Origin of the sequence: Acinetobacter sp. UBA801 (genome assembly GCA_002296655.1) — a bacterium.
Classification (GTDB): Bacteria; Pseudomonadota; Gammaproteobacteria; order Pseudomonadales; family Moraxellaceae; genus Acinetobacter.
The window spans coordinates 1-57,671 of record DBIN01000038.1 but is presented as its reverse complement, the minus strand read 5'-3'; the positions used below and the strand labels follow the sequence as shown (position 1 = coordinate 57,671).

Annotated in this window: 44 protein-coding genes and 2 pseudogenes; 23 read left to right on the top strand and 23 right to left on the bottom strand. The window is 40.2% G+C overall.

The features are described from left to right. Positions 1 to 198 precede the first annotated feature (198 nt). Together B2W49_RS07610 and ppsA are read right to left on the bottom strand one after the other, a co-directional pair. Entirely contained in the window at positions 199 to 996 is a 798-nt protein-coding gene (locus B2W49_RS07610) for an RDD family protein (RefSeq protein WP_291337919.1), read from the bottom strand. A gap of 73 nt (positions 997 to 1,069) precedes the next feature. Continuing rightward, a complete protein-coding gene (gene ppsA, locus B2W49_RS07605; protein WP_291337917.1) occupies positions 1,070 to 3,448 on the bottom strand; it encodes a phosphoenolpyruvate synthase in 2,379 nt (792 codons plus the stop codon). A gap of 155 nt (positions 3,449 to 3,603) precedes the next feature. On the opposite strand from ppsA, the gene ppsR reads away from it, so the two are divergent. Continuing rightward, positions 3,604 to 4,440 (top strand): posphoenolpyruvate synthetase regulatory kinase/phosphorylase PpsR, encoded by an 837-nt coding sequence (ppsR, locus tag B2W49_RS07600; protein WP_291337916.1) that lies wholly within the window; start codon positions 3,604 to 3,606, stop codon positions 4,438 to 4,440. A 115-nt stretch (positions 4,441 to 4,555) separates the two neighbouring features. Here ppsR and B2W49_RS07595 read toward each other — a convergent pair whose 3' ends face one another. The 5 genes from B2W49_RS07595 to B2W49_RS07575 form a co-directional block, all read right to left on the bottom strand. Then, a complete protein-coding gene (locus B2W49_RS07595; RefSeq protein WP_291337915.1) occupies positions 4,556 to 5,110 on the bottom strand; it encodes a flavoprotein in 555 nt (184 codons plus the stop codon). Positions 5,111 to 5,303: 193 nt separating this feature from the next. Then, positions 5,304 to 5,738 (bottom strand): hypothetical protein, encoded by a 435-nt coding sequence (locus tag B2W49_RS07590; RefSeq protein ID WP_414630587.1) that lies wholly within the window; start codon positions 5,736 to 5,738, stop codon positions 5,304 to 5,306. Positions 5,739 to 5,810: 72 nt separating this feature from the next. Further along, a complete protein-coding gene (locus B2W49_RS07585; protein WP_291337911.1) occupies positions 5,811 to 6,815 on the bottom strand; it encodes an LLM class flavin-dependent oxidoreductase in 1,005 nt (334 codons plus the stop codon). 214 nt (positions 6,816 to 7,029) lie between these two features. Next, a complete protein-coding gene (locus tag B2W49_RS07580) occupies positions 7,030 to 7,554 on the bottom strand; it encodes a hypothetical protein (RefSeq protein WP_291337908.1) in 525 nt (174 codons plus the stop codon). Between the two features lie 248 nt (positions 7,555 to 7,802). Then, positions 7,803 to 8,228 carry a glycine zipper 2TM domain-containing protein gene (locus B2W49_RS07575; RefSeq protein WP_180008509.1) on the bottom strand — a complete coding sequence of 142 codons (426 nt, stop codon included), beginning with the start codon at positions 8,226 to 8,228 and terminating at the stop codon, positions 7,803 to 7,805. 384 nt (positions 8,229 to 8,612) lie between these two features. Between B2W49_RS07575 and prfA the strand changes: the two genes are divergently transcribed. Both prfA and prmC read left to right on the top strand, forming a co-directional pair. Next, positions 8,613 to 9,701 (top strand): peptide chain release factor 1, encoded by a 1,089-nt coding sequence (gene prfA / locus B2W49_RS07570; RefSeq protein WP_291337905.1) that lies wholly within the window; start codon positions 8,613 to 8,615, stop codon positions 9,699 to 9,701. Then, positions 9,701 to 10,531: a peptide chain release factor N(5)-glutamine methyltransferase gene (gene prmC, locus B2W49_RS07565; RefSeq protein ID WP_291337904.1), complete on the top strand. Its 831-nt coding sequence runs from the start codon at positions 9,701 to 9,703 to the stop codon at positions 10,529 to 10,531. The genes prfA and prmC overlap by 1 nt, the downstream gene beginning before the upstream one ends. Positions 10,532 to 10,646: 115 nt before the next feature. On the opposite strand, the gene B2W49_RS07560 is transcribed toward prmC, so the two are convergent. The 3 genes and pseudogenes from B2W49_RS07560 to B2W49_RS07550 all read right to left on the bottom strand — a co-directional run bounded on the left by B2W49_RS07560 (position 10,647) and on the right by B2W49_RS07550 (position 13,410). Further along, positions 10,647 to 11,558, bottom strand: a complete 912-nt coding sequence (locus B2W49_RS07560; RefSeq protein ID WP_291337903.1) for a bestrophin family protein — start codon at positions 11,556 to 11,558, stop codon at positions 10,647 to 10,649. A 202-nt stretch (positions 11,559 to 11,760) separates the two neighbouring features. After that, positions 11,761 to 12,111: pseudogene (locus B2W49_RS07555) on the bottom strand (hypothetical protein). A 273-nt stretch (positions 12,112 to 12,384) separates the two neighbouring features. Continuing rightward, entirely contained in the window at positions 12,385 to 13,410 is a 1,026-nt protein-coding gene (locus B2W49_RS07550) for an AraC family transcriptional regulator (protein WP_291337902.1), read from the bottom strand. A 142-nt stretch (positions 13,411 to 13,552) separates the two neighbouring features. Here B2W49_RS07550 and B2W49_RS07545 point away from each other — a divergent pair, with 142 nt between their 5' ends. From B2W49_RS07545 to B2W49_RS07515, 7 genes are all read left to right on the top strand, one after another. Continuing rightward, the gene (locus B2W49_RS07545; protein ID WP_291337901.1) at positions 13,553 to 14,323 is read left to right on the top strand and encodes a 3-hydroxyacyl-CoA dehydrogenase; all 771 of its coding nucleotides are present in this window, start codon (positions 13,553 to 13,555) and stop codon (positions 14,321 to 14,323) included. A 148-nt stretch (positions 14,324 to 14,471) separates the two neighbouring features. Next, positions 14,472 to 15,608, top strand: a complete 1,137-nt coding sequence (locus B2W49_RS07540) for an acyl-CoA dehydrogenase family protein (RefSeq protein WP_291337900.1) — start codon at positions 14,472 to 14,474, stop codon at positions 15,606 to 15,608. A gap of 276 nt (positions 15,609 to 15,884) precedes the next feature. After that, positions 15,885 to 17,531 (top strand): AMP-binding protein, encoded by a 1,647-nt coding sequence (locus tag B2W49_RS07535; protein ID WP_291337898.1) that lies wholly within the window; start codon positions 15,885 to 15,887, stop codon positions 17,529 to 17,531. Positions 17,532 to 18,406: 875 nt separating this feature from the next. Next, complete coding sequence (locus tag B2W49_RS07530; protein WP_291338675.1) at positions 18,407 to 19,135, top strand: HesA/MoeB/ThiF family protein; 729 nt, start codon at positions 18,407 to 18,409, stop codon at positions 19,133 to 19,135. A gap of 58 nt (positions 19,136 to 19,193) precedes the next feature. After that, complete coding sequence (locus B2W49_RS07525) at positions 19,194 to 20,492, top strand: ABC1 kinase family protein (RefSeq protein WP_291338674.1); 1,299 nt, start codon at positions 19,194 to 19,196, stop codon at positions 20,490 to 20,492. Between the two features lie 152 nt (positions 20,493 to 20,644). Next, positions 20,645 to 21,025, top strand: coding sequence for a dihydroneopterin aldolase (gene folB / locus B2W49_RS07520; protein WP_291337896.1), 381 nt, complete (start codon positions 20,645 to 20,647; stop codon positions 21,023 to 21,025). Next, positions 20,982 to 21,419, top strand: coding sequence for a 2-amino-4-hydroxy-6-hydroxymethyldihydropteridine diphosphokinase (locus B2W49_RS07515; protein ID WP_291337894.1), 438 nt, complete (start codon positions 20,982 to 20,984; stop codon positions 21,417 to 21,419). Before folB ends, B2W49_RS07515 begins: the two co-directional genes overlap by 44 nt. 314 nt (positions 21,420 to 21,733) lie before the next feature. Here the strand turns inward: B2W49_RS07515 and coq7 are convergent, their stop codons facing one another. Together coq7 and B2W49_RS07505 are read right to left on the bottom strand one after the other, a co-directional pair. Next, positions 21,734 to 22,369 (bottom strand): 2-polyprenyl-3-methyl-6-methoxy-1,4-benzoquinone monooxygenase, encoded by a 636-nt coding sequence (gene coq7, locus B2W49_RS07510; protein WP_291337892.1) that lies wholly within the window; start codon positions 22,367 to 22,369, stop codon positions 21,734 to 21,736. 4 nt (positions 22,370 to 22,373) lie between these two features. Further along, the gene (locus tag B2W49_RS07505; protein ID WP_291337891.1) at positions 22,374 to 23,693 is read right to left on the bottom strand and encodes an MFS transporter; all 1,320 of its coding nucleotides are present in this window, start codon (positions 23,691 to 23,693) and stop codon (positions 22,374 to 22,376) included. Positions 23,694 to 23,867: 174 nt separating this feature from the next. On the opposite strand from B2W49_RS07505, the gene B2W49_RS07500 reads away from it, so the two are divergent. The 6 genes from B2W49_RS07500 to B2W49_RS07475 all read left to right on the top strand — a co-directional run bounded on the left by B2W49_RS07500 (position 23,868) and on the right by B2W49_RS07475 (position 36,487). Beyond that, entirely contained in the window at positions 23,868 to 26,675 is a 2,808-nt protein-coding gene (locus B2W49_RS07500; RefSeq protein WP_291337889.1) for an autotransporter assembly complex protein TamA, read from the top strand. A gap of 21 nt (positions 26,676 to 26,696) precedes the next feature. After that, positions 26,697 to 31,208, top strand: a complete 4,512-nt coding sequence (locus tag B2W49_RS07495) for a translocation/assembly module TamB domain-containing protein (protein WP_291337885.1) — start codon at positions 26,697 to 26,699, stop codon at positions 31,206 to 31,208. Between the two features lie 115 nt (positions 31,209 to 31,323). Continuing rightward, entirely contained in the window at positions 31,324 to 31,683 is a 360-nt protein-coding gene (locus B2W49_RS07490) for a hypothetical protein (protein WP_291337883.1), read from the top strand. A 483-nt stretch (positions 31,684 to 32,166) separates the two neighbouring features. Continuing rightward, the gene (locus B2W49_RS07485; RefSeq protein WP_291337880.1) at positions 32,167 to 32,436 is read left to right on the top strand and encodes a hypothetical protein; all 270 of its coding nucleotides are present in this window, start codon (positions 32,167 to 32,169) and stop codon (positions 32,434 to 32,436) included. 296 nt (positions 32,437 to 32,732) lie between these two features. Continuing rightward, on the top strand, positions 32,733 to 35,372 hold the full coding sequence (locus B2W49_RS07480; protein ID WP_291337878.1) for a bifunctional aconitate hydratase 2/2-methylisocitrate dehydratase: 2,640 nt from the start codon (positions 32,733 to 32,735) through the stop codon (positions 35,370 to 35,372). A 383-nt stretch (positions 35,373 to 35,755) separates the two neighbouring features. Next, entirely contained in the window at positions 35,756 to 36,487 is a 732-nt protein-coding gene (locus B2W49_RS07475; RefSeq protein WP_291337876.1) for a hypothetical protein, read from the top strand. Positions 36,488 to 36,607: 120 nt separating this feature from the next. Here the strand turns inward: B2W49_RS07475 and B2W49_RS07470 are convergent, their stop codons facing one another. Beyond that, entirely contained in the window at positions 36,608 to 37,765 is a 1,158-nt protein-coding gene (locus tag B2W49_RS07470; RefSeq protein ID WP_291337875.1) for a hypothetical protein, read from the bottom strand. A gap of 371 nt (positions 37,766 to 38,136) precedes the next feature. Here B2W49_RS07470 and pepN point away from each other — a divergent pair, with 371 nt between their 5' ends. Continuing rightward, positions 38,137 to 40,746 carry an aminopeptidase N gene (gene pepN, locus B2W49_RS07465; RefSeq protein ID WP_291337873.1) on the top strand — a complete coding sequence of 870 codons (2,610 nt, stop codon included), beginning with the start codon at positions 38,137 to 38,139 and terminating at the stop codon, positions 40,744 to 40,746. A gap of 104 nt (positions 40,747 to 40,850) precedes the next feature. Here pepN and B2W49_RS07460 read toward each other — a convergent pair. Together B2W49_RS07460 and B2W49_RS07455 are read right to left on the bottom strand one after the other, a co-directional pair. Next, positions 40,851 to 41,271, bottom strand: a pseudogene (locus B2W49_RS07460) (transposase); the annotation flags it as partial. A 368-nt stretch (positions 41,272 to 41,639) separates the two neighbouring features. Further along, positions 41,640 to 43,607, bottom strand: a complete 1,968-nt coding sequence (locus B2W49_RS07455; protein WP_291337871.1) for a BCCT family transporter — start codon at positions 43,605 to 43,607, stop codon at positions 41,640 to 41,642. Positions 43,608 to 44,087: 480 nt separating this feature from the next. On the opposite strand from B2W49_RS07455, the gene gorA reads away from it, so the two are divergent. After that, the gene (gorA, locus tag B2W49_RS07450; protein WP_291337869.1) at positions 44,088 to 45,440 is read left to right on the top strand and encodes a glutathione-disulfide reductase; all 1,353 of its coding nucleotides are present in this window, start codon (positions 44,088 to 44,090) and stop codon (positions 45,438 to 45,440) included. A 491-nt stretch (positions 45,441 to 45,931) separates the two neighbouring features. Further along, positions 45,932 to 46,162, top strand: coding sequence for a hypothetical protein (locus tag B2W49_RS07445; RefSeq protein ID WP_291337868.1), 231 nt, complete (start codon positions 45,932 to 45,934; stop codon positions 46,160 to 46,162). A 149-nt stretch (positions 46,163 to 46,311) separates the two neighbouring features. Here the strand turns inward: B2W49_RS07445 and B2W49_RS07440 are convergent, their stop codons facing one another. Together B2W49_RS07440 and B2W49_RS07435 are read right to left on the bottom strand one after the other, a co-directional pair. After that, on the bottom strand, positions 46,312 to 46,758 hold the full coding sequence (locus B2W49_RS07440; RefSeq protein WP_004973247.1) for a universal stress protein: 447 nt from the start codon (positions 46,756 to 46,758) through the stop codon (positions 46,312 to 46,314). 50 nt (positions 46,759 to 46,808) lie between these two features. Continuing rightward, entirely contained in the window at positions 46,809 to 47,258 is a 450-nt protein-coding gene (locus tag B2W49_RS07435; protein ID WP_291337865.1) for a universal stress protein, read from the bottom strand. 307 nt (positions 47,259 to 47,565) lie between these two features. Between B2W49_RS07435 and B2W49_RS07430 the strand changes: the two genes are divergently transcribed. After that, positions 47,566 to 48,519, top strand: coding sequence for an alpha/beta hydrolase (locus B2W49_RS07430; RefSeq protein WP_291338673.1), 954 nt, complete (start codon positions 47,566 to 47,568; stop codon positions 48,517 to 48,519). 64 nt (positions 48,520 to 48,583) lie between these two features. On the opposite strand, the gene B2W49_RS07425 is transcribed toward B2W49_RS07430, so the two are convergent. From B2W49_RS07425 to B2W49_RS07410, 4 genes are all read right to left on the bottom strand, one after another. Further along, positions 48,584 to 49,759: a benzoate/H(+) symporter BenE family transporter gene (locus tag B2W49_RS07425; RefSeq protein ID WP_291337863.1), complete on the bottom strand. Its 1,176-nt coding sequence runs from the start codon at positions 49,757 to 49,759 to the stop codon at positions 48,584 to 48,586. Between the two features lie 82 nt (positions 49,760 to 49,841). Beyond that, positions 49,842 to 50,498 carry a leucine efflux protein LeuE gene (gene leuE / locus B2W49_RS07420; RefSeq protein WP_291337861.1) on the bottom strand — a complete coding sequence of 219 codons (657 nt, stop codon included), beginning with the start codon at positions 50,496 to 50,498 and terminating at the stop codon, positions 49,842 to 49,844. A 96-nt stretch (positions 50,499 to 50,594) separates the two neighbouring features. Then, the gene (tal, locus tag B2W49_RS07415) at positions 50,595 to 51,581 is read right to left on the bottom strand and encodes a transaldolase (protein WP_291337859.1); all 987 of its coding nucleotides are present in this window, start codon (positions 51,579 to 51,581) and stop codon (positions 50,595 to 50,597) included. 89 nt (positions 51,582 to 51,670) lie between these two features. Beyond that, positions 51,671 to 52,561 (bottom strand): LysR family transcriptional regulator, encoded by an 891-nt coding sequence (locus B2W49_RS07410; RefSeq protein WP_291337857.1) that lies wholly within the window; start codon positions 52,559 to 52,561, stop codon positions 51,671 to 51,673. 107 nt (positions 52,562 to 52,668) lie between these two features. Between B2W49_RS07410 and aceI the strand changes: the two genes are divergently transcribed. After that, on the top strand, positions 52,669 to 53,100 hold the full coding sequence (aceI, locus tag B2W49_RS07405; RefSeq protein WP_291337855.1) for a chlorhexidine efflux PACE transporter AceI: 432 nt from the start codon (positions 52,669 to 52,671) through the stop codon (positions 53,098 to 53,100). Between the two features lie 107 nt (positions 53,101 to 53,207). Here the strand turns inward: aceI and B2W49_RS07400 are convergent, their stop codons facing one another. After that, a complete protein-coding gene (locus tag B2W49_RS07400; RefSeq protein ID WP_291337853.1) occupies positions 53,208 to 54,722 on the bottom strand; it encodes an acetyl-CoA C-acetyltransferase in 1,515 nt (504 codons plus the stop codon). A 239-nt stretch (positions 54,723 to 54,961) separates the two neighbouring features. Here B2W49_RS07400 and B2W49_RS07395 point away from each other — a divergent pair, with 239 nt between their 5' ends. Both B2W49_RS07395 and B2W49_RS07390 read left to right on the top strand, forming a co-directional pair. Next, positions 54,962 to 56,353: a 3-oxoacyl-ACP reductase gene (locus B2W49_RS07395; protein WP_291337850.1), complete on the top strand. Its 1,392-nt coding sequence runs from the start codon at positions 54,962 to 54,964 to the stop codon at positions 56,351 to 56,353. A 137-nt stretch (positions 56,354 to 56,490) separates the two neighbouring features. Then, positions 56,491 to 57,345, top strand: a complete 855-nt coding sequence (locus tag B2W49_RS07390; RefSeq protein WP_291337849.1) for a MaoC family dehydratase — start codon at positions 56,491 to 56,493, stop codon at positions 57,343 to 57,345. Between the two features lie 91 nt (positions 57,346 to 57,436). On the opposite strand, the gene B2W49_RS07385 is transcribed toward B2W49_RS07390, so the two are convergent. Continuing rightward, positions 57,437 to 57,671 (bottom strand): transposase domain-containing protein (locus tag B2W49_RS07385; protein WP_291337847.1); only part of this gene is annotated, 235 nt, incomplete at its 5' end.

Genomic DNA, 57,671 nt, shown 5'->3' with positions numbered 1-57,671 from the left:
ATCATGATACACCGCTACGTTGTAGGGCATTATGCCTGATATCGACAAACTAAGCTACTCAAAAAGCGGCTTTAAATGACTGTAATAAAAACCGATTTTTTCACTCGGAATTATTTGTGTTAATTATAATTTATTTGTATTAATCAATATTATAATGAAAAGGGATGATCGATCATCCCTCAATAAATAAAAATCAGATTATTGCTTTACGACTTTGGTTTTGGCGAGTTTATCGTGTAATGCTTGTCGTTTTGCAGTAAATGCAAAGCCATAATCTAAAATTGTAATAAAGGGCATAAACATCATATTCAAAATAATGAAAATGATAGAGCGAATGGTAAAAACACGCATTAAGCTAACTTTTTCATCGGTTTGGGCATCGACAATTTTAATTTTGGTTAGACGTTTGCCAATACTTTGTCCAGTTTTAGCCAATAGGAAGGCTTGTATGCCCAGCATAATGAGTAAATAAATTGCTATGGCTTGCCACGCTTGCATTGGAATCAACTGAAAGAGTTCGGCTTGCAATTGTATGGCTTGATCAGACGTTGAGGCTGCTTGCATTTTTTGTTGCAAGCCAGACAATTGTTCAAACTGGTCGGCATTTAAGAAAAAAGATGGAAGTGCTGCTGCAGGTAACCACAGCAACATATCTATAATTTTGGCTAAAGCACGTTGGTTAATGCTCGCTAATTCACTTTTTGTTGCCTGTATTCTTGAATTTGACGATGTTGAACTTGGTCGTGATGTATTTGTAGCCGTGTAATCTGTATTTTGAAAAGGTGAGTGTTCAGGGGCAGGTGGCGTGCTGACATAACTTTGTGGTTCATATACAAGTTTACCTTGGGTGAGTTCACCTAAAGCTTTCCATTCGCTCATGCCTTGGTGCCATGCCAAATCTGTCAGCAACACTTGTTGGCTGGCGAGCATTTGGTTGAGCTGCTCTAAGGTATATGGCCCAGCTTGTTGATTATTTCGTGCCAAGTAAATTTGCATAAATATAAAATCTCAAAAAATGAATTTGAAAAAAAACCCACGCAGGTGCATGGGTTTCTTTTAACACGTTTTATTACGCTTGTTGAGCTTTTTCTTCAGAAAGGAAGAACCAAGTGTCTAAAACAGAGTCTGGGTTTAAAGATACAGATTCAATACCTTGTTCCATTAACCAACGTGCTAGGTCAGGGTGATCTGAAGGACCTTGACCACAGATACCGACATATTTACCTGCTTTACGGCATGCATGAATTGCCATAGAAAGTAATGCTTTCACGGCTGGGTCTCGTTCATCAAATAGGTGAGAAACAATGCCCGAGTCACGGTCTAAACCAAGTGTTAACTGAGTTAAGTCGTTTGAACCGATAGAGAAACCATCGAAGTGCTCAAGGAATTGTTCAGCCAACAATGCGTTAGTTGGTAATTCACACATCATGATCACTTTAAGACCATTTTCACCACGTTTAAGACCGTTCAATTCCAATAACTCGATCACACGTTTTGCTTCAGCCACAGTACGCACAAATGGAATCATGATCTGTACATTGGTTAAGCCCATTTCGTCGCGTACTTTTTTCAAGGCACGGCATTCAAGCTCGAAGCAGTCACGGAAGTTGTCAGACACATAGCGACTTGCACCACGGAAGCCTAACATAGGGTTTTCTTCTTCAGGCTCGTATAACTTACCACCAATTAAGTTTGCATATTCGTTTGATTTGAAATCAGACATACGTACAATCACTGGTTTGTCAGCGAATGCAGCGGCAAGGGTAGAAATACCTTCAACCAATTTTTCTACATAGAATTCAATTGGAGATGAATAGCCTGCAGTTCGCGCCATGACTGCCGCACGTGTTTCACGTGGTAAGCTGTCAATGTTAAGCAATGCTTTTGGATGCACGCCAATCATACGGTTGATGATGAATTCTAAACGTGCCAGACCAATCCCTTCGTTTGGAATTTGGGCAAAGTCAAATGCGCGGTCTGGGTTACCTACGTTCATCATGATTTTGAACGGAAGTTTAGGCATAGATTCGATTGAGTTCTTTTGAACTTCAAAATCTAAAGCACCTTCATAAATGAAACCTGTGTCGCCTTCGGCACAAGAAACAGTAACTTCCTGACCATCAGTCAAGACTTCAGTTGCATTACCACAACCTACAATTGCAGGTACGCCTAATTCACGCGCAATAATTGCAGCGTGACAAGTACGACCACCACGGTTAGTGACAATTGCCGCAGCACGTTTCATTACTGGTTCCCAGTCTGGGTCAGTCATGTCTGAAACAAGTACGTCACCTTCCTGAACTTTGTCCATTTCTTTAATAGAACTAACAATGCGAACTTTACCAGAACCGATACGTTGACCAATTGAACGACCTTCACAAATGACCGTACCTTTTTGTTTTAAGAGGTAGCGTTCCATAGTGCCAACGTTTTCACGGCTTTTTACAGTTTCAGGGCGTGCTTGAACGATGTAGATTTGCCCGTCATCACCATCTTTTGCCCATTCAATATCCATAGGCGCTTGATAATGTTCTTCAATAATTAATGCTTGTTTTGCTAATTCTTGAAGTTCGTGATCATTTAAAGAGAATTGTTGGCGATCTTGTTTTTCAACATCGACCACAACCACAGATTTACCAGCTGCACCTTCTTCACCATAAATCATTTTTTGGTGTTTAGAGCCAAGGTTACGACGTAAAACCGCATGTCTACCCGCTTTTAATAAAGGCTTAGAAATATAGAACTCATCTGGGTTGACTGCACCCTGAACCACCATTTCACCCAAGCCATAAGAAGATGTAATAAATACGGCATCACGGAAACCAGATTCTGTGTCTAGAGTAAACATGACCCCTGCAGCGCCAGTTTCTGAACGCACCATACGTTGTACGCCTGCAGACAAAGCAACGACATCGTGGTCAAAATTTTGGTGTACACGGTAAGAAATCGCGCGGTCGTTGTACAAAGAGGCAAAAACTTCTTTAATGGCAATTAACACGTTGTCGATGCCACGGATGTTGAGGAATGTTTCTTGCTGACCTGCAAAAGATGCGTCTGGTAAATCTTCTGCAGTTGCAGATGAACGAACGGCAACCGCGATATTAGGGTTGCCGTTAGAGAGTGCTTCAAATGCAACTCGGATTTCTTGTTCTAGTGATGCAGTAAGCGGAGTGTCGACAATCCATTGACGAATTTTTGCACCAGTTTCAGCAAGCGCATTCACGTCATCTACATTGAGTGTTTTTAGCTCTGCTTTAATTTTAGCGTTTAGGCCACTCTGCTCGAGAAATTCACGATAAGCAGCAGCTGTTGTTGCAAAGCCACCTGGCACAGATACACCAGCATTAGATAAGTGGCTGATCATTTCGCCCAAAGATGAGTTTTTCCCACCCACAAGCTCAACATCGTGCTTCCCTAATTTTTCCAGACCAATTACGCGCGCTTCCAAAGTTGTTACTCCACTTTTGCAGTATTAATCACTATCTTGTCATGAAATTATAATAAATCTACTTAGCAATTTGGTTTTACTAAGCGACAGTCATGTAAGATCGGTTTACTATAAAGATTATATAGCACTAAGACAAATGTTTAAGGAGAATTTTAATGTCAGATGGTAAACAAATTAAGCGGAGTGTTTTTTTTATTTCCGATGGAACTGCAATTACGGCTGAAACCCTTGGACATTCACTCTTAGCGCAATTTCCAAATGTGGACTTTAATATTCATATTCATCCTTATATTACGTCTGAAGAAGCGGCTATGAATGTAGTGGCAGAGATTAATGCCAGAGCACAAATTGATGGTCAATTACCTTTGGTGTTTGATACCTTGGTTGACCAAGATGTGCGTGACATAATTAACACCGCCAAAGCGATTAATTTAGATGTATTTGAAGGCTTAATTAGTAAGCTTTCTGAAGAGCTAGGAACACCGCCAACCACTTTAGTTGGACAGACGCATGCCGTAACAGATTCTGAATCTTACAAGGCACGTATTGATGCGGTGCATTTTGCCTTAGATAACGATGATGGCGCACGTACACGTCATTACGACAAGGCCGATCTGATTCTGATTGGGGTGTCGCGTTCAGGTAAAACACCGACTTCCATCTACCTTTCTTTACAGTTCGGGATTCGTGTGGCGAACTATCCACTCACTGAAGAAGATCTAGATGACAACCGTTTGCCAGCTGTCTTAAAGCCGCATAAACATAAGTTATTTGGCTTGATGATTGATGCTGAACGCCTTGTGGCGATTCGTTCTGAACGTAAAGCCAATAGTCGTTATGCAAGTTTTAATCAATGTCAAATGGAATTGCGTGCGATTGAGGGTATTTATATTTCAGAAGGGATTAAATATTTAAATGTTTCAGAAATGTCGATTGAAGAAATTTCCACACGTGTTTTACAAATGACAGGTTTAAAACGTCGTATTGGTTAATGAAACTATATGTATTAAAAGAGCCAAAATTTTTATTTTGGCTCTTTTTTATTGGATTTAAATAGAATAAAAATCAAGCTGCTATTTATTTAAATGATAATGCTTTTAGTGTGACTTAAAATGTAGTGATAATGGTATCAATTATATGTTCTTGTCCATCAATACTATGCACACTATTCGCGCAGACTTTGACAATTGGCCAAGTAATCAAATGGCAATTTTCACGTTGTAAAGCTAAATAATAATGATCAGATTTGAAATAGTGTTGCTGGGTATCAGCAATGTTTGGTGTGAGTTGACGTTTGAGCCAGGTGTTTTTGACTTGAGCATCTAAAAAGCGCAAAGCCAAAATATTTTTGACGCGGTTATTAAACAAACGTCTATTTTTAAACACCAAAGGGTGGCTAATTAGACGATGGATACCACGCTCAGTACTTGGCAGGACAAAATGCGGTGCAATTTGAAAGACTTGAACAGATGTTGCCTGCTGACAAATTCTGTCGAGTTGTGCCACGCTGTCCTGATTTGCGCCAATAACTGCAACGCGTAAACCCGTGAAATCATGTTGTTTGATTTCAGTTGCAGGAATACATTCGCCTTGGAACTCTTGAAAATCTGTCAAACAGTTTTGAAAAGCGTGTCTATGAACGTCGTGTTTAGGACTGACCATGCTGAATCTCTTGATTTATTCATTTTATAAATTAGAACATTTGCTCTATTTTGTTGGGGCAATACTGTTTGGTAAAGTCTTTTGTGCAGGCGAGCCAGTCATTCCTAAAGATTGAAAATTAATTCGACTGAGATTTAAGAGGGGAAGAAAACAAGAAAATACAAATTTTTTGTAATTATAATTATTTACACTCTTAGTCAAAAGTTGGTAAGGGGGGTATTAATTTGTTGATAATAATAGCATTATTTTTAACACAAGCGGAGTTTGGTTTTATGATCCATGAATATGAATCTAAATCAATATTAGCGGCTTCACCCGCACCATAGGCAACTCTATCGCCATTTTTATACATTTTATTATCTACGACTAATACATCATTTCTCGAATCCCAGTAAGCTGGTTGAGTCGCAAAAATAGGCAGAAAATTCGTCTGGTTTGCTGTGAAATACAAGCATTTTCCTTCAAGGGTAATGACTGCTTCGCTGTAGCTTGCATTACTCCCATGACCTGAATATTGTAGTTTTGGTATGATAATTTCTGTTTTATTATTAAATGATGCATTACAGCCTAGCACTGTGAACAAAGTGCCAAAGAAAACTGGTAGAAGCTTCTGTTTAAAAATTAACATATGAGCCAATAATATCCTTTGAATTTAGTTACCTTACAGACCATGATATGGCTGTAAGGTGTGTTGAATCAATTAAATATTTTTCTTCATTTGCATGAGCAAATCAAAGTTGTGTAAGCGTTTTTCTGTGTCATAGATGTCGCAGGTAAAAATAAACTCATCGACATCATACTTTGCCAATAAGTTTTCCAATCCTGCTTTGACAGTCGCCTTAGAGCCAATTTGTGCCATGCCATAAAAACTATCGACTGACATTTTTTCTGCAGGCGACCATAAGCCATCCATACTTTTAACTGGAGCTTTGAGTTTTAGGCTTTGTCCACGCATTAAACCTAAAACACGCTGATAAGCGCTCGTTGCCAAAAATTCTGCTTCTTGGTCGGTATCTGCAACCACGGTGGGCACACCCATAGACACATAAGGTCGTTCTAAATATTCCGAAGGCTCAAAATTATCCCGATATAATTGAATAGCTTGACCAAGCATACGCGGGGCAAAGTGCGAGGCAAATGAGTAGGGTAGTCCTAATTTTGCGGCTAGCTGTGCGCTAAATAAACTTGAACCGAGCAACCATACAGGAACATGAGTACCTTGACCTGGGGTTGCCACAATACGTTGTTGTGGTTCAGCGTCTTTAAAATAATGAAGAATTTCTAAAACATCTTGCGGAAATTGATCTTCAGTTTCCTGGCGACCACGACGCAGCGCGCGCATAGTAACTTGATCTGTGCCTGGTGCACGACCTAAACCAAGTTCAATACGATTAGGATATAAAGTCGCTAAAGTTCCAAACTGTTCAGCGACCACTAACGGTGCGTGGTTGGGGAGCATAATACCACCAGAACCGAGTTTAATTTTTTGCGTATTTGCTAATAAATAACCCAAAAGCACAGCTGTTGCCGAGCTGGCAATGCCATCCATATTATGATGTTCTGCCAACCAAAAACGGTCATAGCCGAGTTGTTCTGCGTGTTGTGCTAATTCAAGTGCATGATGCAGCGAAAACTGTACTGACTGATCATCACGTACAGGTGCGAGCTCAAGAATGGCAAATTTTGTGTCTTGCAAGGAACGCATCATTTATTCCAGCTTGATAAAGAGAGTTTTATCATACGATGTTGCACTGGTTTTGTATATCGAATATTTTCGATATATGTGTGCGTCATGGGATATTGCCATTAAAAGTGTATGACATGCATATAAAAAGCATGCTTTGATATTTATCTAAGAAAGCTACCAGTAAATTAAAAGCACCCGGAGGTGCTGAAGAAGTTAAAAGTATCGCGAGTTATTAATGTCGTTTACCATTTTTATAATGACCTAAATGTAAGCCATTGTCTTTGCGATAACGGTCATTATAACGGTAGTCATTGTAACGATATCCACGGTTATCATAGCGGCGGTCATAACGATCATCGTAGCGTTTGTTGTCATAGCGGTCATCACGACGGTCTTCGCTAACTTTTTGACCTAATACAGCCCCACCTGCGGAACCGAGTCCTGCACCGATATAGCCACCACTGCTGCCTGACATATTGCGTCCGACACTGTATCCACCAGCACCACCTAAAGCAGCACCAATCATGGCACCATTACGATCACGTTTGTTGGCAGAAGCTGCTGCACCGCCTGCACCACCAATGGCTGAACCAATTATCGCGCCAGTTTGTCCGCCCATTTGCTGACCAATCGCAGCGCCGACAGCACCGCCCAAGGCGGAGCTTACAGCAACACGCGTATCGTTGGCATGTGCAGTACCCATAAGCAAGGCAGAACTTGCGATAACACTGCCCAATAAAACACGATTAAGTTTCATGCGGATGCTCCAAATATTTATCGATATGCTATGTAATGAATATATAGAACCAGATGGCAAAGATCGTGAAGGGTAATGAGGTCAATTTGCTATGTTTGGTAAAGATTTTGTAATTGAACTGCTAAATTTCTTCATATTGATTATGAATGGGTTTGAGTGGATATAAAAAAAAATTTATAAAAAAAGCATCAAATCTGTGTTGATGCTTTTTTTGCTGATCTATAGCAGGCTATATCTATTATTCAAGATTAACGACGGTTGCGTTTTTTCTTCCATTTACGTTCTTGGTAACGGTCATATTCTTTATCTTTTGAGATTTTATTGCCGAGTGCGGCACCACCGGCTGCACCTAAAGCTGAACCAATATATCCGCCATTAGTGCCGCCCATATTTTTACCTACGGTATAACCCGCACCGCCACCCAAAGCACCACCAATTGCAGATTCAGTACGATGACGTTTATTACTCGCCACAGCTGCACCACCTGCACCGCCTAATGCAGCACCTAGTGTTGCTCCAGTAGTACCGCCCATATTTTTACCAATTGCTGTACCTGCAACACTGCCTAAAGCACTGGCTGCGGCAACGCGCGTGGTATTGTCTGCATAGACGTTGGCACTGAGCATTGACGCTGTGGCTAAAGCTGCAGTCATTAACATTGCATTAAGTTTCATGTTGAACTCCATGTCCATTTATAGGACTTATTTGTGATCAATTTTGATGGGCTCAATTTAACAAAGTGCCAGGTTTAAAATGTGGAGAGCGCAGACGAGATTAGTGTGCTTTGGTGTGGGCTTTGTATGAGTTTGATTAATATTGCTAAAAAAATGTCCAAAAAAGAGCGTAACCCGCAGCATTTTTTGAACCATAAATTGGCCATAGCACACAACAGCATAATGTAGAAAGGCTATTCGAACTGAGCGGATGAGTATTTCAAACATTGTACAGACGTAATAATGATGTTATTTGAGAGGCAGAATCGGTAAACTATGCGCAATTTTTATTACGCTGTGCTGCGTGTTGCATGAAACAGCCTTTACATTGAGATATTTTATACAATGAAAGAATCGTTACGTTTACGATTAGATCAGCTTTCTGACCGGCATGAAGAGTTGACTGCTTTGTTGGCAGATGTCGAAGTGATTTCAGATAACAAGCGTTTTCGTCAATTATCACGTGAACACAGTGATTTAGAAGAAATTACGGCAGTGTGGTCGCAATACAGACAAGCCGAAGCCGATATTGAAACAGCTGAAGCGATGTTGTCTGATCCTGATTTTAAGGAAATGGCGCAAGAAGAAATTAAAGACAATAAAGCGCTGATTCAGCAACTTGAAGCTGACTTAAATATTTTAATGATTCCCAAAGACCCGAATGATGCCAACTCGGCTTATTTGGAGATTCGCGCAGGGACAGGTGGCGATGAAGCCGCGATTTTTTCGGGCGACTTATTCCGCATGTATAGCAAATATGCAGAGAGTCAGGGCTGGAGAATCGAAATTTTATCTGAAAATGAAGGCGAACACGGCGGATATAAAGAAGTCATTTGCTTGGTGAATGGCGAAGGTGTATATGGCCGTTTGAAGTTTGAAAGTGGTGCGCATAGGGTGCAACGTGTTCCTGCGACTGAATCGCAAGGTCGTGTGCATACATCTGCATGTACCGTTGCAATTTTACCTGAAGTGGATGTAGATACTACGGTAGATATTAATCCTGCCGATTTACGAATTGACACCTATCGCGCGTCTGGTGCGGGTGGTCAGCACGTCAACAAAACTGACTCTGCAGTGCGTATTACCCACATTCCGACGGGAACTGTGGTGGAATGTCAGGAAGAGCGTTCACAGCATAAAAACAAAGCTAAAGCGATGGCGTTGTTGGCATCGCGTTTGGAAAATGCCAAACGTGTAGCAGCAGATGCAGCGACTTCGGAAATGCGTCGAGATTTGGTGGGTTCGGGTGACCGTTCTGAGCGTATTCGTACCTATAACTATCCGCAAGGACGTATAACAGATCATCGAATTAACCTGACTTTATATAAGTTGGATGCGGTGATGGATGGCGATTTAACTGAATTGTTAGATAGTCTACATCGTGAATATCAGGCAGATCAATTGGCGATGCTTGCACAGCACAACGGTGGCTAATGAATATTGCACAAGCCTTGGCACTACGTGGTGAAGTCGATAGTTACGAGCGTCAAGAAAATATTTGGTTGCTAGAGCATTTTTTAGGACTGAGTGCGCTTGAATTAAAATACCGTGTAGATCAGGAATTGAGTGCCGAGCAAGAGCAGATGTATGTGCAGGCTTTGGCACGTATAGCAGCAGGCGAGCCTTTGGCGTATATCACAGGTTCACAGCCTTTTTGGACACTGGATTTAAAAGTCACGCACGATACTTTGGTGCCACGCCCTGACACTGAGGTTTTGGTCGAATCTGTATTGGCTTTGTCATTACAACGTCATGCTGTAATTGTCGATTTAGGCACAGGTACAGGGGCAGTCGCTTTGGCTTTGGCATCTGAACGTCCAGATTGGCAAGTCACAGCAACCGATATTTACCCGCCAACGCTTGCAGTTGCCCAAGAAAATGCAAGTAAATATGCCTTAAATCAGGTGCAATTTGCCTGTGGTGCATGGTTTGAGGCATTAGGTTCTGAAGTTGAGCCACGTTTTGATTTGATCGTCTCTAATCCACCGTATATAGATGCTAATGATGCACACATGCCTGCTTTGGCAGCAGAGCCTGAACGTGCTTTGGTAGCGGCAGATCAGGGTTTGGCAGATATTGTGCAGATTATTTCGCAGGGTAAGCACTGGCTGAAAGCAAATGGCTGGATTGCACTAGAGCATGGCTATGACCAAGCTTTAGCCGTGCAAGCGATTTTTGCAGAACACGGTTTTTCTGAAATTCGTACAGTCAAAGATTATGCAGGCAATGATAGGGTGACTTTGGCGCAATGGCTTGCTGGCTGATACTTTATAATCAGCTAAAGAACTTGTGAGATTTATTTCTCTGCTCGCAAACATAGACCAATGACTAGCAGAGTCTAGGTGGAAGACTAATTTATGAACCTCAACTCAACTGATTTCAGCTTAGGTTGCCTTTCACTGCCAAAATTGCAGGCGGTAGTTCTTCGCCAAGTGAGCTAAGCATTTCTCGTTCAATTAAACGCACCATAGAGTTGAGTGGCAAATCATTGTCTTGCAAGCCAAAAGGCTCTTCAAGTTGTTCGCTGAGTGCATCTAAACCTAAGAATAAATAGGCAATTAAACCCACTAAAATGGGTGTCCAGATTCCTAAACTGGCTTCTAAACTAAAAGGCAAAATAAAGCAGAAACAATACACGGTGCGGTGTAACAGAACCGAATAAGAAAAAGGCAAGGGGGTGCTGAGAATTCGATCACAACCTGCTTGCACATTACCTAACTCAACAATGTGTTGATTTAAGCCTTGATAAATAATGTCGGAAATTTCACCTGTTTTAAGTGCGCTGACTAACTCTTTTTGAACACTTTCCAATATAAACTGTGGGGCATTAATATGCGGAAATAATGCTTCATAATCTGCAGGTGTGAGATTAACTTTATTTTGGTAGAAATCGATGGGTTGGTTTTGATTGCGTAAACGGTTGCGCAATAAATTGCAAAATAGCATGACCCGATACATCAAAACTCGACGTTGCTGAGCTGGCAATACATATGAGTCACGAGATATATGCCGTGATGTTGCAATTAACGTTCCCCATAATTTTCGACCTTCCCACCAACGTTCATAACTAGCGTTATTTCTAAAACTGAGGAAAATCGACAAAATGATCCCGAAAATAGTAAAGCCAATAGCAGGTACGCTAGGCACTTGAAAAAAGTGATGGGAAGATAAATACACCAAAATAGTAGAAAGGATGACCACAATTGCAAGTGCAGGTAAGACCGTGGGCAAAATTGTCCCATACCATGCAAACAGGAGAGAAAGGCTGTTGTTTTTATTGCGAATAATCATCTTGATCCATCCTTAAATCCAGCCTTAGTGTTTCATAGACAAACAACACTTGGCAAGTTGACAACCAGCTTTTGATTTAAAAAGCAGCAAGCGGCGTAAAGTCAATTTTTCTTATTCATTATTGCAGCGACAATAAAAAAGTGATGCCATCAAGACATCACTTTTTAAATACTTACAGCAATTAAATGCTTAAAATATTAGTTTACATCGGATAATCTAGCAAACAGTCAGGAATTTCAACTTGTGCCAAACTGTCTGTTTCCAAAGCTAGGCATAGCGCAACAATTCTAGCAGTATCGCACAGGTGTTCATCTTTGAGTGCTAAACCAGCTTGTAAAGATTGTAAATCTTCTTGGCAAATATCTAGGGCTTGCGCTGCTTCAAGTGCATCTTCACGTTTGAAAAATGCAGACATGACATTGCGTAACTGTTCTTCTGAGGTATTTAGAATACTTTGATTGAGTAATTCATCTAATTGGTCAGAAGCTTGGTTGAGGGAGTGAGAGAAATTTTGAACTAGATTGTGTTAAAGTACATCTATCATCTTAAGCATGGGGATACCTCCAAAGATGCTCGTACATTTAATATTACAGGGGAGTATGACAGCCGAATTGCACAAAACTTATGCTATAAATTGATTGAAAAGTAAACTATATTTAATTCTTTGGCAATGCTGCGCCGATGAACGTTCAGTTCACTGCCAAACCTTGAAATCACAGCGATGAGTTTTCTTTTATCATTAAGTTGTTTATAAAATACATAGAATAGTGTGTTGGTAGTAGGTGACAAGACACGTAATTATGATCTTTCAGTTATGAGCTTTTAGTTATGAGTTTTCAGTATATTGTCGATATGCACTAGGATTGACCCCTGTCCATTTTTTAAAAGCACGATGAAAAGCACTAGGATCATGGAAATTTAATTGATCGCTAATTTCCTGAAGTGATTGTTGGGTTTTGCTCAATAATTCAATTGCCGTATCTCGACGTATCTCATTTTTTAATTGCTGATAACTAGTGCCTTCCTGCTTTAAATGTCGTTGGAACGTCGCTTCAGACATATTGAAGTGTTTGGTTAATTCGTTCAATTCTAACCATTCGCTTGGCGGCAATCGCATTAATTGTTTGCGAATTTTATGACTCAGTGCATGCGGGTTTTTATAACGTACTAAAAGGTTAAAGGGTGTTTGTTTTAAAAAACGTTTCCAACTTTTTTTATCCTGCTTGATTTTTAAATCAAGATGTTTTGCCTCAAAATAAATCTTATGCGTTGTACACGCATATTCAATTTGGTCACAGAAACGGACACGATAATCAGCATCATCCTGAGGGGCAGCACATTTGAGTTGCATGTTTAAAATAGCGATACGTTGTCCTGTCAGCCAGCACATTAAGCTATGAATCAGCATTAAATAAGTGGCATAACTAAACATTGGTTTCACTTGATATTTATCGTGAATGGTTAAGATTGCATACTCACTATCCACGTTTAATTCACCTGAAAAATCATCCAACACTAAATTAAAGAAATTTAAAATATCTTGTAATGCAACTTTTAAGTTTTCAGTTTGATAGACCCATTTCGACAAGAGCTGATAACTGCCACGACGCATCGCATGGCTGTCCATGCCAAAAAATTCATCATCCATGGCATCTGCCAGTGCAATCCACAATTGTCCATATTGCAGAATTGACACCCGCGCTTTGTTGGAATGTAACAGCTCTACGGGAATACCCGCCGTCTGCAAAATCGTATGCGTATCCATACCGCGTTGCTGTGCAGCCTGCAAAGCTTCATGGACTAAAGCAATTGAAATAGTACCTTTGCTGTAAGCGAGCTGAGTTGCATTCATGGGGTGGCGCGGTATTCCATTTACAAGTTGAGTGTTCAAATACATCATAGTCGATGCAGGGTTTGGAAATTGTACTCTAGCTTGAGTGTGATTAATCTGCTTCTTAAGTTGTTTCAAACTGAAAATTTATAAGGAAAATAAAATGAACATTCAAGGAAAAGTCTGTGTGGTCACGGGTGGTGCATCGGGTTTAGGCGCTGCGACTGCACAACATTTAGTTGTGCAAGGTGCAAAAGTCATTTTGGTTGATATGAATCAAGAGCTTGGGCAGCAACTTCAACAGCAATTGGGCGAAAATGCAGAGTTTATAGCTGTAGATGTGACCGATGAAAACCAAGTACAGCAGCTTTTTAATCATATTGAGCAAAAATACGGACAGTTAAATGGTTTGGTGAATTGTGCAGGCATTGCACCGTCTGCCAAAGTCTTGGGACGTGATGGTTTACATGATTTGGCGATGTTCCAAAAAGTGCTGAATATTAATGTCACGGGCAGTTTTAATATGATCCGTTTTGCGGCACAACTGATGTCGAAATATGACTTAGCCGCCGATGAAGAAGAACGTGGCGTGATTGTGAATACTGCTTCTGTTGCTGCATTTGATGGGCAAATTGGACAAAGTGCGTATTCTGCATCAAAAGGCGCAATTGTGGGGATGACATTGCCTTTGGCGCGTGAACTGGCACGTGAAGCCATTCGGGTCATGACGATTGCCCCCGGTATTATGGAAACCCCAATGCTGAAAGCATTGCCACAGCAAGTACAAGATGCTTTAGGGCAAATGGTGCCATTTCCACCACGTTTGGCAAAGCCTGAAGAATTTGCGCAATTGGTAGGACATATTTTTGAAAATGGCTATTTAAACGGTGAAGTGATTCGTTTGGATGGTGCAATTCGTATGCAGCCGAAGTAAGCAGTGACGATGCTGCACTCAACCAATAGCCTAAGTAAACACGTTTAAGCATTGAAAATTTGATATGAAACGTTGCAGCAATATATAACAAGGGTGTTGCGCGCATTCCTGACAAAAACAACATTTACCATATACACAGAGGGTCACCATGATTTTAAGCCATGAACAAAAAATGATTCAGGATATGCTGCGCAGTTATGCTCAGGAAAAGCTAAAACCTACTGCAGCGGCACGTGACAAAACTGCAGAATTTCCTGCAAAAGAGTTAAAAGAACTCGGTGAACTAGGCGCATTAGGCATGACCGTTGCAGAAGAATGGGGCGGTGCAGGTTTAGATTATGTATCTCTCGTTCTAGCCTTAGAAGAAATTGCTGCGGGTGATGGCGCAATTTCAACCATTGTGAGTGTGCAAAATTCATTGCCATGCGGAATTACACAACGCTATGGCACAGAAGCGCAAAAACAAAAATACTTAACGAAACTAGCAACAGGCGAATGGTTAGGCTGCTTTTGTTTAACAGAACCACAAGTCGGCTCCGATGCTAGTGCGATTGAATGTAAAGCTGAAAAAGATGGCGATGTATGGGTGTTAAATGGCACCAAACAGTTTATCACCACAGGTAAATATGCTGATATCGCTTTGGTCTTTGCTGTCACGGACAAAACTGCGGGTAAAAAAGGGATTTCCTGCTTTTTAGTTCCGACGAACACCCCAGGTTATATCGTGGCACGCTTAGAGGACAAAATGGGACAACATTGTTCTGATACCGCCACCATTGTGTTAGAAAACTGCCGTATTCCTGCAGAAAACTTATTGGGACAAAAAGGAGAAGGTTACAAAATTGCGCTGTCTAATTTGGAATCGGGACGTATTGGCATTGCCGCACAATCGGTGGGTATGGCACGAGCAGCTTTAGATGCAGCCGTGGACTATGCCAATGAACGCAAAGCCTTTGGGGTTGAAATTGTGCAACATCAGGCAGTCGCTTTTCGTTTGGCTGATATGGCAACACAGATTGAAGCAGCACGACAGCTTATTTTACATGCCGCAAGTCTTAAAGACGCAGGCTTGCCGTGTTTAAAAGAAGCATCTATGGCTAAACTTTTTGCTTCAACTATGGCAGAGCGTGTCTGTTCAGATGCGATTCAAATACATGGCGGATATGGCTATGTATCTGACTTCCCAGTTGAACGTATTTACCGCGATGTGCGCGTGAGCCAAATTTATGAAGGTGCATCCGATATTCAGCGTTTGGTAATTGCACGTGAAGTGACCAAGCGTTAAAGCTGCGTACCCAACACTTTAGTCGGTGTCCAAAGCTGGCAATGTCATTGCAGGATATGGAAATTGAGTAAATGTCTAAATCATGTTTAGCTAACTTGATTGAAAAATACGCGAAGATCATGTAGTGATTGCATCGCATGATCGACTTCATCACATCAAACCCAATGAAATTTTAAAGAGCGATTCAATCCCAACTTGTAAAAAACGGTTAAAACAATAACGCATATTGCTGCAAATGAATTGCAGTGTCATCAGTTTAAGACGGAGCTTACAAGAATGAAAACTTTGCAAGAGGCATATCAACAGTTTGATATTGAGCAATTGATTCAAACCCAATTGGCAGGAACGCCAACGGCACTCAATGCCTATGAAGAATGTTGCGGACGCTATATCGGTACTCAACAAACCGCTTTAATTTGGGAAGGTACACAAGGGCAATCTGCAACTTGGACATTTGATCAACTTGCAGATGCATCTGGGCAATTGGCAAATTATTTTACCCAACTGGGCTTAAAAGCAGGTGATTGTATTGCAGGATTGTTGCCGCGTACGCCTGAGTTGTTAGTTACGGTTCTTGCTACATGGCGTATTGGGGCTGTATATCAGCCTTTATTTACAGCCTTTGAATCTAAAGCGATTGAGCATCGTATTCAAACTGCAAAGACACAGCTGATTGTAACTAATACTCAGCAGCGTCCAAAACTAAATGCCTTGTCTGATGTGAAAATTTTAACTGTGGACGCAGCAAATCAAAATCAAAACCATGATGCAGATTTCTGGCAAGTTCTAACCACCCAAGACAGCCACTTTGAAACGGTATATCGTGGTTTTGAAGATGATTTTCTGATGATGTTCACGTCAGGCACTACGGGTTTAGCTAAACCTGTACCTGTGCCTTTAAAAGCCATTGTGGCATTTAAAGGTTATATGCAGCATGCCGTTGATTTAAGAGTAGAAGATTCATTTTGGAATTTAGCCGATCCAGGTTGGGCTTATGGCTTGTATTACGGTATTACAGGGCCACTAAGTTTGGGGCATAGCATTATTATGGATGAGCGTCCATTTAGTGTTGATCATGCACTGGAAATTATACGTAAATATCAGGTGAGCAATTTAACAGGTTCACCAACCGCATTTAGAATGTTCTTTGGTTTTAAAGAAAAATTTGATGGTGATATTCAACGACATTTGCGTGTGGTCAGTAGCGCAGGTGAGCCGCTTACACCAGAAGTAATTCATTGGTTTAAGCATGATTTACAAGTCAATATTTATGATCAATATGGACAAACCGAATTGGGGATGGTGATTGCCAATCATCATGCATTAGAACATCAGAAAAAAGTAGGCTCTGCCGGTTATGCCATTCCTGGACATCGTTTTGCGGTTTTAAATGCACAGCACCAAGAAGTTGCTCACGGTGAAATTGGCACACTGGCACTGGATGAATCGCAATCGCCTTTAATGTGGTTCAAAGGCTATGATGGACATGACCGTAAATCATTTGTGGGACAGTATTATTTAACTGGGGATACAGTGCGTTTAAATGAATTTGGCGGAATTGATTTTATTGGTCGTGCAGACGATGTCATTACAACTTCGGGTTATCGTGTGGGGCCTTTTGATGTAGAAAGCACCTTGCTTGAATGTGAGGAAGTACTTGAATCCGCAGTGATTGGTAAGCCTGACCCTGAACGAACTGAAGTGGTGAAAGCTTTTGTAGTCTTAAAAAATCAATATCAACCAAGCACTGTATTACAGGAAAAGCTGCAACAATATGTGCGTTCACGCTTATCGAAACATGCCTATCCTAAAGAAATTGAATTTGTTAGCAGCTTGCCTAAAACCTCCAGTGGAAAAATTCAGCGTAATTTATTGAAGCAACAAGAAATTGCGAAACAAGATGCTTTGAAAAAAGTGAGTTAAATTTAGCCAACAGACCTTATTAATTATTACGCCATAAGAAAACGCCAATCATGCAGATTGGCGTTTTTTAAAGCAGTATTTTTTATTTAAGCCATCTAATAATGCAAGTGCAAACTCAATCGACAGAAAATGTGTGCATCATATTTGTGATGTGATATTTTCAACTTTAAGCTTGGCTTACACGATAGGTAAGTTGACATGTACCTCGATTAAGATAAAAGCATGCGGGCAGAGCAACACATATTGGGGAATATAATGTTAACAGCACATTTAAACTTTATGCAGCCGTCAAAGCAGATATTTACAAAGTCGATATGGATGGGCGCAGCTTTACTATTGTCTGCTAGCAGCTATACACAAAACTGGATCCAAGCAACAACTGTTGAAAGTAAAGCCTATTGCAGCTATTACGAATTCAATATGGGTGGACCTTTAAACCCATCAGCTATCATGTTTTTTAATTAAACACTTATGCAGATATTGGTTTTAGCTGCGTATGTTCAAAGCTGCTTGCTAACGATGTCAGTTTTGTCACTTTACCTGTAGGCGTAGAAGTTGGTTTGAACTTTGTGCCAGATTTTATATTTACGCCACTGCAGGTTATAAATGGTTGTACGACAGCAACGCGAATACCACCTGTAAAAAATGGTACAACCTCAGACAAAGTCGGGAATATGGCATGTAATTGGAATGGTGGAATTACCTATTTGAGCAAGTCGCTACATATCTTGTATCTGTTTAAATACACAACAATTCAACCGCCGTCATAACGGTTTGCTTTGAATACCCGTTATACTTGGCGTTTTGGTTTTGCAACATAGGGCATTTTCTTGGAAAGCATATTCGATACTCAGTTGGAATTGAGCGATGCAGAAATGCATCTATATAGCCGACAAATTTTATTGGATGGCTGGGATATTGAAGCACAAGAAAAATTAAAACTTGCCAATGTACTGATTGTGGGTTGTGGCGGGATTGGTTGTTTAAGTGCAGAATTACTAGCTCGTGCAGGCGTGGGTAAAATCACCCTAATTGATGCCGATATGATTGAAACTAGTAATTTACAACGACAAATTGCTTATACCCCCGCTGATTTAGGTTTTTATAAAGCTGAAATTCTTGCAAAACGATTAATGCAAATTAACCCTTATATCGAAATTGTTAGTTTAACCACGCTGTTAGATGCGCAAAATGCAGGCACTTTAATTGCCCAACAAGATCTGGTTTTAGATGGTTGCGATAATTTCAGTACCCGATATTTGGTCAATCAATATTGCCGACAATTAAATGTGCCTTTACTCAGTGCCTCTGCCATTGGTTTTCAAGGGCAAATGTTTATGGTTGAAGGGGACTCAGCATGTTATGAATGTCTGTTCCCGAAAGAACAACATGTCAATGAAAGTTTGCGCTGTACCGACAGTGGCGTATTGGCAACCACACCGAATGTTATGGCTACTTTACAAGCGCATCATGCCTTATTGTACTTGGGTTTAGGTAACACCGCGCTGAAACAAAAACTATTGCTTTGGGATGGTTTAAGCATGAAACAACGCTTATTGTCTTTTGATCAAGACCATAACTGTCCAGTTTGTCAGGCAAGATAGCCTTTTTACTTGGCAATTTTTTGATAAACTCACATTACTTTAATATGACTCAGACATGATGAAAAATAATATCTGGTTAGATGGTTTACGTTCAGTTGCTCGCATGGGTGAAACTGCCGTAGTGGCAGCTAAAGCAGGCATTAAATATGCCACTGAAAAGCCAAGTAATGCCAAACTCATGCGCGAAACATTTGAATCTTTAGGTTCAACCTACATTAAACTTGGGCAGTTTATTGCCAGTACACCGTCATTGTTCCCACGTGAATATGTCGAAGAATTCCAAGGTTGTTTAGATCAAACCCCAACTTTGCCGTTTAGCTATGTGCAACAGGTATTGGCATCTGAATTTGCAGGGCGCAATTTAGATGAAATATTTGCCTCAATAGATGAAAAACCTTTAGCTTCAGCATCCATTGCGCAGGTACATGCTGCAAAATTGGTGAGTGGCGAAGATGTGGTGATTAAAGTGCAAAAACCAGGTGTAGAAACCATTCTCTATACCGATTTAAATGTTTTGCACTGGGCAACCAAACTGCTTGAAAAAGCTGTGCCTAAAGTCAAATTTGCGTCCTTGGCCGATATTGTCGAAGAAATCAAAACCCGTATGGTGCGTGAAGTCGACTTTATTGAAGAAGCACGCAACCTAGATGATTTTATTAATTATCTGAATGTGACCCAAAACAAAAAAGCCACTGCACCTAAGGTCTTTCATCAATATTCCACCCGTCGCGTATTGACCATGCAGCGCTTGTATGGCGTACCTTTGACCGATTTTGACGTGGTGAAACAAGTGTCCAACGACCCATCGCAGGTGTTGATTACTGCTATGAACACATGGTTTGGTAGCTTGATGATGTGTAACAGTTTTCATGCCGATTTACACGCAGGTAACTTGATGTTGCTTGAAGATGGGCGTGTCGGATTTATTGATTTTGGTATTGTTGGACAGCTGAATCCCGAAGTGTGGACTGCATGTATGGCCTTTATGGATGCTCTGCAAAATACCAACTACACGCTTATGGCGGAAAATATGCTCAAAATGGGCATGACCGACAAGCAAATTGATACTCAGGTTTTAGCAGCAGATTTAGAGCGTTTATTTAGTGGCGTATTGCTGGCCGATCCTCAAGAATTGCTGACTTCTAACCCCGCCGATTTAAATGACATCATGCTCGATATGGTTGCTGTGGGTGAGCGTCACGGAATCCGTTTCCCACGTGACTTTGCTTTACTGTTCAAGCAAATGTTGTACTTTGACCGTTTTATGCGCGTTTTAGCACCTTATACCGATATTTATGCCGATCAACGATTGCAGATGGTACAAAGTATTGATCCGAATTTGTTGTTAAAGCATTAATTACCCATATTGGTCGAATCAAGCCTTCTGGTTGCATATTTTAAAGCCACTGATCTTTTGTTTTATAAGTTCTGCGTGGCTTTAAAATACGGCAAATATCCCTTTCAATAGAAGAGGATAGAAGGATTTCAAATGAAATATAGAGTGTGATCATGGACGCAATTATCATTGAAGGCTTAAAGGTAGAAACCGTCGTGGGCTGTTTTGCATGGGAGCGTCAGATTCAACAACCGCTTATGTTGGATTTGATCATTGCCACCAATTTGAGCCAAGCTGCAGCTTCAGATGAGCTGCAAGACACGCTCAATTATGCAGAAATTTGCAGCATTTCAACGCAGGTGATTCAGCACGCTGCTCCCAAATTGATTGAGCATGCCGCACAATTGGTCTTAGATGCACTTTTTACGACTTTTACCGCAATTGAATCCATTAGCATCACCATTCGAAAACCTGCCATTATTCCAGAAGCCAATTCTGTAGGAATTCGTCTTGAACGCCACCAAAACGATTTTTGCCCTCGCTCTGGCGAGTAACTGCGAAGCACCACGTCAGTTTAAAAATGCCTATCAGCAAATTGCTGCTTTGGGCGAAGTGGAGTTTTCACAGATTTACCTGATTCCATGTCGTGATGGGATTGGTGCAGACTATTGGAATTCTGCTTGTTTACTCAAAAGCCGTTTAAGCTTTGAGCAGCTAAATATCATCCTCAAGGAATTGGAAGTCGCAGCAGGGCGTGTGCGTCCATCGCACGATATTCCGTTAGATATAGATATTATTGCGTGGGGTGAAAATTTAGCTCAAATGCAAATCAATCCGAAAAAACTACCACTGGCTTTAGATGTGAAAATTCCGATGTGGGATATTTGGCAAGATGAGGCTTTTGTGCATTCTACGCATGATAATGCAATTGTGAGTTGTGAAGAGTAAATCAGTCAGTAAAAGTGATAGATGTGTAGTACACATCTTTAAATTTTGGCGGTGATACGTGATCTCGTTTCGGCTGACATCATCGTTTAATCTCTTGCTTATATTTTCGTATAAAAAACCATCAAAAACAATATTTTTCTGTATTTATTTGGCTTTGCACTTAAAAACTATCCACAAAATCTGCGGATAAATCTTGGGATAACTCAAAATTGGCTCTTTATCTGTTATGTCTTGATCGTTTTAATTGAGATGTTTTTCTATTTATTGGCATAAAAAACGCCCACAATCGTGAGCGTTTAAGTGTTTTCAATTCACTAAATATAATAACTGGTCTTGGTCATGAGTTTGGAAATTGCAGTCATGGTTAAGCGCACAGGCACTGGCAAATCTACACCACCTGCTTTGAGTGCCGTATCACGATGATGCAATTCATCTTCATTCATTTGCACTAGAATTTTACGTGAACGATCATCTTGTTCAGGTAACTGGCTAATATGATGTTCTAAATGCAGGCTGACTTGACGCTCAGTTTCCGCCACAAAGCCCAAGCTGTATTTATCGCCTGCAATACCTGCAATTGCACCCATCCCAAAAGATAAGCCGTACCATACAGGATTAAGTAAGCTGGTGTGGCTGTCTAACTCTTTTAGGCGGTCTTCGCACCATGCTAAATGGTCTTGTTCTTCAATTGCAGCCTGTTCCATTTCACGACGTACATTAGGCAGTTTCGCGGTTAAAGCCTGACCGTGATATAGGGCTTGTGCACAGACTTCACCACTATGGTTTACCCGCATTAAGCCGGCAACATGACGGGCTTCACTCACTGCTAATTTAGTTTCAACCGTATTGCCTGGGTTTTCGCGTTGAGCCGAAGTTGTGCCAGGCGCTAAACTACGCAAGGCTTGGTCAAATGAATGAATAAACTTGTCGATGCCTGTGTAATGACGCATGAAATTAATCCTCCAAAGAGTCCTGTGCAGTATCTAACATTGGCTTGAGTTTTAACAAGAGCCAAAAGGTGAAAACAGCACTTAAAACGGCAGTAATGCTAAATAAAATTTTTAAATCAATTTTTAAGATGCTTAAAATTAAAATCGAAAAAATGGCAGATGACACCATAAAAATGGCGTTGAGAATATTATTGGCAGCAACCACACGTGCGCGGTGCGAACGAGGGGAATAAGCTTGCATCATGGCATATAAGGGTACAATGTAAAAACCGCCGCTAATGCCTAGTAAAGTGACTGCGCACATGACATGATAATAGCTCCATCCTTGCTGAAAGACTTCGCTTAAGCCCAATAGTGAGCCCGTTTTTTCTGGTACAAAAGCCAATGCGCCCGCCAAATAAAAAGCAAAAATGGTTAAACCGACTGCACCAATAGGCACCATTTTAATATTGACCTCTGTACCGCCTATTTTACGGCAGAGCAAAGAACCTACACCAATGCCGACAGAAAATAGCGTCAGTAATAAACTTACTACATTTTCAGAGGCATGCAGATTTTGCTGAGTGAGCTGCGGAATTTGGGTTAAATAAGTTGCCCCATAAAACCAATACCATGAATTGCCCAATAAAATTAGAAAAATCATGGGTAAGCTTTTGGCATATTTTAAAGTCTGAAAACTGGTACGGAAAAAATTCCAGTCAATTTGAATGTCGGGTGCAGTAACGGGTTGCGTCAGTACAAAACGGCTTGAGGCATAACCAATCAGTGCAATAATCACTACAGTTAAGCTAATCCAGACTAAATTTCCTGCAGATACTGAAATCACTGCACCGCCTAAAATCATCCCCAATAAAATCGCAATAGATGTACCTGACTGGAAAATTGCATTACCGGACATCAGTTCATGCGGTTTTAGCGCTTCAGGCAAAATGGCATATTTAATAGGGCCAAAAAAGGTCGATTGTGCGCCCATTAAAAAAAGGGCGGTCAGCAACAACCACAAACTTCCTAACAGGAAACCTACAGTCGCAATCAGCATGATGATAATTTCCAGCAATTTGATGGCACGTACCAATTGGGCGCGTTCATACTTGTCTGCCAATTGTCCTGCGGTGGCAGAAAAAATGAAATAGGGCAAAATAAACAGCAAGGCTGCCAAATTGTTCAGGGTACTGACATTTGCAGATTGCTGACTAATCAAGCCATAGGTAAAGACCAAAAGCAGCGCTTGTTTATATACGTTATCGTTGAGTGCGCCAAAGAATTGAGTGAGAAACATCGGCAAAAAGCGACGACTCTTTAACAAATGTTCATTTTTTTCCATGCGTGATTAACTTCGTGTAGTTTTATTAAGAAATGTGACCGCTTGATATAATTGTACAGAAAATCATGTATGATGTTTCAAGTCTTTTCACTGATGAAAAATCAAATAAATTAGTGTTTATACGCGGGTTGATTGGGGTTTTTCTATAAAAATTAAATCAGTTTAGAGTTTTTTATGCTTGTAAATACAAACTTTAAAAAATCAGTACTGTGTTCCAGTATGCATGCAATTTTATGCTGGAATATGCCGAAAAAGCTCGGACTGAGTCTGTTTTTAGGTTTAGTTGCATCTTCAAGTTTTGCAGAAAGTCTTACGGTACCTAATTCAAACGCTCAGCTTGCTGAAAATCCTACACCGTTGCAGACTCCAACTGCAGAAGAAGCACAAAATTTAGCTACAGAAATTAAACAATTGGCAGCAGCACAAGGCAAAGACAGTGCCGAAGATCTGCAAAAAATTGAAGAAGCTTTAGAGCAAACACAAACGCCTGAATTTAATAGTCTAGAAATGCTGCAACAGCAACAACATGCAGGTGCATCTTTTGCTGAATTTCAGCCTATCGAATTTGAAGACTTAGAAGATTTACCCATTGCACCTGTAGATCAGGAGCTTGCTAATCAAATTTTTCAGGTAGCAGAACAAGCCAAACAAGAAGCGATGCTAGACCGCAATGGTCAAGTGCCTGAAACATTGGTGCAAGATGCGACACAGCAGGAGTTGCTACAAATTGATCAAGCGCCTGTAAATGTTGATCAGCTCATGACAAACATTCAGGCAGACAGCAATTTTGTAGTGGAAGCCAATCCTGCAGATACCTTAATGACTGAATTGGGTTGGATGACGCAGGATGAAAATGCCGATAAACCTGGTTTTTTTAGACGTTTACTTTACAAAGTCCGTCCACCGCGTGAGCTAAATACAGCCAAAGTGCCGCGCATCAGCGCTGATGTGGTGATTAGTGCAAACAGCGCTCAAAATGGAACACAAAACGCCATTGGGGAAGTTTCACCAGAAGCTTATCGAACAGCAGTAGATAATTTAAGTGCTAACATTAAGGCCAAACTTTCAAGTTTTACCCAGGAGTCTTTTGCAGATTTTCCATCGGCATTGCCACAACTGCGTACGTTGTCAAATCAGGCTGCGCAGGCGGTGGGTTTTTATAATGCCGAGTTTAAGTTTGAAAAACTCAACGATAGCCGCGTGCGAGTGCATGTTGTGCCAAATCCACCTGTGGCGATTAAACAGCAAAATATTGAATTTACAGGCGAAGGACAATACGAGGCACAATTTCAGGTCATTGGCGTATTGCCAGATCAAGAAGTAGATGATGTGTTTAATCATGGTTTGTATGAACAAACCAAAAAGCGTATTACCGATGCAGCTTCAGATAACGGTTATTTTGACAGTTACTGGCGTCTGCATGACGTTAAAGTTGCTCAACCTCAAAATACAGCCGATATCAATTTACGTTACGAAACGGGCGAGCGTTATAAACTCGGTAACGTCGAATTTCGTATGAGCGATCCAAACAAAGAATTCCCTTTGGATATGGATATTCTGCAAAGTATGGTCACTTGGCAGGACAATGCTGACTATACTTTTTGGCGTGTGAATGGTTTGGCCAATAATCTCACCAACTCGCGTTATTTTAACTACACCTTGGTGGATACAATTCGCCCTGATCCTGTAGAGCATCCTTTGGAATTGCCGCCTGATATTCAGGCTTTGGTCGATCATCAAAAACTCTCTATTTACGATGCCACAGTTGTCGATCAAAAACGCGTGGTGTCATCTCAGGAAGTGACACAATCTGTGGTGAGCGAAGCTGGGTTTGCGGGTACAGAAGAAGTTGCAAGCAACGATAAACTGCGTATGTTACAAGCACAGCAAGAAGATAAACAATCGGAAGAAGAACGCTTAAAACAACAGGCACGTATTGATAAAAAAATTCCTGTGATTGTGACTTTAAATGCAGACCGCTTAAATAGTGCCGAAGTCGGTGCGGGTTTTGGAACTGACACAGGCGTGCGTTTGCGTGGGCAATATCGCCGTGCCATTGTTAATAAACGCGGTCACTCTTTCGATGCCAACTTGGAGCTTTCACAAATTCGTCAAGCTATTGATGGACGCTATAACATTCCTTATAACCATCCACTGAATGATAATATTGCGTTGGTAGGTGGTTATGAGCGTGAAGAACGTGACGATGTCGCACAAGGTGGCGGCTTGATGATTGAATCTGCGGTTGCAGGTGTTGACCGTGTGATAAAAAAACCAATGGGCAGCTGGCAACATACTTTTGGTTTACGTTATCGACTAGATCGCTTGACTGAAGATGGCACTGTATTCTTTGGAAAAGTACCTGATGCCTTTATTGCCAATGGTGATGTCGAGCAACAATCGTTATTGCTTGGCTATGAAGTTTCACGCACTGACAGCAACCGTCGTGTCAACCCAAGCAAAGGTTTCCGCCAAATTTATAAAATAGAGCTGGGAAGTGAGTCACTGCTTAGTGATGCAGATTTAGCCATTCTGAATGCAGGTTGGCGTTTTATTTATTCATTGGGTGAAAATGACGACCATCAGTTTGTCGGGCGCAGTGACTTAGGTTATATCTATACCGAAGATTTTAATAAAGTGCCGTATAACTTGCGTTATTTTACCGGTGGAGATCAGTCTTTACGTGGCTTTGACTACAAGTCTTTAACACCACAAATTGAAGGCTTTAAAATTGGTGGTCAGGCTTTGGCAGTTGGTTCATTAGAATATAACTATCAATTTAAAGAGGGTTGGCGCGCAGCCGTATTTAGTGATTTTGGTAATGCTTACGATAAAGACTTTAGCAACGACACCGAATATAGCGTAGGTTTGGGGGTACGTTGGGCATCACCGATTGGTCCAATTCGGTTTGATGTGGCTTCTGGTATTTCAGATGACAATCATCCAATCCGTTTACATTTCTTTATTGGCTCTCAACTATAAATTTAAGACTTAGAGAACATTATGGCTGAAGTTGAACAGCAACCAGAAACCCCAGTAACGCCACCTAAAAAGCGTCGAATACTCAGGAGTGTTTTACTGTCACTGCTGTTGATGCTGGTTTTATTGGTGTCCGCATTGGTGGTGATGTTCTCAACAGACCGTGGCTCGAAGTTCTTATTAGACAGTGTTTTGCAGCGCCAAGAAATTATTCACTATGAATATGAAGGTGGTAATTTATGGCATGGGATTATTCTGCGCAATATTATCGTCAGTTTAAAACCTGTTGATGTCAAAATTGACCGTGCTGATGTCATTCTTGGTTGGCGTGCCATTTTAGATAAAGAAATCCATCTTAACCGTGCCGATGTGCGTAATCTGCGGATTTATCCGAAAGGCCCACCGAGTGATGATCCATTCAAATTCAATGAAATTCGCCTACCTTTTGTTTTGCGTTTAGATACTGCTGATGTCGATCATTTATTGATTCAAACCGCTTCTGGTACACAGGTCGATTTTTACGATATTCATTTAAATAATGCCTTGTGGTCGGGCACAGAGCTTAAATTTGAAGATTCTAATATTGATATGGAATATTTGAATGTACGCAATGCCACAGGCGATATGAAGTTTGAAGGTAAATATCCGCTTAATGTGGTGGGTGATTTAAATATTCCATCTTTACATACCAGCTTAAATATTCACGATATTAAAGTGGTCGGCAAAGGTACACTCGACACAATTCAGGCGGGTGTTGCAACAAATACGCCTGACTTACTTACAGGATGGGTGGTGTTGCACCCCATGCGCAAAGAAGTGCCAATGTTTGGTGAGTTACAATTTAAAGACTACCGTTGGCCTATTTTGACCGAGCAGGAACTTTTTACTAACGCGGGTGTCGCCAAATTTAAAGGCGATATTAAGCGTTTAAATATTGATGTGAATACGGATTTGAGTGGTAAACACATTCCTAAAGGTCAATATACAGGTTTGATGTATACCGATTTAGTTCATCAACTGAATATCAGTAATTTAAATGCACAACTCATGCAAGGTGCAGCTAATTTAGCGGGTATTGTCAGTTGGGATCAAAAAGTGAGTTGGGATTTAACGGGGCGTTTGGATAAAATTAATCCTAAAGATCCAATAATTCCTCAAGTGGTCAAAGACTTTTTACCGCCAAGTTTAGATGCCAATTTGACTTCTAAAGGTCATTTGGAAAAAGGTACGCATTTAACTGCACAAATTGATTTTGACCGATATGAAACATGGAACTTAAAACTAGACCAAAATCCTATACAGGGTAAAGCGGCGAATCCAATGTTGTTGGATGTGCGCTGGAATAATATTGACCGTGCAGTGCCGTATGTGGGTTGGCTAAAAAGTGAATCGGGTGATGTGAAATTGGCCTTAGTAGAAGGCCAGCAAGATATTTTTGTGGCGACTAAAGTCAGCACACATGAAAAAACTATGCTACCTGCAGGTATGTACCAAGCCAAACTGAATTTAAAGAATAATCGCTTAAATATTCCTAATTTTAAATTTGATACCGCAGATAGTCATTTGGCAGGCAGCGCCGTCATTGATTTACCAACTGATAAACGTCAGTTGAAATGGAATACAGTCTTGGCTGCGAAAAACTTTAATCCGCAAAGTATCAGCACCGCAGCACCTGTTAATGTGTTGAATGGGCAGTTTAAAGCCAATGGTTTTGCATTGCCAAATCAGCAAATTATTCATTTGAATGACATTAATTTAACAGGGCGTTTGGTCAATCAAAATGAAAACGTACATTTAACTGGGCAAAGCACCATCGCTTTATTGTTCCATGATGTCAAAGCAGGCGGTGGTTTTAAAAGTTTTGCTGTGAATTATGATGGTGGGTTAAATGCTAGTGCCATTCAAGGCAGTAAAGGACATTTAAAATTAAAGTTATCGGGTACGCCTGAACTAATTAAAATTAGCGACTTGAGACACAATGGTGTTGCAGGGCAAATTGTGGCGAATGGGTTGCTGCATTTGAATCAGGGGGTGAGTTGGAATTTAAACGCTTCTTTAATTCGCTTTAAGCCGCACTATTTTGTGTCCAGTGTCCGTGGTGAATTATCGGGCAATATTCGCACCCAGGGTATTTGGTCGGACACACAAAAACGGATCAACATTGAACGTCTGAATTTGGCAGGCATGCTCAATAATAAACCTGTACGTGGTACGGGTAATTTAGCCATGTTGATTGATGCCAATCAAAAAGGCTTTTTCCCACAACAGTTTGAAGCCAATAATCTATTTTTGTCTTATGCCAAAAATCAGTTACAAGCAACAGGAAATGCACAAAATCTGCGTATTAAAGTCAATGCGCCTGCTTTATACGAAATCTATTCAGGTTTGCGTGGACGTGCCTATGGCTATATCAATGTGCAGTCACAGCCACGCTTACAAGCCACTGCCAATATTGCTGTTGATCAGTTTAGTGTAAATAATATTTTCAGCGTGCGTAAATTACGCCTACAAGGTGAATTGCCAACCTCTGAAAATACGCCAACGCTGATGACGGCATCCATGGAAAATTTACGCAGTGGCAACCGTGGCATCGAGAAAGGGCAAATTTCTTTAGCAGGCACACGTCAGGCGCATATTTTAAAACTTGAAGCTGAAAATAAGTTGAGTAAGTTTTATGTGCAATTGGCAGGTGGTTTAAATGCACAAAATGATTGGATGGGACAAATTCAGAAAGGAGATTTTGACTCTTTAAGAACCCACTTGGCACAGCGCCAAAACGCAGCCGTGATTTATCAAAACAAAACCAGTGAGCTGTATGTTGGTGCGCACTGCTGGATGAGTCAGCAAAGCCAATTGTGTTTTGATCAGCCTATTCGCGTGAGTAAAACCAAAGCCAATGCATCATTTGTGACTCAAAACTTAGACTTAAATGACTTTTCTGCATTTATGCCTGAAGGTTTGGCGATTACAGGTAAGGTCAATGGTTATGCTAAAGCTGCATGGGCAAAAGGACAGAAACCGAAAATTGATGCGCATTTGGTAACGCGTGATGGCGTCATTGGACTTGCTGCGGACGATCCGCAAGACATAGGTTCTACCTTGCGCTATGAACAAGTGGCTGTGGTCGCAAAAAGCATTGCCGAAGGGCTGAAATTACGTGTAGATGTGAAAACGCCTGAAATTGGTACGGGTTATGCCAATGTACTAATTGATCCTTACGCTAAAAATATGCCAATCCGCGGTGAAATTGCCTTTGATCAGGTACAACTCAAAGTCTTTAAACCGTTTATTGCCGATGTGCGCTCAATGGCAGGCATTTTGTCTTTTGCAGGCAAAGTCAACGGGACTTTGACTTCACCATTGCTCACAGGTGAAATGCGCCTGAAAGATGGTGCGATCAGCATGATTTCTTTACCTGTAAATCTGACCAATGTGCAGCTTTATTCATCTATCCGCCAAGATCAGGCCAGTATTAATGGTGCGTTTAACAGCGGTGGTGGTGCCGGGCGTTTAACGGGCAGTGTAGATTGGAAGAATGAGCCACGTATTCAGTTAAATCTAAACGGTAAAGATTTATTGATTCGTCAAGCACCGCTGATTACTGCAATGATTACGCCAGATGTATCGTTAGATGTTTTACCTTTCCAGAAAAAACTGAATTTAAAAGGGCGTGTGGATGTACCTCGGGCTTTAATTTCTATGCCTGAAGTTTCTTCTCCTGTGGTCAACGTGTCCTCGGATGTGCGTGTTGTGCATGAGGGACAAGATCAACTGGCATTGTTGCGTTCCGCTCGTCCGTGGGATATTCGTGCCGACCTGGAACTGAATTTGGGTGATCGGGTCATTTTCCAAGGCTTTAATAGCCGTATTCCACTGATTGGACGTTTGTATTTATCTCAACGTGGTTTAGAAACTGCGATGCGTGCCAATGGTGCGATTGGGGTAAGTCAACGTGTGAAAATTGAAGCTTACGGACAAAGTCTGGATTTGAACCGTGCTATTGCGCGTTTTAATGGCCCAATTTCTAACCCAACTTTAGATATGGATGCCAATAAAAATGTACAAGGCAGTATGGTCGGCTTTAGGGTTACAGGCACAGCCAGTAGCCCGAACATTCAGGTCTATAACGATGCAGGCTTATCTGAACAAGAAGCATTAAATGCCTTGATTACAGGTCGTATTAATGAAGGTACCAGTGGTTTGAGTCAGACTGAAAGCTTTAAGTCAGATGTCAACAGTACCATTGCCGCGGCAGGTATTAGTATGGGTTTAGGTGGTACACGTGCTTTAACAAATCAAATTGGACGTACATTTGGTTTAAGTGGTTTGGCACTTGATGCTCAGGGTACAGGTGATGATACCCAAGTCAGTTTGACGGGTTATATTACCCCAGACTTGTTTATCCGTTACGGTGTAGGCGTTTTCACACCTGTCAATAAATTGACTTTGCGCTATCAAATGAATAAACGACTGTATTTGGAAGCGAGCCAAGCTTTAGAACGTGCTGTGGATATTTTCTATAACTGGCGCTTCTAAGGTCAACCTAACCTAAAAAATGCGTTCTATCCGAGCGCATTTTTTTAACTTGTGTATGGATAGTTTCGTATTTATGCCAACTTTTGATTATCATAAGCACAACAGGAGAGCTTCAATGAAAAAGATTTTGGTGATGACTGCAGTGCTTGCATTAATGGGCTGTGCAGAAAAGAAACCCTTAACACCTGAAGAACAATGGCAAGGCTATTGTCGAAGTGTTGGCAACGCTGCGCGTACCATTATGTTAGATCGTCAAAATGCGATTGAAAAAGAACGTGCCATTGAACATGCCAATAAAATTGAAGATGACATTACCCGTAATTTTATATTAGAGATTATTGCGCAAGTCTATGCATTACCAATTGAAGAAATTAATGCTGATGTTGATGCGGCACGTGAAAAAGTCCGTGCGCAATTTACTGAAAAATGTATCGCGACACCGCATGATAAAATGCCTGATTACAAACCGTTCTAAAGGAACGGTTTTTATGAATTAAAATGAGAGTCTGTTGCCATTTCATAAATGACTTGAGCTAGAGGCTAATACTGAGCAGATCAGGCATGGAACGAAAGGAATAGCGAGAGTATTGTGAAGTTTCATAACGTAATCTGAGAAAATTTTAGCCACATGAGCAAAAACAAAGTTGTGTTTTTTGCTGCGCAAAGAGGCGAGCATATTTTTTTCTATTGCGTTATGAGTCAGTCATTTAGGATGAATAAACTTCCTGTTTCATGTCTTATATTAGCTTAAAAATATGCGTAGTCGCATATATAGACGAAGTGTCAACAGACTCTAAAACATGCTTTAAAGTTTACTATCTTTTACTAAAAAATAGCCTAAGTAAATCAAGCGTCTAAAACTAAAATAAATTGTGACAAGTTCTAAATCTTAAAACTAGTAAAGCTTATCTTTTTCATTAATAATTAAAAAAGATAATAAAAATAGTAGGAGCGCATAATGGAAGTAGTTGCTTACCTGCATAATGCAGATTTGCTCTTAGAAGATGAACTAGGTGTCGCAGTGATTGGCGGCAGTCATTATGTTTTGAGTTTAGGTGATCGGGTGTATCTACTTCAGCAAATTGATACACCTACAAAGATATATCAAGTTCAAATTTCGTTGACAAGTGCAGAACATTGCATACTGCATGAAGATGAAATTCAACTCAAGTTTGAAGGTAGTCGTGAACAATTACAGCACTATCTTCAAGCCATAACAGTACACTAAGGTGGAATATCATTCATTCATTAGAACAGGCAACATGGGTGTTGCCTTTTTTACGAGTTAAACTTTAGGCGAAAAGTTAGTGTACATACAGACAAAGTTAAAATTAACTCGTGTTTTGCCTGTAAATTAAACAATATGCGCATCATTTAGTTATAAAATAATGGGCATCACAAAGAAACACTCTAGTTGCATTAACTTTTAACTGGAAGTTTAGTAAAATTTTGCAGTCCATATTGTTTGTGATGCTTTAAAAGCAGGAATTCACAAATAATTTTTTAAAAAAGAGGAATAACACCGTGCTAGAAGCTTACCGCCAACACGTTGAAGAACGTGCCGCACTCGGAGTCCCACCGAAGCCACTTGATGATGCTCAAACTGCTGCATTAGTTGAATTATTAAAAAATCCACCAGCAGGCGAAGAAGCTTACTTGGTTGATTTGCTTGAAAACCGTGTACCTGCAGGTGTTGACCAAGCGGCATACGTTAAAGCTGCTTTCTTAGCTGCTGTAGCAAAAGGTGAAGCAACCTCTCCACTCGTTTCTAAAGAGCGTGCTGTTTACTTACTAGGCACAATGCTTGGTGGTTATAACGTAGCACCTTTAGTAGAGCTTTTAGACAATGCTGAATTGGGTGGCTTAGCAGCTGAAGCATTGAAAAAAACTTTGCTTGTATTTGATGCGTTCCATGACGTTGCTGACAAAGCAAAAGCAGGTAACGAAAACGCGAAAGCAGTTTTACAATCTTGGGCTGATGCTGAGTGGTTCACATCGCGTCCAGATGTTCCTGAAGAAATCAAACTTACAGTGTTCAAAGTTACTGGCGAAACCAACACTGACGACTTGTCACCTGCACAAGACGCATGGAGCCGTCCAGACATTCCATTGCACGCAAATGCAATGTTGAAAAACGTACGTGATGGCATCAACCCAGAAGTTCCTGGTGAAGTTGGTCCATTAAGCCAAATCAAAGAATTGATCGCGAAAGGCAACCAAGTTGCTTACGTAGGTGACGTTGTAGGTACGGGTTCAAGTCGTAAGTCTGCAACTAACTCAGTACTTTGGTTCTTCGGTGACGAAATTCCACACATTCCAAACAAAAAAGAAGGTGGTTACTGCTTAGGCGGTAAAATTGCGCCAATCTTCTTCAACACAATGGAAGATGCTGGCGCGTTACCAGTAGAGATCGATGTTTCTAACATGAACATGGGCGATGAAATTACGCTTAAGATCGATCACGCCTCTGCTAAAGTAACAGCGTTCAAAGACGGCGCGCTAATCGCTGAATCTGAACTTAAAACTCCAGTGCTTTTAGACGAAGTACGTGCGGGCGGTCGTATTAACTTGATCGTTGGTCGTGGTTTGACTGCTAAAGCGCGTGAAGCTTTAGGTCTTGCACCATCTACATTGTTCCGTACTCCAGTTCAGCCTACTGACTCTGGTAAAGGCTTCACATTGGCTCAAAAAATGGTAGGTCGCGCTTGTGGTCTTCCAGAAGGTCAAGGTGTTCGTCCAGGTACTTACTGTGAACCTAAGATGACGACCGTTGGTTCTCAAGATACAACAGGTCCAATGACGCGTGACGAATTAAAAGATTTAGCTTGCTTAGGTTTCTCTGCAGACTTAGTGATGCAATCTTTCTGTCACACAGCTGCGTATCCAAAACCAGTTGACGTTCAAATGCAACACACGCTTCCTGACTTCATCATGAACCGTGGTGGTGTTTCTTTACGTCCAGGTGACGGTATTATCCACTCTTGGTTAAACCGTATGCTTCTTCCAGATACAGTTGGTACTGGTGGTGACTCGCATACTCGTTTCCCAATTGGTATTTCTTTCCCAGCGGGTTCTGGTCTTGTAGCGTTCGCTGCAGCAACTGGTGTTATGCCACTTGACATGCCAGAGTCTGTTCTTGTGAAGTTCAAAGGTAAAATGCAACCTGGTATCACTCTACGTGACCTAGTACATGCGATTCCTTACTACGCAATTAAAGAAGGTGACTTAACTGTAGAGAAGAAAGGTAAGAAAAACATCTTCTCTGGTCGTATCTTAGAAATCGACTTAACAGAAATGGAAACTGATTTAACTGTTGAGCAAGCATTTGAATTGTCTGATGCTTCTGCTGAGCGTTCAGCTGCTGGTTGTGCGATCACACTTTCTGAAGAGAAAGTTGCTGAATACCTTCGTTCAAACATCACCATGCTGAAGTGGATGATTTCTGAAGGTTATGGCGATGCGCGCACTATCGCTCGCCGTGTTGAGAACATGGAAAAATGGTTAGCGAACCCATCACTTCTTAAAGCTGATGCAGACGCTGAATACACTAAAGTGTATGAAATTGACCTTGCAGACATTAAAGAGCCAATCCTTTGCTGCCCGAACGACCCAGATGATGCAAAACTTCTTTCTGACGTTCAAGGTGACAAAATTGATGAAGTGTTCATCGGTTCTTGTATGACAAACATCGGTCACTTCCGTGCTGCTGGTAAGTTATTAGACAAAGTTCCTGGTGGTTCTTTATCTACTCGTCTATGGTTAGCGCCTCCAACTCGTATGGACGAGCGTCAACTTATGGAAGAAGGCTTCTACAACATTTATGGTAAAGCGGGTGCACGTACAGAAATGCCAGGTTGTTCATTATGTATGGGTAACCAAGCGCGTGTAGCACCGAACACAACTGTAGTATCTACTTCTACACGTAACTTCCCGAACCGTTTAGGTCAAGGTGCTAACGTATACTTAGCTTCTGCTGAGCTTGCATCTGTTGCTGCGGTACTTGGTAAGTTACCAACACCAGAAGAATACCAACAGTACGCTTCTCAAATCGACAGCATGTCTGCTGACATCTACAAATACTTGAACTTTGACCAGATGGAAAGCTATACAGACGCTGCTGCGAAAGTAGACACTAAGAAAATTGCTGCTGCTCAGTTGACCTAAGTCAGAAAAAGCAAAGCTGAATAAGCTTTGCTTTAACGCAAGAGCAAATTTATGATTTGCTTGAGTGTTGAGCAATAAGCAAGGTAAGGGCTGATAATTCAGCCCTTATTTTTTTTGTAAAATTACCACTCATCTTAAAATAATGAGATGTACCTCACAAAATATATAAATTTTGATATATAATTAAAGAATAAATATAATTTTTGGTAAAAAATCAATTAAATTAAACATTTATTTTTAATTTTTTAAAAAATTGTTTATTTTTTTAGTAACTTACTATAATAAAATAAGAAATTGTATGTTTTTTGAAATTTTTAGTTAACTTCTCATCTGTACGCAGCTTTTAAGATTTCAGATGCCAAAATATAAAACTGGGTTGTTTTATGAATTTAATAGAAACAGTTTTTGATTTTAAAGCGCTTTCAGTGCAGCAGCAATCGTACTTTTTTGAAAAAATTTATCAATTCGATCAAAAAGTCTTTCCAAATTCGAGTTTAGAAGAATTAAAAGCCTTTGTTTATGACCCTGATGCAATCACAGTCACGGTTATTCAATTTCATGACCGAGAGCAGTTAGTTGGGCAAAATATTATTCTTCTTATTCTGATTCATTATAATGAACAGACTATGTATGTCGTGAATTTACGTGCGAGTTTTTTGTCTGAATATCAAAAACAAAATTTAACGATTCTGAGTACAGTCAAAGCCATATTGAATCAACGCTTAAAAAATCCATTTATTCTAGTGTGGTTTGTGATTAGCATTAATCAACCGAAGATTTACTCTTTGTTTGCTTCGCGTTCTAAAAATTTTTACCCAAGGGTCGGGAAAATCATGCCTAAGGAATATCACGAAGTTTTACAACTTATGGCAGCACGTTATCCTGAAATTCAAAAGCGCAGTGAAGGCGTATATGTGCATGAAACTCATTCTCCAGCAAGAAGTTTTGAACAATTGACGCACTTAAGAATTCCACAGGATGTACATTGCAACTTCTTTTTGCAACACGCACCTGATTATTTTGATGGTTGGGGCATTATGTGTATTTGTAAATTAGACGGTAAAACTTTATCTGAAACGGCACTTAATTTGGCACTGAACCGTAAAGTGGATTAGGTGCTTCCCACATCGAAAAATTGTGAGTTACATATTTCTGTGTCTGTCATGTTAAATCTATGTAGTATTAGATGATGGGTTTGGGGAGTGATACAGAGTAATTATCGTTTCCATTAAAAATTATTGGGTGAAATAATGATCTTGATGTTTACAGTTGCGACAAAATAAGGACACATAATTTTCTGCATCATAATCGACAGTTAGTTCATCCGAACCGCAGTGCATACAGCGTTTGAGTGAATAAAATTTAAGTCGTGCTTCAATTTTTCGCCAAGAACGCCACACAGGTTGAAAGAAAATCCGTTCGTCATAACCCAAAAAGTGGAAGAATAAAATTTCGCTCATATAGCTGAAAGGCAAATTCGGCGGGCGTGGAAGGGTAGTGGTTTCCCATTTTTCAGCCACTGACCGTTCTCGGTATTGCTGCACAGTCTTTTTCAGTAAATTGGTATTAATAAAGTTTTCATTGCGTGGTTTGAGTGCTTTTTGTTGGTATAAATATTCCAAAGCTGTTTGCACTAAGTAATAAATTTGCCCAACCGCTAAGACATCTAAAAGTTGGTAGCAAAAGTTCTGAAAACTATGGTTGCCCGCAATTTGTATGCCCCAAGTCCGACAATAAAATTGCATAAACTGCACAATTTCTTGATATAGCAATAAATACAGCGCATCTTTGACTTCATCTGCCGTTTTGAACGGTGTACCCATGCTTAGATTTTCATAAAACCAATAGCGTAATTGTTGTGTTATGCTGAATAAACTCGGTTCAGAATAACCATCTAAACGGACATTGATGTAATATTGCTGGGCATTTTCGGCAAAATCTTTGGCAATTAATATGTGCTCTTTTAGCAAATGTTTGATCATACCGTGCTGAAAAAAATAGTTGGGGGTAATATTCAAATACTTGATTTTTTCCCAATCTATAAATTCTTCATGTGGAATATGTTCCTGTGCATGCTGATCTAAGATACTCAATAAAAATAATTTATCTATAAAACGCAGCTGATTTAATTCACGTTCAGGTGCATCCTGTTTTTTTAATTTTTGTTGTTCTTGCAAGCGGGTTTCCGCCATGATTTTTTTGCGTTGTTGGGTGCAGCTTGCGCAATGACAGTTTTGTTGTTGGCTATTTTGAAAGATGCGATGTTCACAATGGCTACATTGGTGAAAATTTAATTCCTGCTCATATTGTTCTGCTTCTACCCAATACATAGATGCCTGACACAAAGGGCATAATGTGCTTTCATCTAATTGTTTTTGCAGAATTTGTAGCATTGTGAAATAGAAGCTCAAGTAAATGGTGATATGGCATTATACATGGCTTGTGTACTGAAAAGTGGAAGCTTCTGTGCTTTTGATCATTATCAAAATTAGCATGTGTTGGTCGTATTTGAAGAGAAATTGCATTTCAAAATAATAAATTTACAGGCAATAGAAATATAGGTATTGATTTATATCGTCTGCTTTTATGTTACTTGTACAGGATTAGTCCAGATAGGATTGAAAAGCTTGGGTTGAGCGCCCATATAAATCAGCGTTGTTGAACAAGACTGAAATAGATTGTGCGCAGACAGATGCTGAAAGTTGTCGTATGATGATCGTAGCTTCACAAAAACAAGCGCATCGCCACAAAGAATGAGGACAAGATGAATATTGCAGCAAATCCTATGGTTGAAGCCAACCAAACTATCTATTTAAAAGACTATAAAAAGCCTTCATTCTTGGTAGATGCTGTAGAGCTAGATATTCAAGTCTATGCGGATTACACCCAAGTGGGTGCAACATTGAAAATGCAACGTCAGACAGCAGGCGATTTGATATTATTTGGGCGTGATTTAGAAGTAAAATCCATTATTTTGAATGGTAACGAATTATCGGAAATTGACTATCAATTAGATAGTGAACAGCTCCGCATTGCAAATGCACCCGATCAAGTCACTTTAGAAACCATCGTGATCATTCATCCTGAAAGTAATACGCAACTCGAAGGCTTATATCAGGCAAGTTCTGATTTATTTGTTACTCAAAATGAGCCTGAAGGTTTCCGTAAAATTACCTTCTATCCTGACCGCCCTGACGTATTATCTGTATTTACCACACGTGTCGAAGCTGATAAAAAATATCCTGTGTTGTTGGCGAACGGTAATTTGTTAGAAACAGGTGAAGCAGGTGAAGGTCGTCATTATGCGATTTGGAAAGACCCGACCAAAAAGCCAAGCTATTTATTTGCCTGTGTGATTGGCGATTTAGCAGTCATGAAAGACCACTATGTGACATCTGAAGGACGTAATGTTGCACTGGAAATTTATGCAGAAGAAAAAGACATTCCAAAATGCAAAATTGCCATGCAAGCGTTAAAACATTCTATGCGTTGGGATGAAGAACATTATGGTCTGCCGTATGACTTAGATAATTATATGATTGTGGCGACCAGTGCCTTCAATATGGGCGCAATGGAAAATAAAGGTCTGAATATTTTCAATACGTCATGTGTATTGGCTGATGAAGAATACACCACCGATGCTGCGATTATGCGTGTACAGTCCGTGATTGCGCATGAATATTTTCATAACTGGACAGGTAATCGTATAACTTGCCGCGATTGGTTCCAGTTATGTTTAAAAGAAGGTTTAACGGTATTCCGTGACCAATCTTTCTCTGAAGATTTACAGTCTGCTGCTGTACAGCGTATTGATGATGTGGCGGTGCTCAAAGCACATCAATTCCCTGAAGATTCTGGTCCGTTATCGCACCCACCACGTCCAGATCATTTTGTAGAAATTAATAACTTTTATACCGCAACAGTCTATGAAAAAGGTGCGGAAATTAACCGCATGATGTCGACTTTACTTGGTAAAGAAAAATTCCGTAAAGGCAGTGATGAATATTTCCGTCGTCATGATGGACAAGCAGTTACGGTAGAAGATTGGGTCAATGCTTTAAGCGCAGGTTCAGGTGTCGATTTATCTAATTTCCTGACTTGGTACAATCAACCTGGTACACCAAAACTTGAAGTGCAGGGCGAATACGATGCGACTACACAGGTTTATCGCTTAAATTTAAAACAAAGCCTGAAAAGTAATGCCAAATATCCAAACTTAAAAGCATTGCCTATTCCTGTTGCACTGGCATTGTTCAATGCTGAAACAGGCGAGCAATATATCTTGCAGTCTGAAGCTTTGGTTGAAAATTCAGTGAAAGATGGCGTGTATTTGTTTGATCAGGCGCAAGCAAGTATTGAATTTAGTGGTGTAACAGCGCATCCCGTTGTTTCTTTATTACGTAATTTTTCTGCACCTGTGAATTTAGAATTTAACTATTCTAATGATGAATTGGCATTTTTGATGCAGCATGAAACCAATGGCTTTAACCAGTGGCAGGCGACTCAGACGCTATTGGAACGTATTTTATTGGAAGAACATGCGGCAGATACTTATTTGCAAGCTATGAAAAATACAGTACCTGCTTTAATTGAAAAAGATCCTTTGTTGGCATCGCGTATTTTTGATGTACCTTCTGAAAGCTATTTGGGCAGCCGCATAGATCAAAATTATCAACCTGAAAAAATTCAGCAACAACGCAATGCATTGTTAGATACATTAGCGCGGGAACTTGGTGCATTCTGTAAAGAAACCTTTTTAAGTCTTGACCCAGACATGCAGCAAGATTTCTCTCAGGCGATGGGTGTTCGTGCGTTAAAAAATATCATGTTGGCATTAATTGCGCGTCAGGGCGATGCCGAAGCGTTTGAGCTGGCACAGCAGCAATATCAAACAACTCGAAATATGTCTGAGCGTTTAGGGGCATTGCGTGTCTTGGTATGGAATGATGCACCGCAAGCCAAAGCTGCTTTGGAAGATTTTTATACACGTTTTAAAGATGAAGCTTTAGCACTTGATCAATGGTTTATGGTGCAAGCTTCACATCCAAAAGCGACAGCTGAAAGCATTCAAGCTTTAACTGCGCATCCTGATTATGATTTGGGTACACCTAACCGTATTCGTTCAGTCAGTGGTGGTTTAAATAGCAACCCTGTGAATACATGGAGTTTCGGTGTTCAGCATTTTATTGACTTAGCCAAGTATTTAGACGAGAAAAACCCAATTGTCGGTGCACGTTTATTACAAGTGTTGTCACGTTGGTACACTTTGGCAGAGCCACAGCGTAGTCAAGTACGAGCTGCATTGGTTGGGTTGCAGTCAGTGGTAAAATCCAAGAATGTGGTTGAGACCTTAAATTCGATGTTGGATGTTTAATTGATATTGTATTTGTTTAGCTTGGATTGATGTAAAAGCATCAGTCTATAAAAGCACAATTCATTTAAGTTGTATAAGAAAAGCCTGCAAGAGCGCAATGCTGTTCACTTAAGAGGAGCAGCATTTCGATCTACTGGATAACGGGTTTTTGACATCTTAACCGTTTGGGGTGTTGTAGGCCTCGAACACCTTTCCAGAAACAGGCTACTTATCTCTGATCTCAGCTCCGATAGCCGCCTGCCAGTTCTTGATAATGGGTTGGCATTCGCCATCACAATCAGCTGAACGGCTATGTACTGGCATACAGGCTTGAAACGGATATTCGAAGCTGAACGTCCAAAGGCCACCGCTGCAAATGCCGCTTCTCGCCGGATAATATTGTAGGTCAGTAACAGACCCCCACAACTCTTGATAATCCAGCTCTACTGTCATGCTGTGAAGCGTGATGGCATTATGCTGCATCGAGCTTTTAATATCCCGAAAACCTAATTCGATTTCCCAGCGTTCTTGATAGAGTCTAGCCAAATATTTAGTCTTCTTGCCACTTCATGGACAGGCTCATCACGAAAAATCGCCATTCCGAGAACCAGTCAGAGGATCTGATCTGCGGGCAAGCGTCGCCTGCGGATAGTAGCCGAACTGCTCAATTGAAGTGCAGATTCAACCCACTCAAGGGGGGGATGTTGTGAGTAAATGTATTCAGATCCGAGAAGTTAAACAGACCGTTGAGGTCGAGAAGATCCTGCTGAAACACCATAAAAAATCCGATGCCAAACCTGACATCGAATCCTCTAACAAACTCCGCCACGCTTCAAATGCTTAAGTGAACAGCATTGCTGCAAGAGCGGGCTTTTCTTATTTTGAATGCTCAAACAATGAAAAAGAATCACTGTTTAGTTGCGCACTACGTTTAAGAAATATAAATGTCGTTCATATTGTTCCAGAATATCTTGAAGTAAGTCTTCTTGCGTCCACTCCATCACATTGTAGTTTTTACCACCTTCACGTAAGAACACTTCAGCAATATAGAATTGTTGATTTTCTTCATGTTGATCCTGCAGCATGAAACTTGGTGCACGAGTGGTATTGGCAACCACCTGATAAATAAAATTAATTTCATCGTGATGATTGACCTTGAGTAATAAGCCATGATCGACCTCTATAATAGATACATCTAGCTGACGGCGCTGAAATTCCCGTTGTAAATTTTGAAATGCTTGGCGCACATTGTGTTTAATATATGCTTTAACCTCAGACTCGCTATGCGGATAATGCATAATTAAACTTAAACGCTGTTGCCAGCTTCTTGGATTATGTATGGCGCGAGGCGTAATTCGAGCACTTTGTAATGCTTGAACTTTGGTCACATCTAAACATAAAGCTTTAATAAGCCCAAAGCACAACAACAGCATAATAAACGTGAATGGTAGGGCACTCATAATGACCGCAGATTGTAATGCTTCCAAACCGCCAGCGATCAATAAAATAATAGAAAGTACAGCAATGGTTGCAGTCCAAAATAGACGTTGCCATGCAGGTGAATATTCTGTTTTTGCTGTTAAATAATCAGTGATTAAAGACCCAGAATCAGCAGAAGTCACAAAGAATAGAAAAACTAAAATTGTAGCAAGTAGGCTTGAAATACCTGAAAGTGGCAAGTGCTTTAAAAACTCGAATAAAGCCACAGAGGAGTCTTTTTCTACCGCAGCCACCAAACTGTCTTGGTTTTCGAATAGAATGCTGAATAGCGCAGCATTTCCCATAAACCCCATCCAAACCAATGTGAACCCAGTTGGAATAAGCAATACGCCAACAATAAACTCACGGATGGTACGTCCGCGAGAAACACGGGCAATAAACATTCCTACAAAAGGCGACCAAGAAATCCACCACGCCCAATACATGATGGTCCAACCGCCAATCCAACCTGTTGGTTGATAAGCATAAAGATTGAAGGTCATTGCAAATAAATTAGAAACATATTGGCCAATATTTTGGATGGTGGTTTGCAAAACATAGATGCTAGAACTAGCGAAAAATACAAATGTGAGTAGGATTACCGCCAAAATAATATTCAGTTCTGATAGCCGTTTAATGCCTTTATCCAGTCCAAGAAAAACTGAAAATGATGCAAGTGCACTGACTAAAACAATTAAAATAATTTGGGTTTGAATGCTATTTTCTAGACCAAATAAATAGTTGAGTCCTGAGCTAATTTGAGTAACACCAAAGCCTAAAGTGGTTGCAATACCAAAGATTGTTCCTATGGTTGCAAAAGTATCAATCCCATCGCCAATTGGGCCATAAATTCGCTTACCAATAATTGGATATAAACCTGAGCGTACTTTTAAAGGCAAGTGATGTCTAAAAGAAAAATAAGCAAGACTTAAACCAACTAAAGCGTAAATAGCCCATGCATGTAAACCCCAGTGGAAAAAGGTGATGCGCATAGATTGCTGTGCAGATTGAATTGTTTCAGGAGTACCAGTGGGAGGACTGACATAGTGCATGACAGGCTCAGCCACACCAAAAAACATTAACCCAATCCCCATACCTGCAGTAAACAACATAGCAAACCATGAGCTATTTTTGTATTCGGGTTCACTATGGTCTGGGCCTAATTTAATACGGCCCATTTTAGATAAGGCAATACAGGTGAGCGCAATTAGAAAAATGGCAACCGCAATTACATAGAACCAGCTAAAAGAGGCAGTAATCCATTGGTTTAATTGTTTGGTAAGTAAGTTGAACGCATCTGGAATAAATATAACGAGAGCTAAAAAAACTGCAATAATAATCACGGTACTAAAAAATACATTTGGATTGACGTTATCAAACCAAGATGTTTTTTTGGAAGGCATAATTCCCCCGTATTTTGTAGTTGTTTAAATTAAAAGAAAAAATGAAACATTTCATGCAGAGTGACAAAAGGTCGGAAATTCATCCGAAGCTGATTGTTCTTGATGCTGATTTATCGGAAGAACAACTATTTTAGAATTGTATCATTGAATTTATCATTGAGTAAAATCTATCATTCGTGGGATTAATCAGAAGTCATAAAAGCACAAATTAAAACAAAAACAGCGGTTTCACACTTATCCCAATCATACAAAAAGCAAAGCTATATTATAGCCTTAAATGCATGTAATTTAAGTGAGTAATCAGTTTTATAAGAGACGCAATTTGCATGAAAAAGGGGTTTATGCGTGTTGTACATTTACTCACCTCATCTGACTTGGGAAAAACAAACTTGTATGTTAGTTTGAATGAAAAGGACTGTTTTTATGCAATGAATTGATGCAGATCAGTATTTAAATTAATGACACAATATGAGGCATAAAATGGCTAAACATTATGACTATTTAGTTATTGGGGCGGGTAGTGGCGGTATTGCTTCAGTGAATCGTGCGGCACAATATGGAAAAAAATGCGCTTTAATTGAATCAGCAGATTTAGGTGGTACTTGTGTAAACGTAGGCTGTGTGCCTAAAAAAGTCATGTGGTATTCGGCCCAAATTGCTGATGCCATTCAAAAATATGCCCCAGATTACGGTTTTAATACTGAATTAAAATCGCATGATTGGAATACGCTAATTCAAAATCGTCAAGCTTATATTCAGCGCATCCACGCATCGTACCAATCAGGTTTAGTTAAAAACAATGTTGATGTAATCCCAGGCTTTGCTCGTTTTGTAGATGAAAAAACAGTTGAAGTAAATCAGCAGCAATACACTGCAGACCACATTTTAATTGCCACAGGCACTGAGCCAACACGTCCAGATATAGAAGGGGCGGAGCTAGGAATTGATTCAAACGGTTTCTTTGAATTGCAACAATTGCCAAAACGCACAGCAATTATTGGCTCTGGTTATATTGCCGTAGAGTTGGCAGGTGTTTTAAATGCCTTGGGTTCAGAAGTCGGTTTGTTTATTCGTAAGCAATTGCCGCTGCGTAGTTTAGATCAATTTTTAGGTGAAACACTACTTCAATGTATGCGTGATGAACATATCCAAGTGCATACGCAAGCCATTCCAAAGAAAGTCATACGCCAAGCGGATCAGTCTTTGTTATTACATCTTGAAGATGGCTCACAGCACGAGGTTGATTGCTTGATTTGGGCGGTGGGACGTAAACCAAATACACAAGCATTGAACTTGACTGCTGCGAATGTGCAGACTGATGAAAAAGGATATATCGCTGTAGATCAATTTCAAAATACCAGCCAAGCGGGTATTTATGCGGTGGGCGATATTATTGGAAAAATTGAGCTGACTCCAGTTGCTGTTGCAGCAGGACGTAAGTTGTCTGAACGCTTATTCAACCACAAACCTAATGAATATTTAGATTATCAAAATGTTGCCACGGTGGTCTTTAGTCATCCGCCTATCGGTACGGTGGGTTTAAGCGAAGCGCAAGCCATTGAACAGTTTGGACAAGATCAGATCAAAGTTTATCAATCTTCTTTTACCTCAATGTACACAGCTATAACTCAGCATCGTCAAGTTTCTCAAATGAAGTTAGTCTGTGTTGGTGATGAACAGAAAGTCGTGGGTGTGCATGGTATTGGCTATGGCATGGATGAAATTTTGCAAGGTTTTGCAGTCGCGGTCAAAATGGGCGCGACCAAGCAAGATTTTGACAATACTGTCGCAATTCATCCAACTGCTGCAGAAGAATTTGTGACTATGCGCTAATGGAGTAGCGTAGTCGCACACAAAGAGTATGGGTTAAAAAAATCCATACTCTTTTTTATTTTTGAAATTTGTAGATAAAAAATCAGAAGATAAACGTCAGAAAGATAAAGTTTGTTATCGTTATTTAGTTAGCCTAATAAGAAACCCACCGAAGTGGGCTTGTGCGATTAAACACTATCAATTGTGTTTGGGATAAGTTATCTCACGAAAATAATTAAGGTTTGATTAACAATCTTTAGTTTTGTTAAGTATTTCTTTAGAAATTGTTAGCTGTTACTGCAAAGATTTTAAATCTATGTTATAATGTAGTTTGTACAATAAAAATATTTCTATTCTCTCGTAGTTATTCATCATCATGCTGTGCTGCATTTATTTCCTGTGTACTGCAAATGAAGTGTGGTGGATGTTGTTGTATTAAAAATATTATGCTCAAATTTTAATTTGGGCTTGATTTGTAAGTTATAAATGAATTGGTGTAAATATTGAAAAAAATGCAAACAATGCTTGCGAAAGCAGTGAATGGTCGTGAAATTATGGTGTCTTTGGTGGCATCAAAGAAAAAGCAAAATACCCGTGATGGTTTTAAATGGGTCGAAGTCGGAAAGCATGTATTATTGGAATGTGGTCAGGAAATTGAACTGAATTTAGATGGTCGCAGTTTTTATACCGATACGCATGAGATGTACCGTTTACCGCATCGGGTCAATTCAGTTTTAGTCTGAAATGAATATTCAACCTAGCTAAACTGGATTGCGTAAAATATGCAATTGAGAAAAGTTTTAAAAGTTTTTATCTAGAAAAATCCCGTTCATTGGTGAACGGGATTTTTTTAATTTGTGTTTTAATGGGGCAAAGCACAGTTGGTATTAAATTAGACCTTAACAATCAAAACAGGAACAGGAGACTGAGTCAGTACGTTTTGGGCAACGCTACCGAGCATCATCTTTTTCACTCCAGTACGGCCATGCGAACCCATAATAATCAAGTCTGCACCAATTTCATTGGCAATTTGTACAATCCCTTCTGAAGCTGCAACACCACGAATAATTTTGGTATCTACCGAAATACCTTCACGGCTAAAAGATTGTTGAATTTCAGCCAAACGATTTTGTGCATTTTGTTCAGCCTGCATGAAGTAATCGGTAATTGCAGGGGCAACTTTGTAGAAGTCCACGCCCACAAAAGGATCAACTGCAATTACACTCATAATAGTGACAGGGCAATTTAGATCTTTTGCCAATGAAAGTGCTTGTTCTGCTGCAGCATAAGACATAGGCGACTCATCTACTGGAACAAGTAAGTGTTTATAAGTTGTCATGGCAAATCCTGATTTAAAATTTATGATGAAAATATGGCGTAAATTTGTGATTAAGCTTTAACTACAAGCACAGGTAATTCTGTATGGCGTAATACGTCTGTGGCAAAGCTACCCAATAATAATTTTTGGAAACCTTTACGACCATGTGAACCTATCACAATCACATCGGCATTTAAATCTTTCGCGGTTTTGATTACACCTTCCGCAGATACTAAGCCCTCAACCACACGAGTTTCTGCATTTACACCCAACGCTTTCGCAATTTCATCTGCCTCTTTTAATGCCTTTTTTGCGTTTGCTGTGGCTTGTACAAAGTATTCTTTCATAATGGCAGATGAATAATTATAGTAAAAGTCTGAATCGGTAAATGGGTCTTCCGCAACAAGGCTAATTAAGGTGAGTTTGCTGTTAAATGCTTTGGCAATTTCAGCTGCATGTTTGACCGCTGAAAAAGAAATTTGTGAACCATCTACAGGGACTAAAATATTTTGGTACGACATACGGGTAACTCCAGAAATTATGATTATTCGCTTACACTTTATTGATAGCATATAGTCTATATAGGTTCAATTAAAAATCTGAAAAAATATTGATAATTCATTTAATTACCCGCCAAATTTGCTGAAAGAAAAGATAAGCTGAAAATGATAAAATTGCATAACTTAACAGCAAAGCTATACGATAAAATAAGCTGGTAAATTTGCAAAAATAAACAGACCTCATATTTTAAATTTCGTGGGGTTGAATTAGGTGTATGAATCTTGAGGGAAATGTGGTTTGAAATTATTTTGGATGTTGCTATGTTTTATGTTGTTAAGTGCTTGCCAAACCACGCAGCAGAACAGTCGAATCATTGCTAGTGCATTTAATTTCACCACAGGTTTACAACAAAAAATTATGGATCGCTATGCACCCAAAAACATACAAGTGCAGCATGATATCGTGTATGCCACACAGCCTAATTTGAGTTTTGATTTGTATCAAGACAGTCAATTGCAAGATTTAGCCGCTCGCCCGACCATTGTTTGGATTCATGGTGGTGGCTGGATTGCAGGTTCAAAAGCCCATGCACGTGGTTATTTTAAATTATTGGCTGAGCAGGGTTTTAATGTGATTGCAGTGCAATATCAATTCGCCCCGCATGCAACTTATCCTACTCAGTTGCAACAAATTGATCAGGCTTTAAATTACATCACGCAACATGCAAAAAAGTATCAGCTTAATCCACAACAATTATATTTAGCAGGTGATTCTGCAGGTGCGAATTTAGCCAGCCATTATGCTGCATTATTGAGTAATCCAGCATTTGCACAGCAGTCTAATTTACAGCTGACTATTCAGAACAAACAACTCAAAGGGCTAATTTTACACTGCGGGATATATGATTTAAAAGCGTTTGTTGAAACTGCGCCAGATGAAATGAATATCGTAGAGTGGGGTGTTTATAATTTGGTGCAGGCTTATACGGGAGATCGGAAACAGGACAGTGAATTCCTGAAAAATATTTCACCTATTCACCATTTAACAGCAAATTATCCTGCGGTATTTATTAGTGGTGGTAATAAAGACTTTTTAACAGGAACTCAATCTTTGCCGATGCTGCATGCTTTGCAGCAACAGAAGATTCCTGTGACGACAGCATTTTATCCAGATACTAAAGCATGGTTAATTCATGAATATCAATTTTTTATGCACCAAAAAGAAAGCCAGCAAACTTTTGCTAAAACAGTGGAATTTATCAGAAACACAGCGGCCCAGTAATGCATCGCGCGTAGAATAAATCAATTCTATGCTTCGGGAAAATTGTTTTTAATCGCTCAGTTTTTTAGCTTTTACTTTGTTTAAACTTTAAAACAGCCAAAACCACACAACCAAAAATCAGTCCCCAAAACGCAGAGCCAATATCAAAAAATTGCACCCCAGAAGCACTAAATAAAAAGCTCAATAAAGCGGCTTCACGTTCTGCAACGTGCTGAAAGGCGAGGGAGAGGTTGTGTCCAATCGTACCAAGTAGCGCGATTCCAGCCAAAGCTGTAATAAAAACAGCAGGGAATGACATCAGTAAACTGGTCAGCGTTGCTGCAAATATCCCCATCAAGATATAAAACAAACCGCAGCTAATTCCCGCAATATAGCGTTTACTTGCATTGGGATGTGATTGATCATCTAAACTAATAGCAGCACTGATGGATGCAATATTGACACTAAAACATCCAAATGGCGCGAAAATCGCTTGTGCTGTGCCTGTCCAACCAATTAAGTGACGTACATTCGGGTTAAAGCCATAGCTTTTGATCATGGCAAGACCAGGCAAATATTGCGATGCCATATTAATCACAAACAAAGGCAGTGCTAAACCCAAAATGGCAGACCAACTTAATTCAGGTTGCATCCAAACTGGTTGCGCAATACTCCATTGCACACTCGGCATTTGAAATTGCAAGAAGACTGGGCATAGCGCGACCCCAATCAATACAGTTAAAACAATGCTATAACGTGGGCTAAATCGTTTTGCCAAGACATAGGCTGCCAATAAGGACAAAATAAACGCCCATTCTTCTTGCAGGCTGGTAAATAGGGCAATTCCAAATTTAAGCAGCACACCTGCCAGCATGGCGCTGGTTAAACTTTGTGGAATATAAGTCAGTACCTTTTCAAAAATACCTAAAAAGCCTAGCACTGCTGTGAGTACGCCACAAAATAAAAAAGCGCCAATTGCTTCGTGTAAGCTATAACCGCTGCCCGTGGCGATAATCAGTGCCAAGCCAGCGGTAGACCATGAGGTCGCCACAGGATATTTAAATTTCCAAGATAAAATCAGCCCGCTTAGACCAATACCGAAACCTAATGCCCAAAACCAAGAGCTGATTTGCTCAGCACTTGCACCTAAAATTTGTGCAGCTTGAATCACTAAAACTGCAGAAACACTAATACCGACCAAGAAGGTAATAAAGCCTGCAAATACTGCAGGTACAGAGAAGTCATTTAAAATTTTTTGCATGCTTACTTAGACATACTTTCTATAATTGATGAGCAGATCATACACATTTGATCAATTAGTCAAAAGTGTTTTTTATACTTCTTTATAGCGTTGAGCTTGCCAGTCTAAAGCTAAAAACGCAGAACAAAATACCAATACTTGCAACGCAAATGGCTGCAATTTTATAGCGCCGATTGAAATAACTGGCTAATTTGACTCCTGAAAAAATCAAGATAGACAAATAACCCATGCTAATGATTTGTAGGACTATTGCTAAAATAGCAAAGCTCAGTATCGGGTAGGCATAATCAGGATTGACGAATTGAAGAAAAAAAGACAAATAAAACAAAATCGCTTTTGGGTTAATAACGCTAATCATTAAAGCGGTTTGGTATGGATGAACTCGTTCAGTTGTATTGCTTGTTGCTATTGTATTACCGTGTGAAGTTCTAGCTTGTGGAAACCATGTTTTATAGGCTGCAATCAGTAGTTTAATACCTAAATAGCCTAAGTAGAGCGCACCAACCACTTTTAATAAGGTGAATAGCCAAGGAAAAGCATGCAGCAATGAGGCCGCCCCTAAAATGGTGCATACAATTAAAATTAGATCACCCGTAAATACACCGAAAGCAGCTGCATAACCTGTGCGTATTCCAAAGCGTGAAGCCACTGACATGACATAGAGTGAGTTTGGACCAGGCAAGAGCACAATTAAGGTTGTACCAATAATAAATGTGCCGAGGTCACTAATACCAAACACGCAAACTCACCCCAATAAAAACCGATGTAGCAGTATAACAACATCGGTTTTGTGGCTTAGTAAAAATTTTGGACTTTTACAAAGCTAGGCAAATGTTTAGACTTTTATCTGCGCATCTAAGCCGAAAGACTGGCGTAATAGGATAGCAAGTTGCTCACGTGCTTTAATAAAGCCGTCGATACCACCTTGCAACAATTGGAACGCCATCAAATCTGCTTCTAGTTGCGCTTTGAATTGTTCCTTTTCAATTACTGCCAATGGTTCAGCCTGAACTAGAATGCCATTGGTTGATAACGCTGCAGTAACTTCTCGTTCATCAGCTTCAAGTTCTGCCAATAAATTTGGTGCAACGGTCAGCAAATCACAACCAGCTAAAGCCAAAACCTGATCAATACTGCGGAAACTTGCGCCCATAATTTCAGTCTGTACTTGGTACTGTTTATAGAATTGATAAATCTTCTTCACCGAAAGTACACCCGGATCTTTCTCAATTGGGTAGTACATGACATTTTCAGCTTTTTTGAACCAATCTAAAATACGACCCACAAATGGCGAAATCAACGTCACTTTGGCATCTGCACAAGCATGTGCCTGATGCAAACCAAACAACAAGGTTAAATTGGTGTGAATGCCTTCAGCTTCCAACACTTTAGCCGCTTGAATGCCCTCCCATGTCGATGCAATCTTAATCAAAATGCGGTCTGAATGAACACCATAAGCTTGGTACAGCGCTAAAAGTTCTTTGGCTTTGGCAATGGTTGCATCAGTGTCATAAGACAAAGAAGCATCGACTTCAGTTGAAACGCGTCCTTTGATGAGCTTTAAAATTTCTACACCAAATTTGACCGTTAAAATATCAATGCTGCGCTCAACCAATAGATCATTTGTATAACCTTCAGCTTTAGCTTGCTCAAATGCAGCTTCAATCAAGGCTTTATTTTCAGGTTGATTTGCAGCCGCGGTAATGAGTGATGGGTTGGTGGTCGCATCCAAAGGACGAAACTTTTCAATCGCAGCCAAGTCACTACTGTCTGCAACAATGGTGGTTAAGTTTTTTAATTGATTTAAGGCTGTCTGTGACATTCGAGATCTAGTTCTTAGGTTATTGCTTATACATTCAGTTATATCACAAACAGCTTTTAACCCAAGTACCAAGTAAGCGGGTTTGCAGATTATTTATTAGTTTTTCTCAGATTTCGCACGTGATTAATCAAAAAATGAGCAGCGGCGCCCAATTGATGTTCTCGGCTCCAGACCAAGTCGACAAAATATTCAAATTTAGGAGTGAAATCTAGTAACTGTAAAATTTTTAATTCGTGTTGTAACTCAGGATGCTCATTCAGCATTTCTAAGGGCAAGACACCCCAGCCTAAACCTTGCTTAATCATACTGCAGGCAGAATGATGATTATCGGTACGCCAATAGTGCTTGGAAAATAATAACTCAGGTTTAATCTGCCGATCACGGCTCGCCACTACAATTTGCCGATTCTGTAAAATCTGTTCAAAACTGACTTGATCAGATTCAGCCAGCGGTGAATGTCGGGCAGCGACAGGCACTAAAACTTCACGTTTTAATTCCACAAATTGTTCACTGCTTTGTAATTGCTCGCGTTCAAACATAAAGGCTAAGTCTGCTGCTTGAGTCATGATTAAATGCAAAGCATCTTCTTGTGGCGCAGAGAAAATATTAATCTGCAATTCAGGAAATTGCTGCTCTAGCAGCACAATATAATCTGTCCAGCGAGTGTGAAGTAATTCAGATACCACCACTATATTTAAGTGTGATTCTAGGCCAGAACTGAGCGCAAAAGCATGTTGTTTCCATTGATTCATTTCTACGAGTAGTTGTTTACTTTTTTCGTACAAACTCTGCGCTTGTGGGGTAGGCAGAGGTTCACGCCCAACCCGTGCAAACAGTTTCAGGTCTACATCAATTTCTAAATTGGCAATTGACATACTAATTGCCGAAGGTACTTTACCCAATTGACGTGCAGCTGCAGAAAAAGAACCCGTTTCCATCACAGTGATAAAAATAATCAGCTGATCTTGATTGATATTCATAACAGAGATTTGCTTTTATATTTCAATATTATTGATAGATTCTAACTCGAACAGTCAATTAAATGAAAATAGAATAAGCGGTTAAGAATAAGTATTTGAGTAAGCAGATGTTGATTTCCAAAAGAAGATGGGTACATGCTCTGAGTTATGAAGTGATTTTATTGGTCATCATTGCTTTGGTATTAAGTTATATGTTTGAAATGCCAATGCAAGTGACAGGTGGTCTAGGAATTGCAATGGCAGTGACATCGGTGCTGTGGAATATGTTGTTTAATCATTATTTTGAAAAGTTTGAAGCAAAGCACCAATTACACAGAACTTTTAAAATACGTATTTTACATGCAATTGGTTTTGAAGGTGGCTTAATGCTCGCTACTATTCCAATGGTGGCATATGCCTTAGAAAAATCAATAATGCAGGCAATTTTGATTGATTTGCTGATGACGCTCAGCATTTTGCTCTATACATTTATTTTTCAATATTGTTATGACCATGTTGAAGCAAAACTGGGCTATGCCACACAACATTCAGGTAAATAAAACGATAGAAATGAATTAAATGTTTATTGCTATAAAGTAAGAGGTATAAAAAAGCCACTTAAATAAATTAAGTGGCTTTTATTTCTATCTAAAATAGTTAGGTAGAATTATTTTTCAATAATGGCTGTTACACCTTGACCGCCTGCCGCACAGATTGATACCAATACGCGACCTGAACCTTTTTGATTCAGAAGTTTTGCCGCAGTGGCAACAATACGTCCGCCTGTTGCTGCAAATGGGTGACCTGCCGCTAAAGATGAACCTTTAACGTTTAATTTGCTACGATCAATTGATCCTAAAGGTGCATCTAAACCTAAACGCTCTTTACAGAAGTTCGGATCTTCCCATGCTTTTAAGGTCGACAATACTTGAGATGCAAACGCTTCGTGAATTTCGTAATAATCGAAGTCTTGTAAGGTTAAACCTGCACGTTCAAGCATACGTGGAACAGCGTAAGCAGGTGCCATCAACAAACCTTCTTTTTTACCTACAAAATCAACTGCTGCAGTTTCTTGGAAAGTCAAATATGCCAAAACTTCGTGACCATTGGCTTTTGCCCATTCTTCAGAGGCAAGTAATACACAAGATGCACCATCGGTCAGTGGGGTAGAGTTACCCGCCGTCATAGTGCGCGCATCGCCCTTACCAAAAGCAGGTTTTAACTTCGCTAGTTTTTCTACAGTTGAATCTGCACGTAAGTTATTGTCGCGTTCTAAACCTAAGAATGGTGTGATGAGATCATCAAAGAAACCTTCGTCATAGGCAGCCGCCATTTTTTGGTGCGATGAAGCTGCTAACTCATCCTGCGCTTCACGAGAGATACCCCATTCCAGCGTAGTAATAGCTTGGTGGTCGCCCATTGATAAACCTGTGCGTGGCTCACCATTACGTGGCGCATCCATTAAATCTTTAATATTGATTTTGGTTAATGCTTTTAAGCGGTCTTTACCTGTTTTTGCAATGTTCAATTCAAGCAATGCTTTACGCAAACCATCACCAAATGCGATTGGCGCGTCAGAAGTTGTATCTACACCACCAGCAACACCTACTTCAATTTGACCCAGTGTGATTTTATTGGCAACTAAAAAAGCAGCTTGTAAGCCAGTACCACATGCTTGTTGTAAATCGTAAGCAGGTGTTTCAGGCGCAAGCGCAGTATTAAGTACGCACTCACGGGTCATGTTAAAGTCACGGCTGTGTTTGAGCACTGCACCTGCCACTACTTCACCCAAACGCTGACCTTGTAAGTTGAAGCGTTCAACAAGACCATTTAATGCTGCTGTAAACATATCTGTATTAGATGCAGTAAAGTAAGCGCCATTAGAACGTGCGAATGGAATACGGTTACCACCGATAATAGCTACGCGGCGAACAGTGTTTTGGCTCATAATTTTATCCTGTTGAAAAGAGGTATTGGTATTAGATGGTGCTTTTGTTTGCGTTGAAGCAGTTGTTTTAGCACGGCTAGTCGTGCGGGTACGTGTCGTTTTTGTCGTACTCGTGTTGGAACGGGTTGCAGTGTTAGTTCTTTTGCTTGTACGTTTAGTACCAGTTGATGTATTTGACACAGAATCCGTTGCAGAATTTTCCACTGCTGGATTTTCTTGAGTTGTTTTGCTCATAAGGCTTTTCCAAGCATGTTAAAGGTCTACTTGATGTGTACATTAGCACAATAGTATGACAGCTGAATTGACTACAATGACATTGCAGAATGCATTCAGGTCAAGACATCTGATAATTAACTCAAGTATGATTTAGCACAAACGGGTAACGCTATTGAAATGTGGGCATTTGGCATCATATTGATGTTAAAAGATATCGTGTAATCCATCAAAAAATGAATTTATGAGAGATAATAATCATGACTGATCAATACCAAACATTTGCAAAATCTCCTATTGGTAAATTTGTCATTAAAAATTTGGGTTTACCTTCCCCAACTTTTTTAGATCGTTTTGAGTCTGCAACGCCTGTGGTAAAAGGTGCAGTACTTTTAGGTGCAGCGCCTGCAAGTGATTTATCTGCTGCAATTGCACAGGTTTTAGCCAATGTACATGCCAACAGTTATGCAGGCAACAATGCAGAATTGCAACAAGCAGCGGCAAAAGTAGGTTTAAATTTAGGAGCATTCAATTCGGGAGATAAACAATCTAAATTTAAAGTGGTGGTGTTTGATGCTTCAGGTATTGAAAACTCAGAACAATTAAAAGCGCTTTATGAGTTCTTTAACCCAATCGCACGCCAAATTCAGGCTTCAGGTCGCGTGGTGGTGGTGGGTACTACACCAGAAACTGCGGGCAGTGTGAAAAAAGCCATTGCACAACGCGCTTTGGAAGGTTTTGTAAAATCGGTAGGCAAAGAGTTTAAAAAAGGCATTGCGGCTAATTTAATTTATGTCGATCAAGGTGCTGCAGCAAACTTAGAATCTACGTTACGTTTTGCCATTTCACCACGTTCTGCTTATGTGTCAGGTCAGGTGATTCGTGTGTCGAATGCTGCAACTGTAGATGTAGATTGGGCAAAACCATTGGCAGGAAAAACTGCAGTGGTGACAGGTGCAAGCCGCGGTATTGGTGAAGCGATTGCTCATGTATTGGCACGTGATGGTGCACATGTGATTTGCCTAGACGTTCCGCAACAACAAGCAGATTTAGACCGTGTTGCCGCTGAAATTGGTGGTTCAACCTTAGCAATTGACATTACAGCTGCAGATGCAGGCGAGCAAATTAAAACTGCTGCCGCTGCTCAAGGCGGTTTAGACATTATTGTGCATAACGCAGGTATTACCCGTGACAAAACTTTGGCAAATATGAAACCAGAGCTTTGGGATTTAGTCATTAACATCAACTTGTCTGCAATTGAGCGTGTCAACGATTACTTATTGGCAAATGATGGTTTAAATGCCAACGGTCGTATTGTTTGCGTATCTTCAATTTCAGGTATTGCAGGCAACTTGGGGCAAACCAACTATGCAACATCTAAAGCTGGCGTGATTGGTGTCGTGAAATTCACCGCGCCTGTTTTAAACAACGGGATCACCATTAATGCGGTTGCACCAGGCTTTATTGAAACGCAAATGACCGCGGCAATTCCTTTTGCTATTCGTGAAGCTGGCCGTCGTATGAACTCTATGAGTCAAGGCGGTTTACCTGTAGATGTTGCGGAAACCATTGCTTACTTCGCTTCATCGGCATCGACAGGTATTAACGGCAACGTGGTGCGTGTTTGTGGTCAAAGCTTGTTAGGGGCTTAACACTAAAGCCCTCTCCTTATGAGAGAGGATTTAGGAGAGGGGGTTAAGGGGTATATTATTAACCCTCTCTCTAGCTCTCTCCCAGAGGGAGAGAGGACTCCCTTCAATAAATTAGAAAAAATTCTCAAAGGTTCAGTATGAATACTCGCCATTTTAGTCAACTTCCAAAACCCTATTTAGCCTATCCAAAAGTGATTCAGGGCTTAATTTTTAAAAAGCCAAAAGGTGAAAAAGTTCTGCCGCAAGTTGAATATGTGGTGGATTCATTCAAGGTCGATCAAAAGCACTTAAAAGCCTATAATGCAGTGACAGGTTTTAAAAATAACGGCTATATTCCTGCAATTTATTTGGCTGTATTGTCACAAAGTCTGCAAATGCACATGATGACCCAAGAAGCATTTCCATTTGCAATTTTGGGCTTGGTGCATATTCGCAACCAAGTCAAACAAAGCCGTAAAGTTGGATTGAATGAACAACTGACCTTGTCGTGTAAATTTGGTGAATTGCAACCACATGATAAAGGCGTACAGTTTGATTTTATTACCACCGTTAAAGTAGGCAATGAGGTGGTGATGGAAGGTTTGACCACGTATTTAGCACGTCAAAAAACCACCACTAAAGCTGCTGCAAAGCCTGCAGAAAGCAAAGCGCTAAACTATGCCGTTCAAGCTGAATGGGATATTTCTGAAAATACAGGTCGCCGTTATGCTTTAACCTCTGGTGATTTTAACTTAATTCATATTCACGCAATTACAGCAAAAGCATTTGGCTTTAAACAAGCGATTGCGCACGGCATGTGGAGTAAAGCCAAAGCTTTATCTAGTTTGACTTTGCCAGAGGCTTATGAAGCGGATGTTTGGTTTAAGTTACCTATGTATTTGCCTTCTAAAGTTGAGTTTTTAACTGCAACGGACGCTAAAAATACAGACTTTTTAATCCGAAACAGTAAAAACCAAAAACCGCATGTGGCAGGTGTTGTCATAGCACTTTAATTTAGTGATCCAAAGCCTAGATCCTTTAGATTTAGGCTTTTTATTTGCGCTCAATCTTTATGTAAGCGTCCGCTGAATCCCATACCAATTTTTAATTCAATTTAGGTTTCCAGCAGTGTGGCAGTAACTCTTCAATCTGGGTCACTTTATGTGTCGGTAACCTTTTCAGCACATCACTTAAATAGGCATACGGATCCAGCCCATTCAGCTTTGCTGACTGGATTAACGTCATGATGTTTGCCGCTCGCTGACCACTGCGCAGCGAACCTGCAAACAGCCAGTTCTTGCGCCCCAACGCCCAGGGACGCATCTGATTCTCGACCCAA

Bases quoted from the DNA above. Each gene is read 5' to 3' on its own strand.
- B2W49_RS07425 (WP_291337863.1), bottom strand. From the start codon at position 49,759: ATGCAAAAAATTTTAAATGACTTCTCTGTACCTGCAGTATTTGCAGGC.
- B2W49_RS07505 (WP_291337891.1), bottom strand. From the start codon at position 23,693: ATGGAAAAAAATGAACATTTGTTAAAGAGTCGTCGCTTTTTGCCGATG.
- B2W49_RS07585 (WP_291337911.1), bottom strand. From the start codon at position 6,815: ATGCGTTCCTTGCAAGACACAAAATTTGCCATTCTTGAGCTCGCACCT.
- B2W49_RS07435 (WP_291337865.1), bottom strand. From the start codon at position 47,258: ATGTCGTACCAAAATATTTTAGTCCCTGTAGATGGTTCACAAATTTCT.
- ppsR (WP_291337916.1), top strand. From the start codon at position 3,604: ATGTCAGATGGTAAACAAATTAAGCGGAGTGTTTTTTTTATTTCCGAT.
- B2W49_RS07400 (WP_291337853.1), bottom strand. From the start codon at position 54,722: ATGAGCAAAACAACTCAAGAAAATCCAGCAGTGGAAAATTCTGCAACG.
- B2W49_RS07540 (WP_291337900.1), top strand. From the start codon at position 14,472: ATGATTTTAAGCCATGAACAAAAAATGATTCAGGATATGCTGCGCAGT.
- B2W49_RS07525 (WP_291338674.1), top strand. From the start codon at position 19,194: ATGAAAAATAATATCTGGTTAGATGGTTTACGTTCAGTTGCTCGCATG.
- coq7 (WP_291337892.1), bottom strand. From the start codon at position 22,369: ATGCGTCATTACACAGGCATCGACAAGTTTATTCATTCATTTGACCAA.
- B2W49_RS07575 (WP_180008509.1), bottom strand. From the start codon at position 8,228: ATGAAACTTAATGCAATGTTAATGACTGCAGCTTTAGCCACAGCGTCA.
- B2W49_RS07475 (WP_291337876.1), top strand. From the start codon at position 35,756: ATGAATTTAATAGAAACAGTTTTTGATTTTAAAGCGCTTTCAGTGCAG.
- B2W49_RS07485 (WP_291337880.1), top strand. From the start codon at position 32,167: ATGGAAGTAGTTGCTTACCTGCATAATGCAGATTTGCTCTTAGAAGAT.
- B2W49_RS07530 (WP_291338675.1), top strand. From the start codon at position 18,407: ATGCATCTATATAGCCGACAAATTTTATTGGATGGCTGGGATATTGAA.
- B2W49_RS07470 (WP_291337875.1), bottom strand. From the start codon at position 37,765: ATGCTACAAATTCTGCAAAAACAATTAGATGAAAGCACATTATGCCCT.
- B2W49_RS07395 (WP_291337850.1), top strand. From the start codon at position 54,962: ATGACTGATCAATACCAAACATTTGCAAAATCTCCTATTGGTAAATTT.
- pepN (WP_291337873.1), top strand. From the start codon at position 38,137: ATGAATATTGCAGCAAATCCTATGGTTGAAGCCAACCAAACTATCTAT.
- B2W49_RS07490 (WP_291337883.1), top strand. From the start codon at position 31,324: ATGAAAAAGATTTTGGTGATGACTGCAGTGCTTGCATTAATGGGCTGT.
- B2W49_RS07560 (WP_291337903.1), bottom strand. From the start codon at position 11,558: ATGATTATTCGCAATAAAAACAACAGCCTTTCTCTCCTGTTTGCATGG.
- prfA (WP_291337905.1), top strand. From the start codon at position 8,613: ATGAAAGAATCGTTACGTTTACGATTAGATCAGCTTTCTGACCGGCAT.
- prmC (WP_291337904.1), top strand. From the start codon at position 9,701: ATGAATATTGCACAAGCCTTGGCACTACGTGGTGAAGTCGATAGTTAC.
- B2W49_RS07500 (WP_291337889.1), top strand. From the start codon at position 23,868: ATGCTTGTAAATACAAACTTTAAAAAATCAGTACTGTGTTCCAGTATG.
- folB (WP_291337896.1), top strand. From the start codon at position 20,645: ATGGACGCAATTATCATTGAAGGCTTAAAGGTAGAAACCGTCGTGGGC.
- B2W49_RS07440 (WP_004973247.1), bottom strand. From the start codon at position 46,758: ATGACAACTTATAAACACTTACTTGTTCCAGTAGATGAGTCGCCTATG.
- aceI (WP_291337855.1), top strand. From the start codon at position 52,669: ATGTTGATTTCCAAAAGAAGATGGGTACATGCTCTGAGTTATGAAGTG.
- B2W49_RS07580 (WP_291337908.1), bottom strand. From the start codon at position 7,554: ATGAAACTTAATCGTGTTTTATTGGGCAGTGTTATCGCAAGTTCTGCC.
- B2W49_RS07590 (WP_414630587.1), bottom strand. From the start codon at position 5,738: ATGTTAATTTTTAAACAGAAGCTTCTACCAGTTTTCTTTGGCACTTTG.
- gorA (WP_291337869.1), top strand. From the start codon at position 44,088: ATGGCTAAACATTATGACTATTTAGTTATTGGGGCGGGTAGTGGCGGT.
- B2W49_RS07595 (WP_291337915.1), bottom strand. From the start codon at position 5,110: ATGGTCAGTCCTAAACACGACGTTCATAGACACGCTTTTCAAAACTGT.
- B2W49_RS07550 (WP_291337902.1), bottom strand. From the start codon at position 13,410: ATGAATGCAACTCAGCTCGCTTACAGCAAAGGTACTATTTCAATTGCT.
- B2W49_RS07445 (WP_291337868.1), top strand. From the start codon at position 45,932: ATGCAAACAATGCTTGCGAAAGCAGTGAATGGTCGTGAAATTATGGTG.
- B2W49_RS07610 (WP_291337919.1), bottom strand. From the start codon at position 996: ATGCAAATTTACTTGGCACGAAATAATCAACAAGCTGGGCCATATACC.
- B2W49_RS07390 (WP_291337849.1), top strand. From the start codon at position 56,491: ATGAATACTCGCCATTTTAGTCAACTTCCAAAACCCTATTTAGCCTAT.
- B2W49_RS07430 (WP_291338673.1), top strand. From the start codon at position 47,566: ATGTTGTTAAGTGCTTGCCAAACCACGCAGCAGAACAGTCGAATCATT.
- B2W49_RS07545 (WP_291337901.1), top strand. From the start codon at position 13,553: ATGAACATTCAAGGAAAAGTCTGTGTGGTCACGGGTGGTGCATCGGGT.
- B2W49_RS07410 (WP_291337857.1), bottom strand. From the start codon at position 52,561: ATGAATATCAATCAAGATCAGCTGATTATTTTTATCACTGTGATGGAA.
- B2W49_RS07495 (WP_291337885.1), top strand. From the start codon at position 26,697: ATGGCTGAAGTTGAACAGCAACCAGAAACCCCAGTAACGCCACCTAAA.
- B2W49_RS07455 (WP_291337871.1), bottom strand. From the start codon at position 43,607: ATGCCTTCCAAAAAAACATCTTGGTTTGATAACGTCAATCCAAATGTA.
- B2W49_RS07535 (WP_291337898.1), top strand. From the start codon at position 15,885: ATGAAAACTTTGCAAGAGGCATATCAACAGTTTGATATTGAGCAATTG.
- tal (WP_291337859.1), bottom strand. From the start codon at position 51,581: ATGTCACAGACAGCCTTAAATCAATTAAAAAACTTAACCACCATTGTT.